We start from the raw sequence: 56,295 nt of genomic DNA on the forward strand, positions 1-56,295 counted from the left end.
GAAGTTGGTGTTCTTGAGGTAGTTCTTTTCCAGCTGTAAGCCGTAGTTCCTTCGTGCCTACTTCTTCTCGTCCTCAATGCTGCCCGGCACGCTGCCAGCCCATCCCTTGCCCGGCTGGGATCGGCCATGTTGACCGGGTTGTTGTTGCTTTAGACGTCGGCAAGGGAGTTGCGGTCGATGGACAGGGAGTTGGTGCCGTGGTGGTCGGCGAAGTGGTAGGTGAGCTTGGTCGGGCCCTGGCGGACGAGGGTCATGCCGCCAGGGACGGTGTAGTAGCGGGTTCCGGTGGAGGCTCCACTACCGGTGTTGTAGCTGAGTTCGTCCCCGCCACCGAGGTTGACGGTGACCTTGCCGGGGTTGCGGCGGATCAGCTGGTTGCCGTCGGCGTCGTAGACGTAGGTCGTGGTGGCCGAGCCCTGGGTGAGTGAGGCGAGCTTGCCCTCTGCGTCCCAGGTCAGGGCCGCGCCATTGGCCGCGTCGGTCGAATTCCAGGTGGAAGCGCTCCCCTTGGCCTGCCAGCCCGCCGTGTAGACGGCGTAGTTGCCGTCGTCCTGGACGAGTGCGAAGTAGCCGCTGCCGTTGCCGACCCAGGTGTTGGACGACCACAGCGGGACGCGCTGGGGATCGTAGACGACGAAGTTGCCGTCGTCCTGCATGGTGGCCCCCGCACCCGGGTGGCCCTGGGTGCCGGTCGACCAGACCGCTGTTCCGCTGCGCAGTGAGGTGAGGACGAGGTTGCCGTCGCTCTGCATGGTCAGCCGGCCACTGTTGGAGCTCACCGACTCGCCGGACTTGAGGACGGCTCCGGCCTTCAGCTGCTTGCTTCCTCCACGTTGATCCAAAGCTCAAGGGTGCCCGAGAAGGAGAAGGGGCCCGCCGCGAGGTGCGGCGGGCCCCTTCCGGGTGGGTCAGCGGGTGGCGGCCAGGGCCTCCAGCAGGCGGTCCAGGGAGGTGCCGAGGCCCCAGCGGGCCGCGAGGTCCTCCAGGGTCATCGGGTCGAGCGGCTCCGAGGGGAGGGCGGGGTCGAACGCCGGGAGCGGGGCGTCGGTGGCGACCCGCACCACGGTCGGGGCGACGTCCAGGTAGGCGGAGCCCTCGACCAGGTTGCGCCGCCGGGCCGGGGTCAGCCGCGAGCCCACGTCCAGCGCGGCGGCGCGGATGCCGGCCAGGTCGCCGTACTCGTGGATCAGCTGGGCGGCGGTCTTCTCGCCGATGCCCTTGACGCCCGGCAGGCCGTCGCTGGCGTCGCCGCGCAGTGCGGCCATGTCCGCGTACCGGTCGCCGCGCACGCCGTACTTCTCCTGCAGCAGGGCGTCGTCGGTGACCTGGAGGTTGCCCATGCCCTTGACCGGATAGAGCACGGTGATCGCGCGGGCGTCGTCCACCAGCTGGAACAGATCGCGGTCGCCGGTGACGATCTGGACCGGGCCGGTGGCGCCGGCGGTGAGGGTGCCGATCACGTCGTCGGCCTCGTAGCCGGGGGAGCCGACCCGGGCGATGCCGAGCGCGTCCAGGACCTGCTCGATCACCGGGACCTGCGGGGAGAGGTTGTCCGGCACCTCCTCCTCGCCGTTCTCGGCCGCCTCGGCGAGCCGGTGCGTCTTGTAGGAGGGGATCAGGTCCACCCGCCACTGCGGGCGCCAGTCGGCGTCCATGCAGGCGACCAGCTGGTCGGGCCGGTGGTCGTGGACCAGCCGGGCGATGAAGTCCAGCAGGCCCCGGACGGCGTTGACCGGCTCACCCTGCGGCGAGCGCAGGGTGTCCGGTACGCCGAAGAAGGCCCGGAAGTAGAGGCTGGCGGAGTCGAGCAGCATCAGGCGGGGTGCGGTCACGCCTCCGATCATGCCGTACCGGGCGGACAGCCGGCCGGTACCGGTGCGCGCCGGTCGGTGCGCACCGGCGGGAGCCGGCGGCGGGGCTGGTTCGGGGGCGGGTCCGGGCGGGCGGGGTGCCGGACCGGCTCAGTGCTTGTGCGGACCGGCGCGGTGGACGGGGCCGTGCGCGTCCGCGCAGTGCTCGGGGACCGGACCGCCGGGGGTGGTGATCTGGAGCAGTGCGCCCGCCTCGTCCTCGCCGACGTGGTCGACCTGGAGGGTGCTGTGCGAGATCCCGTACTCCTTGGAGAGCTTGCGCTGCAGCTCGCGGCGGACGGCGTGGCAGTCGCCGCCGGGGGTGACGAGGATGTGCGCGGACAGGGCCGGCTGGTTGGAGGTGATCTCCCAGATGTGCAGGTCGTGGATCTCCTCGACCAGCGGCTGGGTGACCAGCCGGTCCGCCACCGCGTCCGGGTCGATGCCGGCCGGGGCGGCTTCGAGGAAGATCCGCCCGGAGTCGCGGACCAGGCCGATGCCGGCCTTGAGCATCAGCGCCACCACGATCAGCGAGGCGATCGAGTCGGCGCGGACGAAGCCGGTGGTCACCACGATCAGGCCGGCGACGGCGGTCGCGATGAACGCGTAGAGGTCGGTGAGCACGTGCTGGAAGGCGCCCTCGACGTTGAGCGAGCTGCGGTTGGCCTTGGACATGCACCAGGTAGCGGCGATGTTCACGACGATCCCGACCAGCGCGGTGACCAGCACCAGCGAGCCGGCCACCTCCGGGGGCTCGAACAGCCGGGTGATCGCCTCGTAGCCGAGCCAGGCGGAGAGGATCAGCAGCGTCACGCCGTTGGCCTGGGCGGAGAGGATCTCCGCGCGCTTGAGCCCGTAGGTGTAGCCGCCCCGGGCCGGGCGGGCGGAGAGCCGCATGGCGATCAGGGCGAGCACGATCGAGGCGGCGTCGGTGAGCATGTGCGCGGCGTCCGAGATCAGCGCCAGCGAGTGGGCGGCGAAGCCGACCACCACCTCCCCGGCCATGAACACCACGATCAGTACGAGTGCGCTGACCAGCCAACGGCGGTCCGCGTCCGCGGCCACGCCGTGCGAGTGGCCGCCGTGGCCGCCGTGGGTGTGGCCGCCGTGCGCCTGCTTGTGGTCATGAGCATGATCATCATAGTGCTCGTGCCCGGCCATCGAAGTCCTCTCCTGGACGTGCGGGGGTGGGGGGAAGGGGGCGCGACTGCCCTGCATCCGAAGTGAACCTCAGATCGAACGAAGATCCAAAGGCTGCATTGGAGACCGTTGTCATTGCCGTGCCGTAACCCCCGTCCGGTATCGTCGCGCCGCCGTCTAACGGGGGAGTCGCACATGGGCGTGACCGGCCGGGTGAGCCTGGGTGAGATAGCCCGGGAGTGGGGACGGATCGGGGTGCTCGGCTTCGGCGGACCGCCCGCACACATTCTGCTGCTGCGGCGGCTCTGCGTGGAGCGGCGCGGATGGCTGACGCCGACCGAGTTCGAGGACGGCATCGCGGCGACCAATCTGCTGCCCGGGCCGGCCTCCACCCAGTTGGCCGTACTCACCGCCGGCCGGCTGCGCGGCACCCCCGGCGCGCTGGTCGGCGGGGTCTGCTTCATCGCGCCGGGACTCGTGCTGATCCTGGTGCTCGCGGCGCTCCTCCTGGCCGGCGACCCGCCGCTCGCGGTGCTCGGCGCGGCGGCCGGTGCCGGCGCGGCCGTTCCGGCGGTCGCCGTGCAGGCCGCGACCTCGCTGGTCCCGGGCAGCTTCGCCCGGGCCGGGCGGGAGCGGGCCGCCCGCACCCGCTGGGCCGGGTACGCGGCGGCGGGCGCGGCGGCCGCGATCGTCACCGGGCCCTGGCTGGTGCTGGTCCTGATCGCGGCGGGGCTGGCCGAGGCGGCGCTGCGCGGACGGCCGGACCGGCTGTCCGGCGACCGGCCGTCCGGCCCGGCCGCCGCGCTGCCGCTGGCCGTCGGGCTGCCCGCGCTCGGCGGACTGGGCGCCGTGGCCTGGGTGGCGTTCAAGGTGGGGGCGCTCTCCTACGGGGGCGGCTTCGTGATCATCCCGTTGATGCGGGACGACGCGGTCAACCGCTACCACTGGATGACGGACGGACAGTTCCTCAACGCCGTCGCCCTCGGCCAGGTCACCCCCGGCCCGGTGGTGCAGACCGTCGCGGTGGTCGGCTACGCGGCCGCCGGGCTCGTCGGTGGGCTGCTGGCGGCGGCGGTCGCCTTCGCGCCGTCGTTCCTCTTCGTGATCGTCGGCGGACGCCACTTCGACCGGCTCCGCGCCGACCGGCGGGTGCAGGACTTCCTCACCGGCGCGGGGCCGGCCGTGATCGGCGCCATCGCCGGATCGGCCGTGCCGCTCGCCGCCGCGCTGGGTCACGTCTGGCAGTGGGGGGTCCTGGCCGGGGCGCTGCTCTGGCTGGTCGCGGCCCGGCGCGGCGTGGTGCTCACCCTGCTGGCCGCCGGAGCGGCCGGCGTGCTGGCGGCGGTCGCCGATCTGCCAGTGGCGTGAACCCTCCCGAGGGGGCTCACCCGACCGGGTGACGCCGGTTTGCGCGCCCCCGTGCGCCTGCGCAACGATCGGCGCCCGTGAAGATCACTACGGCGGAGGCCGTCCACTGGCTCGTCGAACTGGAGCCCATCGCCGCCGATCTGATGAACCGTCACCTCGCAACGGCGCGCGAGTGGTTCCCGCACCAGTACGTGCCGTGGAGCCTCGGGCGGGATTTCGACGGGCCGCTCGACGGTGAACCCTGGCGGGCCGAGCACTCCACGCTCGCCCCGGCCGTCCGCTCCGCCCTGGTGGTCAACCTGCTGACCGAGGACAACCTCCCCGGCTACCACTGGACCATCGCCGCGCAGACCTCCCGCGACGGAGCCTGGGGGGCCTGGCTGCACCACTGGACCGCCGAGGAGGACCGGCACGCCGCCGCCATCCGCGCCTACCTGCACGCCTCCCGCGCCGTCGACCCGATCGCGCTGGAGCGCGCCCGGATGGCCCAGGTCGCCACCGGCACCCTCCCCGAACCGGACGGCGTGCTCGGCCTGGTCGCCTACGCGGCGGTGCAGGAGCTCGCCACCCGGGTCAGCCACCGCAACACCGGCCGGCTCAGCGGCGACCCGGTCTGCGACCGGCTGCTCACCAGGGTCGCCCAGGACGAGAACCTGCACATGGTCTTCTACCGCGAACTGCTGCGGGCCGCCCTGGCGTCGGACCCGGACCAGGTCCTGGTCACCCTCGACGCGACCGTCCGCGGCTTCGCGATGCCCGGCCAGGGCATGCCCGGCTTCGCCCAACTGGCCGGCGAGATCGCCATCGCGGGCGTGTACGACCTGCGGGTCCACCACGACGAGGTGCTCGTCCCGCTGCTCCGCTCGCTCAAGGTCCTCGAACTGACGGGACTCGGCCCCGCCGGCGAGCAGGCGCGCGACCGGCTCGCCGGGTACCTGGAGCACCTCGACGCCAGGGCCTCCCGGTTCGTCGAGCGCCGGGACCGGGCGCTCGACGTCCGGGCCCGGCGCGAGCAGGCCGCCACGGCCTGAAGCGCCCCGCGGCGCCGCCGTCCCGCGGCCCTGCCGCTCCGCACCGCCGTCCCGCGGCGTCCGCCCCGAAGCGCCGCCGACCCGCGTCGCCCTTCCCGGTGCCGCCGACCCGCGTCGCCTCGCGCGGGCCGTCCGGTACCGCCCGCCCGTTCCCCGAACAGGAGAGGTATGACCACCACCACCGTCGGCACCAGCGCCGCCGACATCGAGTTCCACTACGACCTCGGCAATGACTTCTACGCCCTCTGGCTCGACGAGACGCTCAGCTACTCCGCCGCCGTCTGGGACGGCATCGCCCCCGGCGAGCCCGACACCACCGCCCTGCCCCGCGCCCAGCGGGCCAAGCTCGACCTGCACCTCGACCTGGCCGGCGCCGCCTCCGACGCCGGGTTCCGCCTGCTCGACGTCGGCTGCGGCTGGGGCGGCCTGCTCACCCACGCCGTCCTCACCGGCCGGGCCGGCGAGGCCACCGGGCTCACCCTCTCCCGCGCCCAGCACGCCCACGTACGGGGGCTCGCGCTCCCCGGCGTCGACGTCCGGTTGGAGAGCTGGGACGGCCACCGCCCCGAGCGGCCCTACGACGGGATCGTCTCGATCGGTGCCTTCGAGCACTTCGCCACCGCCGACATGGACGCCGCCGGACGGCTCGCCGCCTACCGCGGCTACTTCGAACGCTGCCACGGCTGGCTGCGCCCCGGCGCCCGGATGTCGTTGCAGACCATCGCCTACGACGGCGTGGCCGGCGGCGACGGTCCGGTCGGCTCGTTCGTCGCGGCCGAGGTCTTCCCCGGTGCGGCGCTGCCCCGGCTCGGCGAGATCGTCACCGCCGGGGACCCGTACTTCGCGGTGACCGCCGTCCGGGCCTCCGCCGAGGACTACGCCCGCACCCTGGGCGCCTGGTCCGCCCGGCTGCTGCGGGCCCGCGCCGAGGCGGAGGCACTGGTCGGCCCGGACGGTTTCCGCCGCTACCGCCGCTACCTGCGCGCCTGCGAGGTCACCTTCCTGCGCGGCGCCGCCACGCTCTACCGGATCGGCTTCCGGCGGCGCGACGAACCGCTCCGGCTGCCGGTCTGAGGCCCGGGTGGACCCCTCGAACGGCCCGGTGGCCCGGCCGCGGGCGTGGGCGGCGGTGGCCGTCGTCTGCGCCGCCCTCTTCCTCCTCGGGCTCGACTTCACCGTCCTCAACGTGGCGATCCCGAGCCTGCGGGACGATCTCCGGCCGACTCTGGCCGAGACCCAGTGGATCGTCGACGGTTACGCGCTCGCGCTGGGCGGCTGCGTGCTCGCCGCCGGCGCGCTCGGCGACCGGTACGGCCGGCGGCGGGCCTTCGCGACCGGACTCGCCGTCTGCGCGCTCGCCTCGGCGGCCGGTGCGCTCGTCGACGGCCCGGCCGGACTCGTCGCCGCACGCTGCGCGATGGGCGTCGGCGCGGCACTGTTCATGCCCTCGACGCTCTCCACCGTGGTGCACGTCCTGCCCACGGCGGCCGACCGGCGGCGGGCGATCGGGATCTGGGCGGCGGTGGCCGGCGTCGGCGCGCTGTTCGGTCCGGTGGTCGGCGGCCGGCTGGTCGAACAGCACGGCTGGCAGGCCGCGTTCTGGCTCAACGTCCCCGTGGTGGCGGCGATCCTGGTGGTCACCCCGGTGATCCCCGAGTCGCGCGATCCGGAGGCCCGGCCGCTGGACCGGCTCGGCGCACTGCTCTCCTGCGCCGCTCTGCTCACCCTCGTGTGGGGGATCATCGAGGCGCCCGGACGCGGCTGGACCAGCCCCGAGGTGCTTGCCGCCCTCGCCGCCGCCACGCTGCTGCTCGGCCTCTTCGTGCTGCGCCAACTCCGCTGCGCCGCACCGATGGTGCCGGTCCGGCTGCTGCGCGACGGGCCGGTCTGGCCGGCCACGGTCTGCCTGGCGCTGATGTCCTTCGCGATGTTCGGCGCGATGTTCCTGCTGACCCTCTACCTCCAGCAGGTCCGGGGCCTCTCGGCCTGGCAGGCCGGGCTGCGGATGGTCCCGCTCTCGCTGGGGCTGGCCGTCGGGGCCGTCCTCGGCCCGGTGGTCGCCCGGTACGCCGGCGCGCGCGTCCCGGTCGCGGCCGGGCAACTGCTGATCGCCGCCGGATTCGTTCAACTCGGTCGTCTCGGCGTGGAGTCCGGGGACGCGCCGGTGTTCGTCTTCGAGGCGGTCTCCGGTTTCGGCGCCGGGCTGATGGCGCCGGTCGCCACCGAGCTGGTGATGAGCGCGGTGCCGGCCGCCATGGCCGGGGTCGGATCGGCCCTCAACGACGCCACCCGGCAGGTCGGTTCGACCCTCGGCGTGGCGGTGCTCGGCTCCGTGCTGGCCACCGCCGCGGCCGATGCGGCGACCGGCGACCGTATCGCGTTCACCACCGGGCTCACCGCGGCGGCGCAGGTTGGCGGGGCCGTCGCCGCGGCGGGCGTCCTGCTCGCCTGGTTCCGGCTGCCCGCCCGCCTCCCCGTCCCGCAGCCTGCCGCGCGGCCCGTCCCTCAGGCCGTCCCACAGGCCGTCCCTCAGGCCGTCCTGCCGCCCGTCCTCGCCCCCGAACCGGACCGAACGGCCCGGCCGTTCGCACCGTCCGCCACTGAAAGGAACGTCCCATGAACGACAGCTTCACCGTCCTGCGTGCCTGCCTGGTCGAGGAGTTCGAGGTGCCGGCCGCCCTCGTCACGCCCGAGGCCACGCTGGCCTCGCTGTCGCTCGACAGTCTCGCGCTGGTCGAACTCTCCCTGCTGGTCGAGGAGCGGATCGGCGTCACCGTCCGCGACATCCGGCCGGACTCCACGCTCGGCGAACTGCTCGCCCACGCCGGTGCCGCCCCGGCCGAGGTCGATGGCCCGGGCGCCGTTCCGGTCGCCGGCCGGGGTGCCGCTGCGGGTGCCGCGCCGGGCGCCCTTCCGGCTCCCGGTGCCGCCCCGCTCGTCGGTGTCGATCTGACCGCGGGCGCCGTCAGTTGAGCGCCCACACGGTGGCCGACCGGGCGGTGGCGGTGACCGGGCTCGGCCTGGTCACCCCCGCCGGCTTCGGCGTGGCGGCCGGCTGGGACCACCTGCTCGGCGGAGCGCCGACCGCCCGGCGCGACCCGCTCCTCGCCGGGCTGAACGTCGACTTCTCCTGCCGGGCCGACGGCTTCGACCCGGTCGCCCTGCTCGGCGGCCGGCTGGTCCGGCGGCTCGACCGGTTCGCCCAACTCGCCGTCCTGGCCGCCCGGGAGGCCGTCGCCGACGCCGACCTCGACCCGGCCGACTGGAACCCGGACCGGGTCGGGGTGGTGCTGGGGGTGAGCGCCAGCAGCACGGACACCCACGCGGTCGAGTACGGGCGGCTCGCGGACGGCCGGCCCGGCCTGGTCTCTCCGCTGATGGCACCGCGCTCCATCCCCAACATGGCCGCCGGCGAGGTCGGCCTCGACCTCGGGGCCCGGGGGCCCAACCTGGTCACCAGCACGGCCTGCGCCTCCGGCACCACCGCCCTCGGCGTCGCCTGCGACCTGCTCCGGGCCGGCTCCTGCGACGTGGTGCTGGCCGGCGGCACGGAGAGCGGCCGGGCGCCCATGGTGGCGACCTCCTTCGACCGGCTCGGCGCGCTCTCCCGCCGCCGGCACGACCCGGCCGGGGCCTCCCGGCCCTTCGACGCCGACCGGGACGGCTTCGTGCTCGGCGAGGGCGCGGGCCTCCTGGTGCTGGAACGCGCCGCGGACGCCCGGGCCCGTGGCGTCCGCCCGCGCGCCTACCTGGCCGGCCACGGTTCGACCGCCGACGCCCACCACTTCACCGCGCCCCGCCCGGACGGCGCGGGTCTGGCCCGCGCCGTCCGGATCGCACTCGCCGACGCCGGGCTGGCGCCGCACGAGATCGGCCACGTCAACACGCACGGCACCGGCACCACGCTCAACGACCTGGCCGAGGCCGCCGCCCTGCGGCAGGTCTTCCGCCGGCCGCCCCCGGTCACGGCGGTCAAGAGTGTGATCGGCCACTGCCTGGGCGCGGCGGGCGCGATCGAGGCGGCCGTCACCGTCCTCACCCTCCAGTACGGGCTGATCCCGCCCACCGCCAACCTCGACCGGCTGGACGAGGCGATCGACCTCGACGTGGTCACCAAGATGCCGAGGCGCGTCCAGCTCCAGGCCGCCGTCTCGGTGTCCAGCGGCTTCGGCGGCCAGAACGCGGCCGTCGTCCTGACCTCCGCCTGACACGCCCCCGTCCGCCTGCCCCGGGAGTCCCACCATGCCCGCCCCGACCACCCGCTCCGCCCCGGAAACCCCGTCCGCCCCCGCGGCCCGCCGCCCCCTGCTCCGCGCCCGGCTCGCCGCCTCCCGGCTCTACGGCCGGCTGCTGATGCGCCGCCCGCCCGCCGACTGGTCGGCCCCGCACGCCGACGGCCGCTACGGCCCGGCCGAACCCGCGGACGAGCGGCCGGTCACCCTGCTGATGCTCGGCGACTCCCTCGCCCGGAGCTTCGGCGCCGACCGCCCCGAGGAGACGCTCGGGGCCCGGCTCGCCCAGGCGCTCGGCGACCGGCTGGACCGGCCCGTCGACCTGCGCGTCCTCGCCCGGGTCGGTGCCACCACGACCGGCCTGCGCCGGCAGACCGCCCGGGCGGCGCGCCTGCGGCCCGGGCTCGCGGTGGTGATCGTCGGCGGCAACGACGCCCTCCTCCCGCTGCCGATCGGCCGGTCCGCCCGTCTGTTCGCCGTGCTGCTCGGGCGGCTCCGCGAGACCGGCTGGCAGCCGGTCGTGGTGCCGTGCCCCGACCCCGGCCACGCGCCCGGCTTCCGTGCCCCCGCCCGACTGGTCGGCGGGCACCGTTCCCGGCGCCTCGCCCGCCGGCAGGCCCGCGCCGCCGAGCGCGCCGGGACGCCGCTGGCCCCGTCCTCCGGGCCCGAGTTCCAGGACCGTGCCGAGCTGCTCCTCGCCCCCGACGGCGTCCACCCGAGTTCCCGGGGCTACGCCGAGCACGCCGCCCGCATGCTCCCCGCGCTTCTCGACGCCGCCTCCCGACTGCCCGCCGAGCCGGTGGCCGCCGAGCCGGTACCCGCCGAACCGGTGGCCGCCGTGGCCGCGGGTACCTCGGCGGCGCCCACCGCCTGAGCGCCCACCGAACACGGCCCGGACGTCCGAACGCCCGCACCCCCGTACGGGGCGCGGGCGTCCGGACGCACCGACGGTCCCGCCGGCTACCGCACCTCGACCGCCTCCAGGCCCAGGCCCAGGCCCAGGTCCGGATCCAGTTCCGGCGTCCGCGCCGCCGTCGCCGCCCGGACCAGCGCCTGCATCACCCGGAGGTCGTCCCCCTGCTCGGGGTGCCACTGCACGCCGAGCGTGAATCCCGGTCCCTCCACCGCCTCCACCGTCCCGTCCGGTGCGTGCGCGCCGACCCGCAGGCCCGTGCCGAGCCGGTCCACCGCCTGGTGGTGGAAGGTCGGCACGGTCAGTTCGGGCTCCGGCAGCAGCCCGCCGAGCAGCGTCCCGGGCACCGGCCGCACCACGTGCGTGCCGTACTTGCCGGGGGATCCGGTGTGCACGTCCACCTCGACGACGTCCGGCAGGTGCTGCACCAGCGTGCCCCCGCAGACGACGTTCAGGACCTGCATGCCCCGGCAGATCCCCAGCAGCGGCATGCCCGCCGCGAGCGCCGCCCGCAGCAGCGCGCACTCCCAGACGTCCCGTTCGACGGTGTCCACGTCGGTGAGCGGGTGCGGCTGCTGCCCGTAGTAGGCGGGGTCGATGTCCGGTCCGCCCGCCACGACCAGGGCGTCCAGTCGCGCCAGCACCTCCGGCGCGCGTTCCGGGGCGTCCGGCGGCAGCAGCACCGCGATCCCGCCCGAGTCCTTGACGTACGAGGTGTACCGCTCGGGCACCAGGGCCACCCGGCGGTCCCTCCAGTCGCTCCAACTCGCGTCCACCAGATAGGTGCTGACGCCGACAAAAGGCCTGCGATCCATGGCGGGCATTCTCCTCCCGTGCCGCCCGATACATCGCCAACCACGCATATCGGCGCGCCACACCAGCCCGCCCTCTTCCGCGCCGTCCGTGACAGGCCGTACGGTTCCCTGTGACCACGTGATCTCACAGCGTGATCGACGAGGAGGGTGTCCGCCATGAACGACCACGTCGCCGCGCCAGGCAGCGCCGCCGCTGCGCCGACCGCCCAGCCCGGCGCCACCGGCTCTGCCGGACCCGGCGCCGGGTCCGGCAGAGCCGTGTCGGCCGCGTCGCGCCGTGCCCCGCTGGCCCTGGACGAGCTGCGCGCCCTGGTCGACGCCGGCGAGATCCACACCGTCGCGCTCGCCTTCACCGACATGCAGGGCAGACTCCAGGGCAAGCGCTTCGCCGCCCGGTTCTTCCTCGACGAGGTGGCCGAGAACGGCGCGGAGGCCTGCGACTACCTGCTCGCCGTCGACATCGACCTCAACACGGTGGACGGCTACGCCCTCTCCTCCTGGGAGACCGGCTACGGCGACTTCGCGATGCGCCCCGACCTCGACACCCTCCGGCTCACGCCCTGGCAGCCGGGCACCGCCCAGGTCACCGCCGACCTCGCCCGGCACGGTGGACGTCCGGTCGCCGCGGCGCCCCGCCAGCTGCTGCGCCGCCAGATCGAGCGGCTGGCCGAACAGGGCCTGGCCGCCGACATCGGCACGGAGCTGGAGTTCCTGGTCTTCCGCGACACCTACGAGCAGGCCTGGCAGGGCGGTTACCGCAGCCTGACCCCGGCCAACCTCTACAACGTCGACTACTCGCTGCTCGGCACCGCCCGGGTCGAGCCGCTGCTCTCCCGGATCCGCATCGAGATGGCCGGCGCCGGCCTGGTGGTGGAGTCCGCCAAGGGGGAGTGCAACCTCGGCCAGCACGAGATCGCCTTCCGCTACACGGACGCGCTCACCACCTGCGACCAGCACAGCGTCTACAAGACCGGTGCCAAGGAGATCGCCGCCCAACTGGGCTGCGCGCTCACCTTCATGGCCAAGTACGACGAGCGCGAGGGCAACAGCTGCCACATCCACCTCTCGCTGCGCGACGCCGTCGGCGCCCCGGCCTTCGCCGACCCCGACGGTCGGATGACCGACACCATGCGGCACTTCCTGGCCGGCCAGCTGCTCGCGCTGCGCGAGTTCACCCTGCTGTACGCGCCCAACATCAACTCCTACAAGCGGTACCGGCCGGGTTCGTTCGCCCCGACGGCGGTCGCCTGGGGCCGGGACAACCGCACCTGCGCCTACCGGGTGGTGGGCCGCGGCCCGGGCCTGCGGATGGAGAACCGGGTGCCCGGCGGGGACGTCAACCCGTATCTCGCGGTGGCCGGCATGATCGCGGCCGGCCTGCACGGGGTACAGCAGAAGCTGGAACTGCCCGCGCCCTGCCTGGGCAACGCCTACGCCGTCGAGGACTACGCCCGGGTGCCCGGCTCGCTCCGCGAGGCGGCCGACCTGTGGGGCGCGAGCGAGCTCGCCCGCGCCGCGTTCGGGGACGACGTGGTCGAGCACTACCTGCACATGGCCAGGGTCGAACAGGCCGCCTACGACAGCGCCATCACCGACTGGGAGCGCTACCGATCCTTCGAGCGGATGTGACCACCATCGACACCACCAGTGACACCACCACCGCCACCGCCACCGCCGGCCACGGGTCCGGCGCGGGACCCGCCGTCTCCGTCGTCCTCAACCCCGCCACCGGCGAGACCCTCGCCACCGTCCCGGACACCACCCCGGAGCGGCTGGACGCCGCCGTCCAGCGCGCCGTCAAGGCGCAGCAGGGCTGGGCCGCCCTCGCTCCCGGCGAGCGGGCCCGGCTGCTGCGGCGCTTCGCCGACCAGGTCGAGGTGCACGTCCCCGAACTCGCCGGACTGGAGGTCGCCGAGGCCGGCCACACCGTCGGGACCGCCCACTGGGAGGCGGGCAACGTCCGCGACCTGCTGGAGTACGCGGCCGGGGGAGTGGAGCGGCTGACCGGGCGGCAGATCCCGGTGGCCGGCGGCCTGGACGTCACGTTCCACGAGCCGGTCGGCGTGGTGGGGGTGATCGCGCCGTGGAACTTCCCGATGCCGATCGCCGCCTGGGGCTTCGCCCCCGCCCTCGCCGCCGGGAACGCGGTGCTGCTGAAGCCCGCCGAGGCCACCCCGCTGACCGCACTGCGGCTGGCCGAACTCGCCCTCGCCGCCGGACTGCCCGAGGGCCTGTTCCAGGTGGTCCCGGGTGCGGGCCCGACCACCGGCCGGGCCCTGGTCGACCACCCCGCCGTCCGCAAGATCGTCTTCACCGGTTCGACGGTGGTCGGCAAGGAGGTCGCCGCCCGCTGCGCGGCCCGGGCCAAGCGGGTCACCCTCGAACTCGGCGGCAAGAGCCCCAACATCGTCTTCGCCGACGCCGACCTCGCCGGGGCCGCCGATCCGATGTCCTTCCTCGACAACAGCGGTCAGGACTGCTGCGCCCGCAGCCGGATCCTGGTCCAGCGTGCGGTCTACGACGACTTCCTCGCCCTGCTGCTGCCCGCCGTCGAGGCGGTCCGCACCGGTGACCCGGCCGACCCGGAGACCCAGCTGGGCCCGCTGATCTCGGCCGCGCAGGTCCGCCGGGTGGCGTCGTTCGTCACCCCGGACCTTCCCGTGCTGGCCCGCGGCGCCGTGCCGGACGGCCCCGGCTTCTGGTACCCGCCGACGGTGCTGGCGCCCACCGACCCGGACGCGCCGGCGGTCACCGAGGAGGTCTTCGGTCCGGTCGCCGTCGTGCTGCCCTTCGAGGACGAGGCGGACGCCCTGCGGCTCGCCAACGCCACCCGCTACGGCCTCTCCGGTTCGATCTGGACCCGCGACCTCGGCCGGGCCCTGCGCCTGGCCCGGGGCGTCGCGGCGGGCAACCTCTCCGTCAACTCGCACTCCTCGGTGCGGTACTGGACGCCGTTCGGCGGATTCGGCGAGTCCGGTGTCGGCCGGGAACTCGGGCCCGACGCGCTGACCCACTTCACCGAGACCAAGAACGTCTTCATCCGGACCGAGGAGTAGGAGCACACCGTGACCCGGAAGTCCCACGAGACCCACGAGAGCCAGGAGCCCGGTGCCCCGGTCTGCCGGCGGCTGGTCGGCCGTACCGCGGTGATCACCGGAGCCGGCAGCGGCATCGGCCTCGCCGCCGCGCGCAGGCTCGCCTCCGAGGGGGCGAAGGTGGTCTGCGCCGATCTCGACGAGGCCACCGGCAAGGCGGCCGCGCAGGAGGTCGACGGCCTGTTCGTGCACACCGACGTCACCGACCCGTACATGGTCGAGGCGCTCTTCGACCAGGCCTACGAGACGTTCGGCAGCGTCGACGTCGCGTTCAACAACGCGGGCATCTCGCCGCCGGAGGACGACTCGATCCTGACCACCGGGCTGGACGCCTGGCGGCGGGTCCAGGAGGTCAACCTGACCTCGGTCTACCTCTGCTGCAAGGCCGCGCTGCCGTACATGCGCCGGCACGGGCGCGGCTCGATCATCAACACCGCCAGCTTCGTGGCCCGGATGGGCGCGGCCACCTCGCAGATCTCCTACACCGCCTCCAAGGGCGGGGTGCTGGCGATGTCCCGGGAGCTGGGCGTGCAGTTCGCCCGGGAGGGCATCCGGGTCAACGCGCTCTCGCCCGGGCCGGTGGACACCCCGATGCTCCGGGAGCTGTTCGCCAAGGACCCGGAGCGGGCGGCGCGGCGGCTGGTGCACATCCCGCTGGGCCGGTTCGCGCGGCCCGAGGAGATCGCCGCCGCCGTGGCGTTCCTCGCCAGCGACGACTCCTCCTTCATCACGGCGAGCGAGTTCCTGGTGGACGGCGGGATCTCGGGGGCCTACGTGACCCCGCTGTAGCCCTCCGGGACGGGCCGCAGGGACGGGCCGCCGGGACGGGCCCCGGCCGGGCCGCCGGGAGGGTCCGGAATCGGTCCGTCCGGGCGGCCCCGCCGCTTCTCACCGTAATCTCATGGAAAATGCCGGGAATTCGGTGTCCCGCTGATATCGCGTTTATCCGGTTCCCTTTAGATTCTGTGTCGTGAGCGAGCAGATCCCCGCCGGGTGGTACCCGGACCCGAAGGACATCACCGGCGACCCGCGACCCCAGCGCTGGTGGGACGGCACGGGCTGGACGGCCAGCACCCGGCCCGCACCCTCGGACGCGCCGCCGCCGGAGTCCCCGGCGGCCGGCGCTCCGGGGCCGGACACGACCGCCGAGACCCGGGTGCTGGAGGGGGAGGTGCTGGAGGGCGGTCCGTCGGCCCGCTATCCGGAACCGCCCCCCTTTGGTACCGCCTACGGCTCGCCCGTGCCGCCGCCCCCCAAGGTGCGGCGCCGGCCGTCCAAGCTCGTGGTCGCCGCGACGGTGGCGGCCCTGCTCGGGCTGGGCGCCGGCTCGGGCATCACCTATCTGGCGATGGACGACCACGGGGACCGGCAGCGGTCCGCCCGCCCCGGCTTCCCGAACGGCCCGTACGGCGAGGGCGGCCCGTGGCGGGGCCTGCCGGACCTCGGCGGCCCCGGCGACCAGGGCAACGGGAACGGCAACAACGGCAACGGCAACAACGGCAACGGCAACAGCGGCAAGGGCGGCAACGGCAACGGCGGCGGCGACAGCAAGGGCGGCGACGGCGGCAACGGCGGCCAGGACGACGGCACGGCCAAGGGCCGCGACAAGGCCGTCGACGTGGTGAACCGGCTCGTCCTGCCCGTCCCGTCCGGCTGGGAGGGCGGGACCACCCGGGACGGCTTCGCCGCGCTCAGCATCGGCTCGTACACCTGCGAGGGCGGCGGGACCTGCTCGCTCGGCGGTGCCAACAGCGGCCGGATCGCCGGCGGCGGCACCGACGCCCAGGCGGCGGCCAAGGCCGACATCGAGAAGGCGGCCAAGGACTCCTACAACGAGCTGGTCTCGCACGAGGAGCTGAAGTCCGAGGCGGTCAAGGTCGACGGCCGGGACGGCTACCTGGTCCGCTGGAAGGTGGACGCGGCCAAGGGCAACGACGGGTACGTGCAGACCGTGGTCTTCCCGTCCGCCGACGGGAAGACCCTGGTCTCGGTGCACCTCGGCTTCGACATCACCCCCAAGGCGCCCGAGCTGTCGGTGATGGACACCATCGTCAAGGGCATCGACGACTACAGCGGCAAGCTGCCGGCCGTCCCGGGCCTCCCCGGTGGACCCGACGACGGCGCCGGTACCGCGACGACCTGACCCGGGCCGTGGGCCGGGACCGCAGCGGTCCCGGCCGGCCGCGGGAGACAGCGGTGGGCGGCACCGTCCAGGCGCCGCCCACCGCACCGCTCACACACGGCGTGGTGGACGTTCGCCGGGCCCGGACCTCACGGGGGTTGAGATCCGGCCCCGGCTTCCGGCAGTCAGCCGTCGTGTCGAACAGCCTCGACCCGACGACGCCGGAGCACCATGCCGGCCCAGCCGACGCCGACGGCGGCGGCACCGGCGAGCAGCAGCGGGCCGGTGGCCGAGCCGCCGCCCACCGCGGCACTGTTGGTCGGGACGACCGCGCCGGCCGGCTCGTTGGCGTTGCCGCCGTGCCCGTGGTGGGCCACGGTGGACTTGCCCAGGCCGGCGGAGATCTGCTCCTCGCTCGGCGCGGCCGGGGCCTGCGCGGTGAGCGCGGTGGTCCCGCCGGTCACCGCCGCCTTGCCGAAGTCGATGTCGGAGCAGCTGTAGAACGCCTCGGGGCTGTCGGTCCGCTGCCACACCATGTACAGCAGCTGGCGGCCGGTGCGCTGCGGCAGGGTCCCGCTGTAGTTGTAGTAGCCGTTGTCGGAGGTCCGGCTGGTCGGGACCTGGGCGACGGGGAGGGCGTCGAGGTCCGACCACTTCAGCGGCTTGGTCGGGTCCCAGCTCTGCTTGGTGATGTAGATGGTCTGGTTGCCCTGGTGCGCGGCGGTGACCCGGAACTTGAAGTCGACCTTGCCGGGGGTGACCGCGCTGGCCGGCCAGTCGGCGCGCGGCAGGTCCAGCGCCTTGTACTTGTCGCGGTTGGCGGAGCACAGCTTGCCGTCCGGGATGATGGCCTGGTGGCGGCCGTCCGCGTTGGCGATGTTGACCTCGTTCCAGTCGTACAGCGGCTGGGTGCCGCTCAGGGAGACGAGGTCCTTGCAGATCTGCGACTTGGGGGTCTCGGGGCCCTCCGCGTAGCAGGCCGCGATCCGGCTGACCGGGTTGGTGACGGTGCCGTGAGCGCCGGCGGTGCCGATGCCGGTGACCGAGACGGTGAGGACGGCGGCGCCGATGACGCCGACGGACATGGCGGTTCGCTTCATGGACATGGGGTGGGGACTCCTTGACCGTGTTCCCGGGTCGAAGATGTGGGGGAGTGCCGGACACGTCTGTCCGAGGGGCCCGCCGACCCGGCGCGCCGGCCCCTGAGCTGAGCGTATGATTGGACTAGACCAGCTGGCAATAGGCCGTTCTGAGCCACTTTTTGACGGACTGTAGCCCTGCGAACAGCACAAAGGCCCGATCGGATGCCGGAGTTAGGCATCCCATCGGGCCCTCTTAAGGTGCGGCCAAGGTTCGGCGGCCGGGGCGGGTCAGGGGTCGGTTCGTCCGATGGTGACCGAGCCCGCGGTGCCCGCCTGGATGACGCTGCCCTGCACCGTCCCGCCGCTGATCGCGATGTTCAACGAGCCGGTCGCGGGCTTCGGCAGCCTCGGCCCGAACTCCTCCAGGAGGGCTTCGAGTTCCCGGGCCGCAGCGGGGTTCTCGTGGAGCGCCTCACGGAGCCGGGCGCGCCAGCCGCCGGTCAGGTCCTCGACCGCCCGGGTGTCGCCGGCCTCCTGCGCGCGGGTGACGGCCGCCCTGGAGCGTTCCAGTGCGGCCTCCTCCGCCTCGTCGCCCTCGCCGCGTCCCAGCCACGAGCCGAAGCGTGAACGGGCCTGCGTCCAGAACTCGGTGGCCATCAGCCCGACCAGCGTGCTGGCGCCGGCCGTCACCAACTGCACGACTTCCGCTTCCACGGTCTCCCCCTCCGTCGGCGTGGTCCTCGCATCCGCTCCACGGTAGTGGAACCGGGCCCGCGCGCGAGGCGGAACCGTGCAGCTCAGGAACCCTGCGGCGGGGGTTTCGCCGCCGGGAGGACGCCCCGTGCGACCCCCGCGCCGCACGAGCCCCGCACGACCCGGGAGCCGCGCGACGCGGTCCGTGCGGGGAGCGTGCGGTCCGTCCGGTCCGGGGACCGGACGGGGTTCAGAGGAAGGTCTGCCGCTCGCCCCGGTAGGTCGGCACGGTGCGCACCACCGCGTCCCCCTCGACCAGGTGCAACTCGGCGAACCGCTCGCACAGTTCGCCCGCCTTGGCGTGCCGGAACCAGACGCGGTCGCCGATCAGCAGGTCGTCGGCGGCCGAGCCGAGCAACGGGGTCTGCACCTCCCCGGCCCCTTCCATCGGGTCGTACCGCAGCCCCGGCGGCAGGTACGGCACGGGGGAGCGGTCAGGGCCGGCCGCGCCCGACGCCGGATAGCCGCCGCCGAGGACCGTCACCACACCGACCCCGGGCCGGCGCACCACCGGCTGGCCGAAAAGGGCGGCGGGCCGCCCCTGGAACGACCGGTAGTTGTCGAACAACCGGGGCTGGTACAGCCCGGAGCCGGCCGCCACCTCGGTCACCGCGCGCTCCGCCGCCGTCGACTCGACGCTCCCGGTGCCGCCGCCGTTGACGAACTCCAGCTCGGCGACCCGGCGCAGCAGCCGGACCGCCTCCGCCCGCCGCCCGGCGAGCTCGGTCCGCGCCCTGGTCTGCATCACCCGGACCAGCCGGGAGCGCACCGGGCGCCCGGGCACCGCGTCCCCCACCCCGGCCACGTGCCCCTCGTACGCCATCAGCCCGACCACCCGGAAGCCCCGGCGGCGCTGGACCAGCTCGGCGAAGGCCGCGAGGTCCCCGGGGGCGCGCAGCGGGGAGCGCCGGGCGCCGACCCGGACCCGCCCGCCGAGCAGGTGCAGCGCGGTGTCGAGTTCCAGGCAGACCCGGACCTCGGAGGTGCCCGCCCGGGCCGCGTCGACCAGGTCCAGCTGGGCCGGGTCGTCCAGCAGGACGGTGACGGCGGCGGCGAGCTCCGGGTCGGCGGTCAGCTCGGCGAAGCCGGCGCGGTCGGTGGAGGGGTAGGCCAGGAGGATGTCGCGCAGGCCCGAGCGGGCCAGCCAGAGCGACTCGGCGAGGGTGAAGCTCATCACCCCGGCGAAGCCGTCCGTGGCCAGGGCCCGTTCCAGCAGGGCCCGGCAGCGCACCGACTTGCTGGCCACCCGGATCGGCTTGCCCGCCGCGCGGCGCACCAGGTCGGCGGCGTTGGCGTCGAACGCGGCCAGGTCGACGACGGCCACCGGGCCGTCCAGGTGGGCGGTGGCCCGGTCGTACCGGGCGCGGTCGGCCGCCGGGGAGGAGGTCGCGGCGGCGCGGGCAGCAGCTTCGAGGGTGGCCATGGGCGCAGAGTGCCACACCTCACTACCGGCCGGTAGGGGATGGGCCGGGCGTGTCGGGCCGGGTTCCGGGGACCTTCGGTCCGTGGGCGGGGCCCGCACGGTGGCATAGGGTCGGCCGGGTGGACCGCAAGAACATCCCCAACCCCGGATTCGCCGCCGACGACGGCGCCGCAGACCCGGCCCTGGCCGCCGCGCTCGCCCGCTGGTCGCAGGACCGCACGGCCGAGCCGGAGGTGCTCGCGGCGCTCGCGCCCACCCGGCTGATGGTGCCGATCGTGGCGATCCTCGGCGAGGTCGAGCTGGACGAGCACGGGCACCGGCACGAGAAGACCAGCGACATGGCCGTCCCCGTGGTCGAGGCCGCCGACGGCCGTCGCGCCCTGCCGGCCTTCACCTCGCTGGAGACCCTGGCCCGCTGGCGCGCGGACGCCCGCCCGGCGCCGGTGGCGGCCCCGCAGGCCGCGATGGTCGCGTTCTCCGAGCGCGCCGACACCCTGCTGGTCGACCCGGCCGGACCGGTCGCCTTCCGGCTGTCCGGCGCCCGGCTGCGCGCGCTGGCCGAGAACCGGCCCTACCTGCCGCCGGTGGCCGATCCCGAGGTGCGGGAGGCGGTGCGGGCGCTGCTGGCCGCGGAGCCCGCCGTGGTGCGCGGCCTGCTGGCGCCCTACCAGGACGCGGACGGTCTGCTCGCGGTGGTGCTGGACGAGGGGCTGGAGCGCGAGGCGGTCCAGGAGGCGGCCCGGCGGATCGGGCGGGCGGTCAGCGAGGACCCGGTGCTGCGGGTCCGGCTCGACCGGGGCCTGAGCCTGGCGGTGCTGCCCGCGGACGCCGGGCTGCCGGGGGAGCCGCTCTACCGGCGTTAGCCGCCGGGGTGCGGACCGGGAGGGCGGGCGCCGACGGGCCGCCCGGTGAGGTCCGCGGGAGCTGGCCGGAGCCCCGACGGGCGCGGCCGCGGCGGCCGCCCGGCCGGAATCAGCACGGGGGAAAAGCACGAGGTCCCCCCGGAACGTGGTTCCGGGGAGACCCCTGAGGTGCCGCCGCTCGGCGCGGCGGACCGGATGCTCAGGCGTAGACCGGCCCGGTGAACTTCTCGCCGGGGCCGGAGCCGGGCGCGTCCGGGACGACCGAGGCCTCGCGGAAGGCGAGCTGGAGCGAGCGCAGGCCGTCCCGCAGCGGCGCCGCGTGGAAGTTGCTGATCTCCGGGGCGCCGGCGGTGACCAGCCCGGCCAGCGCGGTGATCAGCTTGCGGGCCTCGTCGAGGTCCTTGTCCTTCTCGCCGCCCTCGGCGAGACCGCACTTGACCGCGGCAGCACTCATCAGGTGCACCGCGACGGTGGTGATCACCTCGACGGCGGGGACCTCGGCGATGTCCCGGGTGAGGTCGTCGAAGCCGATCGCCTCGTCGTCCGCGGCGGGGTTCTGGGTGGGCTCGCTGCTCAAGGGGGGCTCGTTCCGTCGTGCCGGTCTCCGTACAGAGGGAGCGTACAAGGGGTGGCGCGGAGGGGCGGAATGGCCTTCGGCCCCGGGGCGCTGTATGCTTCGAGACTGACCGGCCAGGCGTTCTCACGGATGTCCGGCCAGCAAGTGGAGGCTCCACTTCAGGAGGCCCGAGAGGGCAACCGCGAAAGTCTCCCACCCGATCGACCTCCGGGTCGACGGGTCCCGGTCCGCGACGGGCGCCCAGTGTGCCGACGTCGCCGCAGCGCCCCTCACCGGGCGTCGCCCCCGGTTGTGTGGAGCCCCGCTTGTACCGAGCGGGGCTTTTTTCGTGTCGCGGTGTGGTTGCCCTCCAGGGCTTCGGCCCACAGCGCAGCACGAATGAAGCCCCGCCCAGTGGTCGAGTCCACTACGTGCGACCGCCGCCCGACGGCCGCATCGCAGAAGTTGTGCAACCGAGGAGGCCCCATCAGCACCGAGCCCCGCATCAACGACCGGATTCGCGTCCCCGAGGTGCGACTCGTCGGTCCCAGCGGCGAGCAGGTCGGCATCGTGCCGCTTGCCAAGGCGCTGGAGCTCGCGCAGGAGTACGACCTCGACCTGGTCGAGGTCGCGGCGACCGCCCGGCCGCCGGTGTGCAAGCTCATGGACTACGGCAAGTTCAAGTACGAGTCGGCCATGAAGGCCCGTGAGGCGCGCAAGAACCAGGCGCACACGGTCATCAAGGAGATGAAGCTCCGGCCGAAGATCGACCCGCACGACTATGACACCAAGAAGGGTCACGTCGTTCGGTTCCTCAAGCAGGGCGACAAGGTCAAGATCACGATCATGTTCCGTGGTCGTGAGCAGTCCCGTCCCGAGCTGGGCTTCCGGCTGCTTCAGCGACTCGCCGACGACGTCCAGGACCTGGGCTTCATCGAGTCCTCGCCGAAGCAGGACGGCCGTAACATGATCATGGTTCTCGGCCCGCACAAGAAGAAGACCGAAGCGATGGCCGAGGCCCGCGCGATCGCGGACGCCCGCAAGGCCGAGCGTCAGGGCCGCAACACCGGCCCCGACGCCGACGACGACGCAGCGCTTGAGGCAGAGAACGCCGCCGCCGAGGCGGAGGCCGACGAGATCGACGAGGCCGACGAGGCCGACGAGTCCGACGTCGAGGCCGCCACCGAGGTCGAGCAGCCGGCCGAGGCCTCCCAGGGCGCCTGACCCTTCACGGGCCAGAGCAGTCCGGGAGACCGGCCACCACGGAGACGGGGCGCCCGCCCGGTCACCGCAGATCCATCCTTCACGCCCGCGCGGCGCACACCGCGCGGGCGTGGACGGACCGACGAGGAGATACGGCGAAATGCCGAAGCAGAAGACGCACAGTGGCGCCAGCAAGCGCTTCAAGATCAGTGGCTCTGGCAAGGTGCTGCGCGAGCGCGCCGGCCGCCGCCACCTCCTGGAGCACAAGCCCTCGACGCTGACCCGCAAGCTGGCCGGCACCGTCGAGCTGGCCCCCGCCGACGCCAAGAAGATCAAGAAGCTTCTCGGCAAGTGATCGCCCTCCCGCCCGGTGCGAGCCGTGTGCGGGGCAGCTGATCCTTCCCGACCCATTCGAATGACGGACCACGTGAAGTAGTCCGTGGTCCAATCCAAGGAGTAATCAAGTGGCACGCGTCAAGCGGGCAGTCAACGCCCACAAGAAGCGCCGGGTCATCCTGGAGCGCGCCAGCGGCTACCGCGGCCAGCGCTCGCGCCTGTACCGCAAGGCCAAGGAGCAGGTCACCCACTCGCTGGTCTACAACTTCAACGACCGCAAGAAGCGCAAGGGCGACTTCCGTCAGCTGTGGATCCAGCGCATCAACGCTGCGGCCCGTGCCAACGGCATCACCTACAACCGCTTCGTGCAGGGCCTGAAGGCCGCCAGCGTCGAGATCGACCGCAAGATGCTGGCCGACCTCGCCGTCAACGACCCGGGCGCGTTCGCCACGCTGGTCGAGGTGGCCCAGAAGGCGCTGCCGGCCGACGTGAACGCCCCGAAGGCCGCCGCCGACGCCGCCTGATCTTCCTGGATCAGTCGAGTTGAGCTGACCGGACCCGCAGGCTCGATCCTGCGGGTCCGGTTTTGCGTTCCGACCGCCACCGGTCCGCACCGAGCACCGGCGGGCTGCGCGCGCCGGCGGTCCGCGCGGACCGACGGTCCCTGTCGCCCGCCCGCCACCGGCCCGCACAGAGTCCGCACCAGAGACGAGATCATGCCGAGCACCGAGACCCCCCTGCTGACCTCCCTGCGCTCTCCCCGCGTGGTCGCCGCCCGGCGGCTCGCCAAGCGGAACCAGCGCGGCAAGGAACGCCGCTTCCTCGCCGAGGGCCCGCAGGCCGTCCGCGAGGCGATCGCGTTCGGGCGGCTGCCGGACTCGGGCGAGCACGCCGTCGTCGAGGTGTACGTCACCCCGGAGGCCGCCGAGCGGCACGCCGGCATCGTCGACGCCGCCCTCGCCGAGGACCTGCCGGTGCTCACCGCCACCGACGAGGTCGTCGCCGGGATCTGCGACACCGTGACCCCGCAGGGCATCGTCGCGCTCTGCCGGTTCATCGACACGCCGTTCGCCGACGTCCTCGCCGCCCGCCCGAAGCTCGTCGCGGTGCTCGCGCACGTCCGCGACCCCGGGAACGCCGGCACCGTGCTGCGCACCGCCGACGCGGCCGGCGCGGACGCCGTGGTGCTCACCGACGCCTCGGTGGACCTGTACAACCCGAAGGCCGTCCGGGCCTCGGTCGGCAGCCTGTTCCACCTGCCGGTCGCGGTCGGCGTGCCGGTCGAGGAGGCGATCGGTCGCCTGCGCGAGGCCGGCGTCCGGGTGCTCGCCGCCGACGGCGCGGGGGAGCGCGACCTCGACCGGGAGCTCGACGAGGGCACCCTGGGCGCGCCCGGCGCATGGGTGTTCGGCAACGAGGCGTGGGGGCTCCCGGAGGAGACCCGCGCACTCGCCGACGAGGTGGTGCGCGTGCCGATCCACGGACACGCCGAGAGCCTCAACCTGGCCACCGCCGCCGCCGTGTGCCTCTACGCCTCCGCCCGGGCCCAGCGCTCGCCCGGCGGGTGCCGCGCGGTGGGGTAGCCGCCCCCTCAAGTCGTCGCGGACCCTATGACCGGGCGCTGCGAGACGCTAGGGTCTGCCTCGGTGGGGGGAAAGACACGGTGGGTAATCGGGGAGGACACCCATGGTCGGCAGCGGGCCAGAGCTCGACCCGGACGACCTGCCGGACGGCCTGGTGGTCGCCGACGCCCTGGGCCGGGTGGTCTGTTTCAACCGCGCCGCCGCCCGGCTCACCGGTATCCGCCCGCAGGCCGCCCTCGGCAGCGTGCTGGAGGACGCCCTCCCGCTGGAGGACCTCGACGGCCGCCGCTGGTGGCAGCTGACCGACCCGTACGGCGGCCTGGCGATCCGCACCAGCCAGCCGGAGCGCAACCTGCTGCTGCCCGGCGGCCGCGAGGTGCTGGTCTCCGCCCGGTACGTCCGCGCGCTGCCGCAGGGGCCGGTGCAGCGGCTGGTGATCGCCCTGCGCGGCACCGAGGCGCGCCGCCGCACCGAACGCAGCCACGCCGAGCTGATCGCCACCGTCGCGCACGAGCTGCGCTCGCCGCTGACCAGCGTCAAGGGGTTCACCGCCACGCTGCTGGCCAAGTGGGAACGGTTCACCGACGGGCAGAAGCGGCTGATGCTGGAGACCGTGGACGCCGACGCCGACCGGGTCACCCGGCTGATCGCCGAACTGCTGGACATCTCCCGGATCGACGCCGGCCGGCTGGAGCTGCGCAAGCAGGTGGTCGACCTGACCGCCGCCGTCCGCCGCCACGTCGAGCGGAAGGTGGCCACCGGCATCCCCGAGGACCGCTTCGACATCCGCGTCGCCGAGTCCCTGACCGTCCTGTGGGCGGACCCGGACAAGGTCGACCAGGTCCTGGCGAACCTGCTCGAAAATGCCGTGCGCCACGGCGAGGGGACTGTCACCATCGAGGTGGCACCGGCCAAGGAGGTCGTCGAGGCACCCGTGTGGGAGCGCTCCGGCACCCCGCCCCGCATCGTGGAAGGCACAGCGGTCACCGTGAGCGACGAAGGCAGCGGCATCCCCGAGGACTCGATGCCGCGCGTCTTCACCCGCTTCTGGCGCGGCTCCAAGCGCGGCGGCACGGGCCTGGGCCTCTACATCGTCAAGGGCATCGTCGAGGCCCACGGCGGCTCGATCCGGGTCGACCGCGCGCCCGGCGGCGGAGCCCGGTTCCGATTTATCCTGCCCTCCGGGGTGCCCGACTTCATGCTCTGACCGAGCTTGGACGACCAGCGGAGCACGCTGGGAGCGGCCCCCGGACGGGCTTCACGGCAGCTGCGCTACGCGCTGCGACTACACTCGACCCTTGGCGTTGTGGGACGCCCTGCGCGGTGGCGCCGCGGACACCCCTCCTCCCCGTACGGAGATCCTCCCGGATCGTCCTGCACGGAGGACGGGCCTGCCCGTGGCCCGGCCACGTCGGGCGTGACGCGATGGGACCCTCCTGCCCGCTGGCGGGACAGGAGGGAGCGAGCCCCCCTTACCTGAGCACGGACGAGCAGGAGCACGGGAAAGATAGAGATGTCGGCACCCAACAAGTCGTACGACCCGGTCGAGGTCGAGGCCCTCAAGCCCGAGGTGGTGGAGGCGGCCCGGAGCGAGGCGCTCGCCGCGTTCGCCGCCGCCACCAGCCTGGACGAGCTGAAGCAGGCCAAGGTCGCCCACACCGGCGACCGTTCCGCGCTCTCCCTCGCCAACCGCGAGATCGGCGCCCTGCCCCCGCACGCCAAGGCCGCCGCCGGCAAGCTGATCGGCCAGGCCCGGGGCGCCGTCAACCAGGCGCTCGCCAAGCGGCAGACCGAGCTGGAGGCGGAGCGCGACGCCCGCGTGCTGGTCGAGGAGGCGGTGGACGTCACGCTGCCGTACGACCGCGCCCCGCGCGGCGCCCGGCACCCGCTGACCACGCTGGCCGAGCGTATCGAGGACACCTTCGTCGCGATGGGCTACCAGGTCGCCGAGGGCCCCGAGGTCGAGGCCGAGTGGCTCAACTTCGACGCGCTCAACCTGGGCCCGGACCACCCGGCGCGCTCCATGCAGGACACCTTCTTCGTGCAGGCCCCGGACGGCTCCGCCGACTCCGGCGTGGTGCTGCGCACCCAGACCTCCCCGGTCCAGGCGCGCACCATGCTCGACCGCGAGCCCCCCGTGTACGTCGTCTGCCCCGGCCGGGTCTACCGGACCGACGAGCTGGACGCGACCCACACGCCGGTCTTCCGCCAGGTCGAGGGTCTGGCCGTCGACGAGGGCATCACCTTCGCCGACCTCAAGGGCACCATCGAGCAGCTGGTCTCGACCCTGATCGGCGACGGCCTGGAGCTGCGCTGGCGGCCCTCGTACTTCCCGTTCACCGAGCCGAGCGCGGAGATCGACCTCCAGTGCTTCGTCTGCCGCGGCGAGTCGGTGGGCAACCCCGACAGGCCCTGCCGGACCTGCGGCTCCGAGGGCTGGATCGAGCTCGGCGGCTGCGGCGTCGTCAACCCCCGGGTGCTGGTCGCCTGCGGGATCGACCCCAACCGCTACAGCGGGTTCGCCTTCGGCCTGGGCCTGGAGCGGATCCTGATGAACCGTCACAACGTCGCCGACATGCGCGACATGGTCGAGGGTGACGTGCGTTTCACCCTCCCGTTCGGGATGGAGATCTGATGCGCGTCCCGCTTTCCTGGCTGCGCGAGTACGTCGACCTGCCGGCCGGCGAGACCGGCCGTGACGTGGCCGAGCGCCTGGTCCGGGCCGGCCTGGAGGTCGAGACCGTCGAGCAGATCGGCGCCGACCTCAAGGGCCCGCTGGTGGTCGGCGAGGTGCTCTCCATCGAGGAGCTGTCCGGCTTCAAGAAGCCGATCCGGCACTGCTTCGTGAACGTCGGCGACGCCAACGGCACCGGCGCCCCGCAGGAGATCGTCTGCGGCGCGACCAACTTCGCCGTCGGCGACAAGGTCGTCGTGGTGCTCCCGGGCGCCGTGCTGCCCGGCCCGTTCCCGATCGCCGCCCGCCAGACCTACGGCCACACCTCGGCCGGCATGATCTGCTCCGCCCGCGAGCTGGGCATGGGCGACGACCACAACGGCATCATCGTGCTCCCGCCCGAGTTCGAGCCCGGCACCGACGCCGTCGAGCTGCTCCAGCTCGTCGACGAGGTGCTCGACATCGCCGTCACCCCGGACCGCGGCTACTGCCTCTCGCTGCGCGGCGTGGCCCGCGAGGCCGCCGCCGCGTACGGGCTGCCGCTGGCCGACCCGGCGCTGCTCGACGTGCCGCCGGCGAACTCCTTCGGCTACCTCGTGAAGGTCGCCGACCCGGTCGGCTGCGACCGGTTCGTGGCGCGCACCGTGATCGGCCTCGACCCCGCCGCCAAGTCCCCGCTCTGGCTCCAGCGCCGGCTGCAGAAGGCGGGCATCCGCCCGATCTCGCTGGCCGTCGACATCACCAACTACGTGATGCTGGAGGTCGGCCAGCCGCTGCACGCCTACGACAAGCAGCGCGTCGACGGCCCGATCACGGTCCGCCGGGCGGAGCAGGGCGAGACCCTCACCACGCTGGACGGCGTCAAGCGCACGCTGTCCGCCGAGGACCTGCTGATCTGCGACAACAGCGGCCCGATCGGCCTCGCCGGCGTCATGGGCGGCGCCTCCACCGAGATCCTCGACCCGGCCGCGGGGCCGGGCACCACCGAGGTGATCATCGAGGCGGCGCACTTCGACCCGGTCGTCATCGCCCGCGGCGCCAAGCGGCACAAGCTGCCCTCCGAGGCGTCCAAGCGCTTCGAGCGCGGCGTCGACCCGGAGGCCGCCCGCGCCGCCGCGCAGCGCGCGGTCGACCTGCTGGTGCTGATCGCCGGCGGCACCGCGGAGGCCGGTGTCACCGACATCGCCGCCCCGCACCCGGTGCGCACCATCACCATCGCCGCCGATCTGCCCGACCGGGTGGCCGGCACCGCGTACGGCCGCGAGACCGTCACCCGGCGCCTCCAGGAGATCGGCTGCTCGGTCGCCGGCGCCGACGTGCTGGAGGTCACCCCGCCGACCTGGCGTCCCGACCTCACCGACCCGTACGACCTCGCCGAGGAGGTCATCCGCCTGGAGGGGTACGACAACGTGCCCGCGCGGATGCCCACCGTGCCGCCGGGCAAGGGCCTGACCGAGGCCCAGCGGATCCACCGCCGGGTCGGCGTGGCGCTGGCCGCCGCCGGCTACGTCGAGGTCAACAACTACCCGTTCGTCGGCGAGGCCGCCTTCGAGGCACTCGGCCTGGAGAAGGACGACCGCCGCCGCCGTACGGTCAAGCTGGTCAACCCGCTCAACGACGAGGAGCCGGCGCTGCGCACCACGCTGCTGCCGGGCCTCCTCGGGGCGCTGCGCCGCAACGTCGGCCGCGGCAACACCGACCTGGCGGTCTTCGAGACCGGCACCGTCTTCCTGCCCAAGGACGAGCTGTCCGTCGCGCCGCGCCCGGCCGTCGACCGCCGTCCGAGTGACGAGGAACTGGCCGCGCTGGACGCCGCGCTGCCGCACCAGCCGCGCCGGGTCGCCGTCGCGCTGGCCGGCGAGCGGCTGCCGTCCGGCTGGTGGGGCAAGGGCGCCGGGGCGTCCTGGGCGGACGCCGTCGAGGCGGCCCGCACGGTGGCCCGCGCCGCCGGCGTCGAGCTGGCCGTGCGCCAGGGCCGGCTGCTGCCCTGGCACCCGGGCCGCTGCGCCGAGCTGGTCGTCGCCGACACCGACCGGGTGGTCGGCCACGCCGGTGAGCTGCACCCGCGCGCCGTCAAGGCGCTGGGTCTGCCGGAGCGGACCGCGGCGATGGAGCTCGACCTCGACCTGCTGACCGCCGACGGCGCCGAGCGGGTCTCCGGCCCGGCGGTCTCCGGCTTCCCGGTGGCCACCCAGGACGTCGCGCTGATCGTCGACACCGCCGTGCCGGCCGCCGAGGTGGAGGCCGCGCTGCGTTCGGGCGCCGGGGACCTGCTGGAGGCCCTCCGGCTGTTCGACGTCTTCACCGGCGAGCAGGTCGGCGAGGGCAAGAAGTCCCTGGCGTACGCGCTGCGGTTCCGTGCCGCGGACCGGACGCTGACCGCCGAGGAGGCGACCGCCGCCCGCGAGGCGGCCGTCGCCGAGGCCGTCGCCCGCACCGGAGCGGTGCTGCGCGGCGCCTGATCCGCGCCTGATCCGCGCAACCGGTGAAGGGCCCCGGCCCGGACGTTCCTCCGTCCGGGCCGGGGCCCTTCGGCGTGGCCGGGGGCCGGCTCAGGCCATGCCGAGTTCGTGGGAGCTCTGCACCCAGTCGCAGAGGTCCCTGAGGTCGGCCTCGACCTGGGTCCAGGACTTCAGCGAGGAGCCGAGGGTGCGGATCTCGAACGGGACCATCACCGCCTCCTCCTCCACGTGCGGCGCTATCTGGCGCATCCCGCCGAAGACGCTCTGCTGGGGGACGGCGGCGTCGCCCCGGAACGCCGCCGTCGCGTAGTCGAGGAGGACGACGGGGCCGCCGTCGATCTCGCGCACCGCGGTCTCGTAGAAGCCCATGTCCTTCCGCACCCGGCCCTCCTCCTGGTAGTCGTCGGCGAGGAGCGTGACGAGCGCGTCGTGGTGGGTGCGCAGCGCGGTCCGCACCTCGGGGTCCAGGTGCGCGTGCACATCGGCGAGCGGCGACCGGCTCAGCACCACGGTCCGGTTCTTGATGCCGGAGTCGGGGCCGCCCCGGGCGACCGTGTCGGCGTGGTCGGCGAACGCGGTGATCTGCATGAACACCAGCTGGAGGTAGCCGAGGACCTCCCGGTCGCGCCTCGCCCGGGCGCTGAGCGCCGGGGCGTTGCGGCCCGCGTCGCTCGGCCGGTTCCGCGGCAGGAACTCCTGGACCGCACGTTCGGCGAAGGCGTTCGCCTGTTGCAGGCGGTGGCGGGCGTCGGGGAGGTAGACGCCGTCGCGCAGCGGCGCCGCACGGCGCAGCCGGTCGAAGAAGGTGGCCATGCCGCTCACCGGTACGCCCACGGAGTAGTGGACGAACAGGCCGTCGCCCTTGCCCTCCGTTCCGGCGCTCTCCCGGTAGCCGTTGCCGCCGGCGAGCCTGGCCCCGGTGCCGGCGGGCAGCACGTCGAGGAGGTCGGCCGGGGCCGAGAGCAGCGCGGTGGTGTTCCGGTAGAACGCGTCGCGGACCGTCCGGATCCGCGTGAGGGTGTCGAGCAGCGCCGCGGGGCCCCGGGTGTGCCCGTCCCCGACCACGGACCAGGGCCTGGTGACGAACTCCAGGTTGGAGTACTTCCGCCCGTCGGGGAGGCTCCTGCTGTCCGCGACCACCTTGAAGACGGGTTTGCCGTCGGTGCGGGTCCTGCTCGCCGCCAGTTTGGTGTCCCCCTTGATCTTCGCCCCCTTCCCGTCGACGACGGGAAGGTCGATCTCGATCTCGTACCCGATCATGCGCGGCTCCTCGTGCCCGTGGCCGTCCGACTGCGGCCCACGGGTAGGCATTCTGAGGCACCGGCAGGTACGGGGACAGGCGCGCGGAGGTGAGGGGGCGCGCGTGGGGCTCGCGCGCGCCGGGCGGGTTGAAGTGATTCGGTCAAAGGCCTTGCGGACGTGCGCCGGTGGGCGCTATCTCTTAGTTAGGAAAGTTTCCTAACTCTCATGGAGCTCGGGTATCCCCCTGCCCGGGCGGAGAAACGGAGCGTCAGATGCGTCTCAAGCACCGCACCGTCGGGATCACCCTCGCCGCCCTCCTGGTCGCCGCCCCGGCCACGGTGGCGGCCGCCGGCGTCGGCCACGCCGCGCAGACCGCGCCCGCAGCGGTCCGGATCGCGGCGGTCGGCCTGGACGACCCCCACAAGAAGGACATCGCCATGCAGCTGGTGTCCAGCGCCGAGAACTCGTCCCTCGACTGGAAGGCCCAGTACAAGTACATCGAGGACATCAAGGACGGCCGCGGCTACACCGCCGGGATCATCGGCTTCTGTTCCGGCACCGGGGACATGCTCGAACTCGTCGAGCACTACACCGACCTCAAGCCCGGCAACATCCTCGCCAAGTACCTGCCCGCGCTCCGCAAGGTCAACGGCACGGAGTCGCACGCCGGCCTCGGCTCCGCCTTCGAGCGCGACTGGGCGACCGCAGCCAAGGACGCCGTCTTCCAGCAGGCCCAGAACGAAGAGCGCGACCGCGTCTACTTCAACCCCTCCGTCAGCCAGGCCAAGTCCGACGGCCTGCGCGCGCTCGGGCAGTTCATCTACTACGACGCCATCGTCATGCACGGCCCGGGCACCAGCTCCGACAGCTTCGGCGGCATCCGCAAGGCCGCCATGAAGAAGGCCAAGACCCCCGCCCAGGGCGGCGACGAGACCGCCTACCTCAAGGCCTTCCTGGACGCCCGCAAGGTCGTCATGAAGCAGGAGGACGCGCACTCCGACACCAGCCGCGTCGACACCGCGCAACTGGTCTTCCTCAACGCCAAGAACTTCGACCTCAACCCCCCGCTGAAGTGGAAGGTCTACGGCGACAGCTACAGCATCAACAGCTGACGTCAGGCCGCCGGGCCGGCCGAGCCGCGGGGACCGGGTCCGCCCGGGCCCCGCGGCCGGTCGGGAATTCGGATGACGGTCGAACGGGTGCGCTGATAGCGTCCGGGACGTGGCCAAGCTGAACCAGATCATCGCCGTCGAAAAGGGCGTCAAGTCCAAGTCCTTCCAGGAGCTGACGCAGTCCCACCAGGACCTGCAGAAGCCCGCGCTGCTGGCCGGAATCTCCCGGACGTACCAGCCCAAGGACGAGGAGGGCGAGCAACTGCCCCCCGAGTCCACCCGCGTCCAGGTGAAGGCCGAGGACGTCCTGCGGGCGACCGCCGCGACCCTGACCCGGCTGTTCGACGTCACCGCGACCAAGGACTGGGCCAACACCACCGCCCGCGCCGACGTCGTGGTCGACGGGCGGACGCTGGTCGCCGACGCCCCGGTCACCTACCTGCTCTTCCTGGAGAAGCAGCTCACCGACCTGCGGACCTTCGTCCGCAAGCTGCCGGTGCTGGACGCTTCCGAGGCCTGGAACCACGACGCCTCCACGGACTCCTGGAAGACCGAGTCGGTGCGCACCATTCGGACCAAGAAGGTCCCGCGCAACCACGTCAAGGCCGAGGCGACGGAGAAGCACCCGGCGCAGGTCGAGGTGTACTACGAGGACATCGCCATCGGCTACTGGACGACCGTGAAGTTCTCCGGCGCCCTCCCGGCCCGGCGGGTGAACGAACTCCTGGAGCGCGTCGAGAAGCTCCAGCAGGCGGTTCAGTTCGCCCGCGAGGAGGCCAACGGCGCCGAGGTCGCGGACCACCGGGTCGGTGATGCGGTGTTCGGCTACCTGTTCGGGTAGCCCCATGATCGCCCCCGTATGAGAGCGGGGGTGGCGCGAAGAGCGCAAGCTGACACTGATGGTGAAGCTGACATCAGGGGAACGGTGGAGGTTCGAGTCCTCCCCCCGGCACCACGCGCCGGGGTGGCCCAACTCGGCAGAGGCAACCCCTGTCAAACTCAGACTCTCGCTCAAGTCTCAGCATTCGCCGCCGAGCGCCGGATCGACCGGGTGTGTGCTGTAAGCGTCGGATGCGGGTTCGACTCCCGCCTGCGCCTCTTCCTGGCGCGGTAGCTTCAATGGCAAAGCGCGACGCTGTGAAAATGACCCACACCCTTAAACGTGCCGGTGCAGAGCAATTGGGTGGCACCTCAGGGGCCCGGGAGCTGGATACCGCTCCCGGGCCCCGTCACGTGCCCGTCACTGCCGCGTGCTCGCAGGTCAGGCGGTGGCGGTGTAGTCGTAGAAGCCGCGGCCGGACTTGCGGCCGAGCAGACCGGCGTCGACCATCCGGGAGAGCAGCGGGGGAGCGGCGTACAGCGGCTCCTTGTACTCGTCGTACATCGACTCGGCGATCAGGACGATGGTGTCCAGGCCGATCAGGTCGCACAGCCGCAGCGGGCCCATCGGGTGGGCGCAGCCGGCCTCCATGCCCTTGTCGATGTCGGAGGCGGTGGCCACGCCCGACTCGAACATCCGGACGGCGGAGAGCAGGTACGGCACCAGCAGGGCGTTGACGACGAAGCCGGCCCGGTCGCGGGCGCGGATCGGCTCCTTGCCGAGCACCTCGGTGGCGAAGGTCTCGACCCGTTCGGTGGTGGCCGCGGAGGTGGTCAGGGTGGGGATCACCTCGACCAGCTTCTGCACCGGCGCCGGGTTGAAGAAGTGCAGGCCGATCACCTGCTCCGGGCGGGAGGTGGCGGCGGCCAGCTTCACGATCGGGATCGACGAGGTGTTGGAGGCGAGGATCGCGTCACGGCGCTCCACCACCTGGTCGAGGGTCTGGAAGATCTTGACCTTGACGTCCTCGCGCTCGGCCACCGCCTCGACCACCAGGTCGCGGTCGGCGAAGTCCGCCAGGTCCACGGTGAAGGCGAGACGGCCCAGCGCCTCGTCCCGCTCCTCGGGGGTGAGCTTGCCCCGCTTGACGGCGGTGTCCAGCGAGTTGGTCAGACGGGTGCGGCCGAACTCCAGGGCCTCCCCGGTGGCCTCCGCGACCAGCACGCTCAGCCCCGCCCGGGCGAACACCTCAGCGATGCCCGACCCCATCAGGCCGCAGCCGATCACTCCGACACGCGCGATGTCACTCACTCAGTTGCCCTTCGGTGGTGCTGGGGGTCGCCCAGCGACAGGTGGTACCGCAAGCTGTTGTCCAGCGGGGCGGGTGCACGGTAGGTGTGCACCGGTGCACCGCCCCGACGACGTTACTACTCCCTACCGGCCAGTAGGTCATCCCCTCCCTCCGGGTCGAACCGGCCGTCCCGTGCCCCCGGGGCCTTCCGCGGGCCTCCTTCCGGCCCCTCCCGCCCGCCTCCCGACGTGACCCTCCGGCAAACTTCCGACCACGTTCCGGCGATCTCGTCACGACCTCCGGGCGACCTCCCGGCGACCTCCCGGCGACGCCCCCGCGATCCTCCGGCGTCCTCCCGGCGCTTCCTCCAGGCGTCCGCGCCCGCCCCGGTCCGGCGGCTGCGCCGGACGGGTGGGCGCGTTCGCGTCGCACGTGCGCCCCGGCTCCGCGCCGCCCCGCGCCGGACAGAATGCGGGACGGTCCGCACACAGGCGAAGGGAGTACGGGGATGCCGACGGGGTCGCTCACGGGACAGGTCGCCCTGATCACCGGCGCCGGCCGGGGAATCGGCCGGGAGCTCGCGATCGGCCTCGCAGCCGAGGGCATGGCCGTCGGGCTGGTGGGCCGGACCCACGAGACCCTCACCGAGACCCTCAAGGAGTGCGTCCGGCACGGTGCACGCGGAGTCGCCGTCACCGCCGACGTCACCAGACCAGGTTCGGTCCGGGAGGCCGTCCGCCTGGTCGAACGCGACCTCGGCCCGGTCGACCTGCTGATCAACAACGCCGGCCAGATCGACCGCGCCGAGGTGCCGCTCTGGGAGACCGACGCCAACCAGTGGTGGCAGGTCGTCGAGGTCAACCTGCGCGGACCCTACAACCTGCTGCGCTGCGTCCTGCCCGGCATGGTCCGCCGCGGCAGCGGGCGCGTGATCAACCTCAACTCCGGCTTCGCGCTGCGCCCCGACGGCCACTACACCGCGTACGCCACCTCCAAGGGCGCGTTGCTCCAGCTCTCCGACAACCTCGCCGACTCGCTCGCCGAGCACCACGTGGTCGTCCTCGACATCAGCCCCGGCGCGGTCGCCACCGACATGACGGCCGGGATGCCGATGTTCCGGTCCACCAAGGAGTGGGGCTCCATCCCGTACATGGTCGCCGTCACCGTGGACGCCGCCCGAGGCCGCTTCGACGGGCTGCACGGGCGGTTCATCCACGCCGGGCGGGACGACCTGGAGGTTCTGGTCAACCGGGCCGGGGAGATCCGGGAGGCGGACGCGCGCACGCTCCGGCTCCGCCCGTACGGGCCGGACGACCCGATGGGCTGACCGCCCGGTCCGCGGGACGGCGGGCGGGCGCGTCCGCGGAACCCCGGCCGGCCCGGACCCGGCCCGGCCCGGCCCCGGACCCGGCCCCGGCTCAGAGTGCGGTGAGTGCCGCCAGTTCCTCCGCGGTGAGCGAGCCCGGCGCCCGCCCGGTCCGGGCGAACGCCCCGGCCAGCCGCTGGAGCGCCTCGTTGAGCGGCGCCGCCACCCCGTGCAGCCGGGCCAGCAGCACGATCTCACCGTTCAGGTGGTCGGCCTCGATCGAGCCGGTGCCGCGCGCCAGGCTCTGCCAGGACGACGAGCCGGTGCGACCCTCGCCCGCCACCGGTGCGAGCCGCAGCGTCTCCCGGGCCTCGACGAACTGCTCGGCCAGGTCGTGGTGCGGGACGCCGGCGGCGGCCAGCACGGCGGCGCCCTCGGCCGTCACCCGGTCGCGGAGGGCGCCCAGCGGACCGTCCTCGATCCGGCCGGCCACCGCGTCCAGCGCGTTGGCCAGGTTGCCGAGCAGCTTGGTGTACTTCCAACGCATCACGTCCTCCTCCAGCGGCACGCTGAAGGAGGACCCGGCGAGGTCCGCGGCGATCGCCGCCGCCCGCCCGCCCGTCCCGGCCGGGTAGCCGCCGAGCCGCAGGATCCCGCTGACCGGCGTCCCCGCCGCGCTCACCCGGCCCGGCTCCAGGTGGGTGGACGGCATCCACACGTACACGCCGAGCACCTCACGGAAGAGCCGCAGCGCCAGCCGCTCGTTCTCCACCCCGTTCTGCGCGCAGACCAGCGGCAGCCGCTCGCCGGCGGTGCCGCCGCCGGCCACCGGGCGGGGAGCCCAGGCGGCCAGCAGCGCGGCGGTGTCCTGGGTCTTCACGGCGAGGACGAGCACGTCGTCCGGACGCAGCTCCAGCTCGGCGGGCCCGCCGACGGCCGGGATCCGCAGCGTCCGGGTGCCCTCCGGGGTGCCGAACCGGAGGCCGGTCTCCCGCAGCGCGGCCAGATGGGCGCCGCGCGCCACCAGGACCACCTCGTGCCCGCCCTCGTGCAGCCGGGCACCGATCGTGCCGCCCACCGCACCCGCCCCGATGATGATGTAGCGCATGCGGGAAGCATGGCACGCACGTGCGGGAGGCGGCCGGGCTCTTCCGCGGCACCGCCCGGCGGGCCCGCGCCCCACGGGCCGGGCGCCCCGCGCCGGGTGCCCTGCGCCGGGTGCCCTGCGGGGCGGTGTCGCGGCTACGCGAAGAGGCGGCTGGCGGTGACCGGGGTCAGGCCGGCCCCGGCGAGGCCGTCCAGGATCGCGGGGAGCGCGTCCACCGTGCACTGGTGACCCAGGTGCAGGGCCACCACCGAGCCGGCGCGCACCGAACCGAGCACCCGGCGCTGCAGCTCGGCCGCGCTCGGGTCGCTGTAGTCCCGGGGGTCCACGTCGAACGCCAGCACGTGTTCGTACCCGACGGCCTTCGCCTGCTCGCGCACCATCGCCGTGGCGTACTGGGCGGCCGACGGGCGGAACCAGCGGCCGATCGAGCCGGTCAGCCGCTGCAGCCGCTCCGCGCACTGGGCGATCTCGGCGCGCGCCCGGTCGGGGGTCATGGTGGAGATGTTCTGGTGGTTCTGGGTGTGGTTGCCCAGTTCGTGGCCGCCGTCCAGGATCCGCCGGGCCATCTGCGGCTGCTGGTCCAGCCAGCTTCCGACGGCCAGCACGGTGAGCCCGACGCCGCGCCGTTCGGCGGTCTCCAGCAGGGCGGTGGCTGGCGAGCCGCGGGTCGCCGCTGCCGTGGAAGGTCAGCGCGACATTGCGGCGGGTACGCGGCCCGTACGCCACCTCGACCGGGGTGCCGGGCGCCAGGGGCGGGAGCACCGGCGGTGCGGGCGGTGCGGACGGGGTGGTGGCGGCTCCCGGACCTGCCCCCGGACCTGCCCCCGGATCGGCTGCCGGGCCCGCCGCCGGTGCTTCTGCCGCCGGGACCGTCGGCGCGGGGGTGCCCGCCGCGCCGGAGGAGCCACCGGCCGCCGGCGAGGCGGGACCCTCCGCCTCCGCCCACGCCGGGTCGACGGTGCCCGCCGGGTCGATCGTGCCCGGGCGGACGGCCAGCGCCCCCGGATCGGCCCGGCGGGCGACGCTGTCGCCGCAGGCGCCGACGAGCCCGCCGACGGCGGTCAGAGCGGCCAGCTTGGCGGTGGTGCGCAGGACGCTGCGCCGATCGACAGTCATCGGCAGCCAGCATAGAGAGGGCGGCACCCCGCGGCGACCGGTGGGAAGAGCCCGAGGGCTCGGCCGCCGACGCGCACGGGGGCCATCGTTCGAATGCTGCGGAAACCTGAACTCCCGCTGTTTCGGGGGTCCGTCGTCGGTTACGATCGCCGCGCACCGGGGCGGAGGGGGCACGGCACACCGGGCCCGCCGACCGCAGCCGGTACGGGGGACGCCGCCGGCACCGGCCGGAGGTGAACGCGGTGAACGACAGGGGGCGGCAGATGACCGAGGACACGACGACGGCGAGCACGGGGATCGGAACCGACTGGGAGTGGGCGCGCGCCGACGACTGGCAGCCCCCGACCGAGCTCGACACCGGCGTCCCGCACACCGCCCGGATGTACGACTACTACCTCGGCGGCAAGGACAACTTCGAGGCCGACCGGAAGGCCGCCGAGGCCGCCATCGCCGCCTACCCGGCGCTGCCGCTGCTGGCTCGCACCAACCGTGAATTCCTCGGCCGCGCGGTCGAGTTCGCCGCCGGCCGGGGCATCCGGCAGTTCCTCGACATCGGTACCGGCATCCCGACCGTCGGCTCCACCAACGAGATCGCCCAGCGGGTCGCCCCGGACGCCCGGGTCGTCTACGTCGACAACGACCCGATCGTGGCCACCCACGCCCGCGCCCTGCTGGCCGGCCACCCGGCGGGCCACACCTCCGTCATCGAGGGCGACCTGCGCGAGCCCGAGGCGATCCTCGACCACCCCGGCCTGCGCGCCGCCATCGACCTCGGCGAGCCGGTCGCCCTGATGCTCGTCGCCGTCCTGCACTTCATCCGGGACGAGGACGGCGCCGAACGGATCGTCCGCACCCTGCGCGACGTGCTCGCCCCCGGCAGCGCGCTGATCCTCTCCCACGGCAGCCCCGACTTCGCCTCCCGGGAGAGCGCCGCCGAGGGCACCCGGATCTACCGCAGCGCGAGCGCGCCCCTGGTGCTGCGCCCGCGCGCCGCCGTCGAGCCGTTCTTCGGCGACTTCGAGTTCGTCGGCCCCGGCCTGGTCCAACTTCCGCTCTGGCGGCCGGAGTCCGGCCACATCCGGACCACCGACCTGCCGGAGGGCTGGCAGGACGTCTCCGCCTACGCCGGCGTCGCCTTCAAGCGCTGAGCCGTCGGCCGCCCCTGACGCACCGTCGGATCAGGGGGCGGCGTGCGGGTGGGCCGGGGGGCGGTGCTGTTCGGCGCCGCCACCCGAGACCCCGGCGAGGCCGCCCACCGCGAGGAACGCCCCCGGCCCGCTGCACGGGCGGGCCCGATCGCCGCAGGTCCGGTGCCCGGGCGGACGGAAAACCGCGCGACGGCGCCGGGCGTCCGGTGTTAGCTTGCGACGTATGCGACCCCTGAACGAGACCGACATCCGCGCGTCCTTCGTCAACTGCTCCAAGGGCGAGGCCCGTCGGCTCAACCTGCCCCGAGGCATGGCCGAACTCCCCTGGGAGAACCTGGACTTCCTCGGCTGGCGGGACCAGGGCGCCCCCGACCGCGGCTACCTGGTGGCGGAGCACGGCGGCGAGCTGGTCGGTGTCACGCTGCGGGTGCCGTCGTTCCGGCGCAGCCTGACCAAGACCAACGTCTGTTCGCTCTGCGTCACGGCGCACGCGGGTTCCGGCGTCGCGCTGCTCACCGCCCGGCGCGCCGGTGCGGCGGGGCGGGAGGGGAACACGGTCGGCACGTACATCTGCGCGGACCTGGCCTGCTCGCTCTACCTGCGCGGCCTGAAGAAGTCCGCGCTGGTGACCCGGCCCGACGAGTCGCTCCCGCTGGAGGACCAGATCGCCCGCACGCTGGCGAACCTGGACACCTTCCTCACCCAGGTCCGGACGGACACCCTGGCTTCCTGACCGCCGTCCGGCCGGGTCGGCCGCGGCGGGGTCGGCGGGCCGGGGACCCGGCCCGCCGTGCTACTGGCCGCGCAGCTGGTTCATGTCCCGGCGGTCCCGCTTGGTGGGCCGCCCGGCGCCCCGGTCGCGCAGGCCGGGCACGGCCAGCAGCTCGCGCGGCGGCCTCGGGGGACTGTTGTCCACCAGGCACTCCGCCGCGACCTCGGCGCCGACCCGCTTGCGGATCAGCTTCCGCACCACGACGACCCGCTCGTAGCCCTCCTGGCGCACCCGCACCTCGTCGCCGGGCTTCAGCGACTGGGCCGGCTTGGCCCGCTCGCCGTTGACCCGGACGTGCCCGGCCTTGCAGGCGTCGGCCGCCGCCGACCGCGTCTTCGCGAGCCGCACCGACCAGATCCAGCTGTCCACCCGGACGCTTCCCTCGACATCGACCATCCTCCGAGCCTACCGAGACCGCCCGGGCGGCCCCTACCTCAGCCGGACGGACCCCGCCACCGGACGGGACCGGACGGTACCGAAGGCGCTACCGGCGGTCGGGTGCCTCCTGGACGGCCCAGCCGTTGCCGTCCGGGTCGCTGAAGAAGACGAACGAGTTCCACTCCCCGCCGCGCCCGTCCACCCGGGTCCCGTCCTCGAAGTGCTGCACCGGGCTGACCTCCACGCCCCGCGCGACCAGCTCGGCGTGCGCCCGGTCGATGTCCGGCACCACCAGTTGGAGACCCTTCAGCGAGCCGGGCGGCGCCTCCGTCATCCCGGCGCCCACCACGATCGAGCAGCCGGATCCGGGGGGTGTCAGCTGGACGACCCGCACGCCGTCCCGGATCCGGGTGTCGTGGTCGACGGTGAAACCGGCCTGTTCCTCGTAGAAGACCTTGGCCCGGTCCACGTCCGACACCGGGACCACCACCACTTCGAGCTTCCAGTCCATGGCCTCGCCCCTTCCTTCGGGCCCCTCCAGTATCGGCCGAGGCCCCGATGCGCGCCCGGCGCCCGGCCCCGGGCGGTGAAACGCGCCGATCAGCCCCCCGTCGGCCCGGTTTACCCGCCCAGCCCGTACGACCCCGCTACGCGCCCCCGCACCCGTGATCCCGGGCCCGCCGTCGCCGCCCACCGGGCCCGCCCGCCGGTCGGCTAGCCTGGGCCACGATGAACCGCCTCTCGACGCCCGCCGCCGCGACCCCCTTCGCCACTCCCTGGGGCAGCCTCGACCTCACCCGCTACCCGGAGGACCCGCGCGAGCTGCTGCGCGCCTGGGACGCCGCCGACGAGTACCTGCTGCGGCACCTGGCCGGTGAGGCCGACTCCGCCCAGGGCGGGGCCACCGACCTCACGGGCCGGGCTGTCACCGTCCTCGGCGACCGCTGGGGCGCCCTGGCCACCGCGCTCGCGCGGTTCGCTCCCGCCCAGATCAGCGACTCGCACCTCGCCCAGCGGGCCACCCGCGCCAACCTCGCGCGGGCCGGCGCCGACCCGGCCGCCGTCCGGCTGCTCACCACCCGGGACGCCCCGCCCGCGCGGATCGACGTCCTGCTGGTGCGCGTCCCCAAGAGCCTCGCGCTGCTGGAGGACCAGCTGCACCGGCTCGCCCCGGCCGTCCACCCGGACACCGTGGTGATCGGCACCGGCATGGTCACCGAGATCCACACCTCCACCCTCCAGCTCTTCGAGCGCATCCTCGGGCCGACCCGGACCTCGCTCGCCGTCCGCAAGGCCCGGCTGATCTTCTGCACGCCTGACCGGACGCTCGACCCCGGCCCCAACCCCTGGCCGCACCGCTACGCGCTGCCCGCCGACATCGGTCCTGCCGCCGGCCGCACCGTGGTCAACCACGCCGGCACCTTCTGCGCGGACCGCCTCGACATCGGTACCCGGTTCCTGCTCGCCCACCTGCCGACCGCGGCGCCGGGTTACCGGGTCGTCGACCTCGGCTGCGGGAACGGGGTCGTCGGCACCGCCGCCGCCCTGGCCTCGCCCGGCGCCGAGCTGGTCTTCGTCGACGAGTCCCACCAGGCGGTGGCCTCGGCGGAGGAGACCTTCCGCGCCAACCTCGGCCCGGACGCCCCCGCCGAGTTCCTGACCGCCGACGCGATGACGGCCGAGGCGGTGCCCCCCGGGTCGGTGGACCTCGTCCTCAACAATCCGCCGTTCCACTCGCACCAGGCCACCACCGACGCGACCGCGTGGCGGATGTTCACCAGTGCCCGTCGCGCCCTGCGGCCGGGCGGTGAGCTCTGGGTGGTCGGCAACCGGCACCTCGGCTACCACGAGAAGCTCCGCCGTCTCTTCGGCAACTGTCAACTCGTCGCCGGCAACCCGAAGTTCGTCGTCCTGCGGGCCGTCCGCCGGTGAACCGCCGGGGGCCGGGCCAGCGGGGTGCGGTCGGGCCGGTCCCGCGCGGGCCGTTCTCCCCCTGAGTAAGGGTAGCCTAAGCTAATCGCCGACGACGGGCGGACGATCGCCCGCGCGGTCGGAGCGCCCTGTCCTCGGACGTGGGGGTGGGGCGTGCCCGTTGCGGCGCCCCTCGCCCCACTCCTTGCATGAATGTTCCGTACTGCGTATATTCATGCCACGACGAAGGAGGGAATGCCATGGCATTGCGAGTCGCCGTCGCCGGCGCGAGCGGATACGCGGGCGGTGAGGTGCTGCGTCTGCTGCTCGGCCACCCGGAGGTGGAGATCGGGGCGCTGACCGGCGGTTCGAACGCCGGCACCAGACTGGGCCTGCTGCAGCCGCACCTGCTGCCGCTCGCCGACCGGATCCTGGAGCCCACCACCACCGAGGTGCTGGCCGACCACGACGTGGTGTTCCTGGCGCTGCCGCACGGACAGTCCGCCGCCGTCGCCGAGGAACTCGGCGGGAACGTGCTGGTCGTCGACTGCGGGGCCGACTTCCGGCTCAAGGCCGCCGCCGACTGGGAGCAGTTCTACGGCTCCGCGCACGCCGGCACCTGGCCGTACGGGCTGCCCGAGCTCCCCGGCCACCGTGCCGCGCTCAAGGGCAGCAACCGCATCGCCGTCCCCGGCTGCTACCCGACCGCCGTCTCGCTCGCCCTCTTCCCCGCGTACGCGGCCGGACTCGCCGAGCCCGAGGCCGTCATCGTCGCCGCCTCGGGCACCTCCGGCGCCGGCAAGGCGGCCAAGACCCACCTGCTCGGCAGCGAGGTCATGGGCAACGTCAGCGCGTACGGCGTCGGCGGCGTCCACCGGCACACCCCGGAGATGTCCCAGAACCTCACCCCGCTCGCGGGCGAGCCGGTCGCGGTCTCCTTCACCCCCACGCTCGTCCCGATGCCGCGCGGCATCCTCGCCACCTGCTCCGCCAAGGCGAAGCCCGGCGTGACGGCCGAGAGCCTGCGCGCCGCCTACACCGGGGCGTTCGCCGACGAGCCCTTCGTCCGCCTGCTGCCCGAGGGGCAGTGGCCGCAGACCAGCAGCGTCTACGGCTCGAACGCCGCCCTCGTCCAGATCGCCCTGGACGAGGCCACCGGGCGGATCATCGCGATCAGCGCGATCGACAACCTGGTCAAGGGCACCGCCGGTGGCGCGGTGCAGAGCATGAACATCGCCCTGGGCCTGCCCGAGGAGCTGGGCCTTCCCGTGAACGGAGTCGCACCGTGACCGACCACCAGAACCTCGGAGTGACGGCCGCCAGGGGCTTCCGCGCCGCCGGTGTCACCGCCGGCATCAAGGCCTCCGGCACCCCGGACCTCGCCCTGGTCGTCAACGACGGGCCCTCGCTCGCCGCCGCCGGCGTCTTCACCGCCAACCGGGTCAAGGCCGCCCCCGTGCTCTGGTCCGAGCAGGTCCTCAAGGGCGGCTCGGTCTCCGCCGTCGTCCTCAACTCCGGTGGCGCCAACGCCTGCACCGGCCCGCTCGGCTTCCAGGACACCCACGCCACCGCCGAGAAGGTGGCCGAGGAGCTCAAGCTCAACGCCGGTGAGGTCGCCGTCGCGTCCACCGGCCTGATCGGCGTCCGCCTCCCGATGGACCTGCTGCTCCCCGGCGTCGCCACCGCCGCCGCCGAGCTGAGCGCCACCGGCGGCGAGGCCGCCGCGATCGCCATCAAGACCACCGACACCGTCCACAAGACGGCCCAGGTCACCAGCCCCGCCGGCTGGACGGTCGGCGGCATGGCCAAGGGCGCCGGCATGCTGGCCCCCTCCCTGGCCACCATGCTCGTCGTCCTCACCACCGACGCCGACCTGGACGCCGCCGCCCTGGACGCCGCACTGCGCGGCGCCACCCGCACCACCTTCGACCGGATCGACTCCGACGGCTGCATGTCCACCAACGACACCGTGCTGCTGCTCGCCTCCGGCGCCTCCGGCACCACCCCGGACACCGCCGAGTTCGACGAGGCGGTCCGCACCGTCTGCGCCGACCTCGCCCGCCAGCTCATCGGCGACGCCGAGGGCGCGAGCAAGGACATCCGGATCGACGTCACCGGCGCCGCCACCGAGGACGAGGCCGTCGAGGTGGCCCGGACCATCGGCCGCAACAACCTCCTCAAGTGCGCCATCCACGGCCAGGACCCCAACTGGGGCCGCGTCCTGGCCGCGATCGGCACCACCGCCGCCACCTTCGACCCCGACCGGCTCGACGTCGCCATCAACGGCGTCTGGGTCTGCCGCGACGGCAGCGTGGGAGAGGACCGCGATCTCGTCGACATGACCGGCCGCGAGGTGGTCGTCACCGCCGACCTCAACGCCGGCGAGGCCACCGCCACCCTGTGGACCAACGACCTCACCGCCGACTACGTGCACGAGAACAGCGCCTACTCCTCCTGAGACCTGCTACCTGAGCCGGGGACAGAAAACGTGCAGATCGCACCCAAGGGCGAACAGGCCCGCAACAACACCGCGTTGCCCAAGGCCCTGACGCTCATCGAGGCGCTGCCGTGGCTGGAGCGGTTCCACGGCAAGACCGTCGTCATCAAGTTCGGCGGCAACGCCATGGTGGACGACGAGCTCAAGGCGGCCTTCGCCCAGGACGTCGTCTTCCTCCGCTACGCCGGCCTCCACCCGGTCGTGGTGCACGGCGGCGGCCCGCAGATCAGCGCCCAGCTCGACCGGCTCGGCCTGGAGTCCTCCTTCACCAACGGACTCCGGGTCACCACCCCCGAGACCATGGACGTGGTCCGGATGGTGCTCGCCGGCCAGGTCCAGCGCGAACTGGTCGGGCTGCTCAACGGCCACGGCCCGTTCGCGGTCGGCATGACCGGCGAGGACGCCCACACCATGACGGCCGTCAAGCGGTACGCGGTCGTCGACGGCGAGCAGGTCGACATCGGCCTGGTCGGCGACATCGTCAACATCGAGGCGGGCGCGGTGAAGGCGCTCATCGCCGACGGCCGCATCCCCGTGATCTCCTCGATCGCCCGGGGCGTCGACGGCCACGTCTACAACATCAACGCCGACACCGCCGCCTCCGCCCTCGCGGTCGCGCTCGGCGCGGAGATGCTCGTCGTCCTCACCGACGTCGAGGGTCTCTACAAGGACTGGCCGAACTCCGACGACGTGATCAGCCAGCTCAGCGCGGGCGAGCTGGAGGAGCTGCTGCCCGGCCTGGCCAGCGGGATGCTCCCGAAGATGGAGGGCTGCCTGCGCGCCGTCCGCTCCGGCGTCGGCACCGCCCGCGTGCTGGACGGCCGGGTGGCGCACAGCCTGCTGCTGGAGATCTTCACCGACGAGGGCATCGGCACGATGGTCGTGCCGGACGACGAAACGACCGTGACCGGGGGACTGGCATGACTTCCAACGAGCAGCTCACCGAGCGGTGGCAGCACGCTTTCACCGACAACTACGGCACGCCCCGGATCCCGCTGGTCCGCGGCGAGGGCAGCAAGCTGTGGGACGCGGACGGCAAGGAGTACACCGACCTGCTCGGCGGCATCGCCGTCAACGTGCTCGGCACCGCCCACCCGGCGATCGTCGCGGCCGTCGGCCGGCAGATCGCCACCCTCGGCCACATCTCCAACCTCTTCATGGCCGAGCCGACCATCAGCCTCGCCGAGCGGCTGCTCGCGCTCGACGGCCGCGAGGGCCGGGTCTTCTTCTGCAACTCCGGAGCCGAGGCCAACGAGGCCGCCTTCAAGATCGGCCGCCGGACGGGCCGCACCCGTGTCGTCGCCCTGGAGGGCGGCTTCCACGGACGCACCATGGGCGCCCTCGCGCTCACCGGCCAGCCCGCCAAGCAGGAGCCGTTCCGCCCGCTGCCCGGCGACGTCACCCACGTCCCGTTCGGCGACGTCGAAGCGCTGCGGGCGGCCGTCACCACCGAGACCGCCGCCGTCTTCCTGGAGCCGATCCAGGGCGAGAACGGCGCCGTCCCGCTGCCCGACGGCTACCTCGCCGCGGCCCGGGAGATCACCCGCGCCACCGGCACCCTGCTCGTCCTGGACGAGATCCAGACCGGCATCGGCCGGACCGGCCACTGGTACGCCCACCAGGCGTTCGATGGGGTCGAGCCGGACGTCGTCACGCTCGCCAAGGGGCTCGGCGGCGGCCTGCCGGTCGGCGCGGTGCTCGCCTTCGGCGAGGCCGCCGACCTGCTGACCCCCGGTCAGCACGGCACCACCTTCGGCGGCAACCCGGTGGTGGCGGCCGCGGCCCTCGCCGTCCTGGACACCATCGAGTCCGAGGGCCTGCTGGAGCACGTCCGCAAGATCGGCGACCGGCTGCGGCACGGCGTCGAGGCGATCGGCGACCCGCTGGTCTCGCACGTGCGCGGCGCCGGCCTGCTGCTCGGCATCGTCCTCACCGAACCGGTCGCGGGCGCGATCCAGGCCGGGCTCCAGGAGGCCGGCTTCCTCGTCAACGCCGCCGTCCCGGACGCGATCCGGCTCGCCCCGCCGCTGGTGCTCACGGAGGAGGAGGCGGACGCCTTCCTCGCCGCCCTGCCGGACGTCCTCCGGGCGGTCCGCGAGGGCGCCCCGGGCGATGCGAACCGAGCGTAGTCCGGGAGAATAATCACATGACCGTTCCCCACTCCGGCCAACCCGCCGCCGGCCCGACGCCGCAGGTCCCCCAGACCCGCACCGCGCGCCACCGGCGGATCGTGGACCTGCTCACCCGCCAGCCCGTGCGCTCGCAGAGCCAGCTCGCCAAGCTGCTCGCCGACGACGGACTGGTGGTCACCCAGGCCACCCTCTCCCGGGACCTGGACGAGCTGGGTGCGGTGAAGATCCGCAACCGGGACGGCGCGCTCATCTACGCCGTCCCGGCCGAGGGCGGCGACCGCACCCCCCGCGCACCGATGGGGGAGTCCGCCACCGAGGGCCGGATGGCCCGGCTGGCCGGCGAGCTCATGGTCTCCGCCACCGCCTCCGGCAACCTCGTCGTGCTGCGCACCCCGCCGGGTGCCGCCCAGTTCCTCGCCTCGGCGATCGACCAGGCGGAGGTCTTCGAGATCATCGGCACCATCGCCGGCGACGACACCGTCCTGCTGATCAGCCGGGACCCGGCGGGCGGCCAGGCCCTCGCCGACCACCTGATGCAGCTCGCCCAGGCGAAGGCCCAGTAGCGGCATCCCCTTCTGTGGGCCCGGTTTCCCCGGGCCCACAGTCGTATCCGCGGCCCCGTCCACGGCCCGACCGGCCCGACCGGACCGACCGGCCCGCCCTCGGCCCGCCCGAAGTTCGCCCGCAGCACGCCCGAAGTCCCGTCCGTCACCCCGCCGGCAGCCCCGTTCGTGGAAGCTCCCGGTCGGCGTTTTGAGTTTCATACGGAGTAGTGCATACTTATGCCTATCGCCGTAAGCCTGTTCGCACTGTTGTGAAGGAGAAAGCCGTGACCGAGCGCGTCGTACTCGCCTACTCGGGCGGTCTGGACACGTCCGTCTGCATCGGCTGGATCGCCGAGGAGACGGGTGCCGAGGTCATCGCCGTCGCCGTCGACGTCGGCCAGGGCGGCGAGGACCTGGACGTCATCCGCCAGCGGGCGCTGGACTGCGGTGCCGTCGAGGCCGAGGTCGCGGACGCCCGCGACGAGTTCGCCGACGAGTACTGCCTCCCGGCCATCAAGGCCAACGCCCTCTACCAGGGCGAGTACCCGCTCGTCTCCGCCCTGTCCCGGCCGGTCATCGTCAAGCACCTGGTCGCCGCCGCGCAGAAGCACGGTGCCACCACCGTCGCCCACGGCTGCACCGGCAAGGGCAACGACCAGGTCCGCTTCGAGGTCGGCATCCAGTCGCTGGCCCCCCAGCTGAAGTGCATCGCCCCGGTCCGCGACTACGCGATGACCCGGGACAAGGCGATCGCCTTCGCCGAGGCCAAGGGCCTGCCGATCGCCACCACCAAGAAGTCCCCGTACTCGATCGACCAGAACGTCTTCGGGCGGGCCGTCGAGACCGGCTTCCTGGAGGACATCTGGAACGCCCCGATCGAGGACGTCTACGAGTACACCCAGAACCCGGCCACCCCGCGCGAGGCCGACGAGGTGGTCATCACCTTCGACGCCGGCGTCCCGGTCGCCGTGGACGGCCGCAAGGTGACCGTCCTCCAGGCCATCGAGGAGCTCAACAAGCGGGCCGGCGCCCAGGGCATCGGCCGGCTCGACATGGTCGAGGACCGGCTCGTCGGCATCAAGTCGCGGGAGATCTACGAGGCCCCCGGCGCGATCGCGCTGATCACCGCCCACCAGGCGCTGGAGAACGTCACGGTCGAGCGCGAGCTGGCCCGCTACAAGCGGCAGGTCGAGCAGCGCTGGGCCGAGCTGGTCTACGACGGCCTCTGGTTCTCCCCGCTCAAGCGCGCCCTGGACGGCTTCGTCAACGAGGCCAACCAGCACGTCTCCGGCGAGATCCGGCTGGTGCTGCACGGCGGCCGGGCCGTCGTCAACGGCCGGAAGTCCGACCAGTCGCTGTACGACTTCAACCTCGCCACCTACGACACCGGCGACACCTTCGACCAGTCGATGTCCAAGGGCTTCATCGAGATCTTCGGGCTGTCCTCGAAGATCGCCGCCCGCCGCGACCTCGGCTGAGTCCCCGGCCCGACAACCGGCCCGACCTCCGGCCCGACCTCCGTCCGAACCCCCGGACGGGCCCGGGCCGAACCGCCCCGACCGGGGCCCGAACCACCTCTCCCGGTCCCGGCCGCGCCCACCCCCGCGGCCGGGACCACCCCTCCCGAACCCTCTCGCGCAAAGGAGCCCGTGCGATGTCCGCCGACCAGACCACCTCCGGTGGCGACGTCCGCCTCTGGGGCGCCCGCTTCGCCGACGGCCCGTCCGAGGCACTGGCGAGGCTCTCCGCCTCGGTGCACTTCGACTGGCGCCTCGCGCCGTACGACATCGCCGGCTCCAAGGCCCACGCCCGCGTCCTGCACAAGGCCGGCCTGCTCTCCGACGAGGAACTCGCCGGCATGCTGGACGGGCTCGCCCGGCTGCTCACCGACGTCGAGGCCGGCACCTTCACCGGCACCGTCGCCGACGAGGACGTCCACACCGCCCTGGAGCGCGGTCTGCTGGAGCGGCTCGGCCCCGACCTGGGCGGCAAGCTGCGGGCCGGGCGCTCGCGCAACGACCAGATCGCCACCCTCTTCCGGATGTACCTGCGGGACCACGCGAAGATCATCGGCGGGTTGGTCCTCGACCTCCAGCACGCCCTGGTCGGCCTGGCCGAGGCCCACCCGGACACCGCCATGCCGGGCCGCACCCACCTCCAGCACGCCCAGCCCGTCCTCTTCGCCCACCACGTCCTCGCGCACGTGCAGGCCCTCGGCCGGGACGCCGAGCGGCTGCGCCAGTGGGACACCCGCACCGCCGTCTCCCCGTACGGCTCCGGCGCGCTGGCCGGCTCCTCGCTCGGCCTCGACCCGGAGGCCGTCGCCGCCGACCTCGGCTTCGAGCGGGGCTCGGTCGGCAACTCCATCGACGGCACGGCCTCGCGGGACTTCGTCGCCGAGTTCGCCTTCGTCACCGCGATGATCGGGATCAACCTCTCCCGGATCGCGGAGGAGGTGATCATCTGGAACACCAAGGAGTTCGGCTTCATCACGCTGCACGACGCCTTCTCCACCGGTTCGTCGATCATGCCGCAGAAGAAGAACCCGGACATCGCCGAGCTCGCCCGGGGCAAGTCCGGCCGGCTGATCGGCAACCTCACCGGTCTGCTCGCCACCCTCAAGGCGCTGCCGCTGGCCTACAACCGGGACCTCCAGGAGGACAAGGAGCCGGTCTTCGACTCCTGCGACACGCTGGAGGTGCTGCTGCCCGCCTTCACCGGCATGATGGCCACCCTCACCGTGCACCGGGAGCGGCTGGAGGAGCTGGCCCCGGCCGGGTTCTCGCTCGCCACCGACATCGCCGAGTGGCTGGTCAAGCAGGGCGTGCCGTTCCGGGTCGCGCACGAGGTGGCGGGTGCCTGCGTCAAGGTGTGCGAGGCCGACGGCATCGAACTCGCCGACCTGACGGACGAGCAGTTCGCCGCGATCTCCCCGCACCTGACGCCCGAGGTCCGCTCGGTGCTCAGCGTGCACGGCGCGATCGCCTCGCGCAACGGCCGGGGCGGCACCGCCCCCGACGCCGTGGCGGTCCAGCTCGCCGAGCTCAAGGCGGACCTCGCGGTCCAGCAGGAGTGGGTCAAGGGCTGACGCCCGGTCACCGAACCGGGGGAGGGGCGCGACGGTCCGACCGTCGCGCCCCTTTCGCGTGGACGCGACCGGGCGGGCGTAACCGGCCGGGCCCGTACCCGGTCATCCACGGTATGTGCACCAACCTCCCGTTCGTCCCCTCCGCCGAGGACGAGGTCCTCGCCGAGCTGCGGCGCCGCCTCGTCCGGGAGGCAGTGGCCGCCCTGCCCGGCCGCTGCCCGCAGCTGATGGCCGCCCTCGTCGAGGACCCGCCGCCGACCTACCGCGAACTCTCCGAACGCCTCGGGATGCCGCGCGGGTCCATCGGGCCCACCCGCTCCCGCTGCCTCGCCTGCCTCCGGGCCCGCCTCCACGCCGAGCGCTACGCCTGAACCGACGCGGGGCGCGGTCCCGCCCCGCGCCCTCCGGCCCCGGTCATCCGCCGCGTCGTCGCGCCCCCGTCCGGCCCCCCGTCCGGCCCCCCGTCCGACCCCCGTCCGGCTCCGGAACCGGGCCCTCGACCGGCCCCGTCGGGCGTGACCCTCGCCACGTCCGGCGGCCGAAAGGTTGAGGGCAGCTGACGCGCGGGTAAGGCGCTGGCGAACGTAGCTCTTGACGGTGGCGCGGTCGCTCGGATACTGACCGTGAGCACGCCATCGGCGGCACGGCCCTCACCAGGGCCGCGCGGCTGGTACGTTCGTGCGCCACCCCCGGTCCGGGAAGACCCCCGGCCGGGACATCTCCGGCAGGGCATCCGGTGCGACACCCTCACGTTCGCGCGCCGGGCACAACGATGGGGAGGCCCCCGCACATGGGCATGACCGTGATCATCTCGACCGCCGAGGCGGAGGACGCGGAGCAGATCCTCAAGCTCCAGTACCTCGGCTACCAGACCGAGGCCGAACTCTACGGCGACTGGGCCATCGAGCCCCTGACACAGTCGTTGGAGAGTCTGCGCGCCGAACTGACCGAACAGCACTTCCTCGTCGCCCGCCTCGGCGGCGAGATCGTCGGCACCGTACGCGGCCGGGTCGGCCCCGACGGCGTCGGCCGGATAGGGCGCCTGGTCGTCCACCCCCGGATGCAGCGGCACGGCCTCGGCGGCCGACTGCTGGAGGCACTGGAACACCGCCTCGCGGAGGACGGCGCGGTGAGCTCCTACCGGCTGTTCACCGGCCACCGCAGCCTGGGCAACCTGCGTCTCTACGCCCGCCAGGGGTACCGGCAGACCACCGTGGAGCAGATCAGCGGCCGGCTGAGCCTGGTCCACCTGGAGAAGCCCGCCGAGGTCGAGCTTGCCGCCACGGCCTGACCCTCCGCCGTACCCTCCCGATCCGGCGCCGCCATCATTCGGACCTCCGAAGGCGGCGCCGGTCGGCATTGATGCAGGTCAGGGCCATGAGCGTCCGTATTGCGGACAGCTGGTCCGAATAGTTGGGACCACATCGACCCATCTGATTTACTGGCTCACATGACTGCGACGACGAAATGGACCCCCACCGGCACCCTGCCGGCAGGTGAGCGTGCCATGTGCCGTCGAATGTGTCACCGCTGAGGGCCACCGTTCCCTCCCCCTCGCCGCCGGCCGGGGGACCACATCTCGCGCCCCGAAGCGAGACCCGGCCGCTCCCGTCCGAGTGAGCGAGCCGAGCCTGCCGTCACCACCCCCTTCACCCCGCCTGCCCGTCCACGGGCGGGTGGCCGTCACCGTTGACACGTAAGGGCCACGCCGTCGCGCGGCCCGGCCGTCGACCGGCGACGATCAAGGGGTGGCAGGTCCGGACCCCCCTGGCGCAACGCCGTCCTCGTCGCCGACCGCAACCCGGTCCGGCGGTTGCACGCCGCCCGCCCCCGACCCACGGAAGCAGCTGTGATCACCACCACGGACCTCACCAAGGTCTACCGCTCAAGCGGCCGCGAGGTGACCGCCCTCGCCGGCGTCGACCTCCACGTCCGCCCCGGCGAGGTCTACGGCGTCGTCGGCACCAGCGGTGCCGGCAAGTCGACCCTCATCCGCTGCGTCAACATGCTGGAGCGCCCCAGCTCCGGGACCGTCACCGTGGACGGCGTCGAGCTCACCGCGCTGTCCGGCGGCGAGAACCGGGCCGGCAGGGAACTGCGCGAGGCCCGCCGCCGCATCGGCATGGTCTTCCAGCACTTCAACCTGCTCTCCTCGCGGACCGTCCAGCAGAACGTCGAGCTCCCCCTGGAGATCATGGGCCTGGACGGGGCCGAGCGCCGCCGCAAGGCCGCCGAGCTGCTCGACCTGGTCGGCCTCGGGGACAAGGCCCGCAGCTACCCCGGCCAGCTCTCCGGCGGTCAGAAGCAGCGGGTCGGCATCGCCCGCGCCCTCGCCGGCGACCCGAAGGTGCTGCTCTCCGACGAGGCCACCTCCGCACTCGACCCGGAGACCACCCGGTCGATCCTCAAGCTGCTGCGCGACCTCAACCAGCAGCTCGGCCTCACCGTCCTGCTGATCACCCACGAGATGGACGTCATCAAGTCCGTCTGCGACTCCGCCGCCCTGATGCGCGGCGGCAGGGTGGTCGAGTCCGGCGAGCTCACCGACCTGCTCGCCAAGCCCGGCTCGGAGCTCGCCCGCGAGCTCTTCCCGCTCAGCGAGTTCGGCACCGGCCACCCCGGCAGCACCGTCCTGGAGATCACCTTCCAGGGCGACAGCTCCGCCCGGCCGTTCGTCTCCCAGCTCGCCCGCACCTACCAGATCGACATCAACATCCTCGGCGCCGCCGTCGAGACCATCGCCGGCCGGATGGTCGGCCGGATGCGGGTCGAGCTGCCCGGCTCCCGCGCGGACAACGTGGTGCCGATCGGCTTCCTGCGCGACCAGGGCCTACAGGTGGACGTGCTGGAGACGGCGAACGGAGCGGCGGCATGACCTGGGACCAGATGCAGGAACTGATGTGGCCCGCCACCTGGGAGACCCTCCAGATGGTCGGCGTCGCCACCGCCGGCACCGTACTGCTCGGCCTTCCGCTGGGCGTGCTGCTGGTCCTCACCGACAAGGGCGGCCTGCTGCAGAACCAGCCGGTCAACAAGGTGCTCGGCGCCGCGGTGAACATCGCCCGCTCGGTGCCGTTCATCATCCTGATGATCGCGCTGATCTCCTTCACCCGCTGGTTGGTCGGCACCTCCATCGGGTGGGAGGCCGCCACCGTGCCGCTCACCATCGGCGCGATCCCCTTCTTCGCGCGGCTGGTCGAGACCTCCGTCCGCGAGGTCGACCGCGGCCTGGTCGAGGCCGTCCAGGCCATGGGCGGCTCCACCTGGACCATCGTCCGCAAGACGCTGATCCCCGAGGCGCTGCCCGCCCTCGTGGCCTCCGTCACCACCACGATCATCACGCTGATCAGCTACTCCGCCATGGCCGGCGTGGTCGGCGGCGGCGGCCTCGGCACCCTCGCCATCAACTACGGCTACTTCCGCTTCGAGACCGCCTTCATGTGGATCATCGTCGCGGAACTGGTGATCATCGTGACCGTCGTCCAGCTGATCGGCGACCGGGCCGTCCGTGCCCTCGCCAACCGCGGACGCACCGGCGGCCGGACCCGCCTGCTCGGCCCGCGCGGCCGCACCCCCGCGGCCCCGGCCACCCCCGACGAGGACGTCGTCGCCCACTGACCTTCCGATGTCCGAACCCGGACCCGGCTCCCCGTATCACGCAGAAAGGCACTTTTCGTGCGCAACGCCCTGAAGTTCACCAGCGTCCTCGCCACCGCCGGCATCGCCCTCTCGCTCGCCGCCTGCGGCAGCAACGGCGACTCGGCGTCCTCCGACCCGAACGCCGCGCTCACCGTCGTCGCCAGCCCCACCCCGCACGGTCAGATCCTCAAGTACGTCAAGGACAACCTGGCGGAGAAGGCCGGCCTCAAGCTCACCATCAAGGAGGTCACCGACTACGTGACCCCCAACACCGCGGTGCAGGACGGCTCGGCCGACGCCAACTACTTCCAGCACGTGCCGTACCTGGAGGACTTCAACAAGAAGCACAACACCCAGATCGTCTCGGTCGAGACGGTCCACCTGGAGCCCCTGGGTGTGTACTCCAAGAAGGTCAAGACCATCGGCGACCTCAAGGACGGCGCCACCGTCGGCCTGCCGAACGACGCCACCAACGAGGGCCGCGCGCTCAAGCTGCTCGCCGACAACAACCTGATCACCCTCAAGGCCGGTGTCGGCACCGCCGCCACCCCCGCCGACGTCACCGCCAACCCGAAGAACCTCAAGTGGAAGGAGCTGGAGGCCGCCCAGCTGCCCCGCTCCATCGACGACCTCGACGCCGCCGTGATCAACGGCAACTACGCGCTGGACGCCGGCCTCAAGCCGGCCACCGACTCGCTGCTCCTGGAGAAGGCCGAGGGCAACCCCTACGCCAACATCCTGGCCGTCAAGCAGGGCAAGGAGAACGACCCGCGGGTCAAGAAGCTCGCCGAGCTGCTCCACTCGGCCGAGGTCAAGAAGTACATCGACGACACCTTCAAGGGTTCCGTCATCCCGGCGTTCTGACACCGGCGCGCCGAACCGCGCTCCGACCCGTCCCGCCGGACCCGCACCGGGCCCCCGCCGCACCTCGGCGGGGGCCCGGTCGGGCAGTATGCACCAGTGACGGTCCGACAGACCCGGAACTGACGTACCGTCGTGCGGTCCGTGCACCGCGTGAGACCCGGGCACCGGCGAGGCGTACGGTGTGTCCACGACCCGGCGAGGAGAGACGGCATGGCAGCGAGCTTCCCCGAGACCGCCATCAGCACCGAACGGCTGCTGCTGCGCCCGCTTGCGGAGGACGACGCCGCCGGCCTCGCCACGATGATGGCCGACGAACTCGTCCTGGCCTGGACCGACCTCCCGCACCCCTTCACCGAGTCCTACGCCGCCGAACTGGCCCGCAGTCTCGCCCCCGCCCACCGGGCCGCCGGCCGGGGCATCGTCTTCGCCGTCACCGAGCACCTCACCCAGCGGCTGGTCGGCCTGGTCGAACTGCGCGCCACCGACTGGCGGCTGCGCTCCACCGAGATCGCCTTCGTCACCGCCGCCTGGGCGCGCGGCGAGGGCTACGCGCCGGAGGCCGTCCTCGGCGTCGCCCAGTGGCTCTTCGAGGACCGCGGCTTCCTCCGCCTGGAGATGCGCACCGCCGCCGGCAACACCGCCGCCCAGCAGGTCGCGCAGAAGATCGGCGGCATCAGCGAAGGCGTCCTGCGCAGCGCGTGGATAGTGCGGGGTGAGGCCGGCGAGGTGGTGGAGGAGAGCCGCAGCGACCTCATCCTGTGGAGCCTGCTGCCGGAGGACATGGAGACCCCCGACACCGTCCAGGCCGGGGCCTGGCCCGGCGACCGCCACTACGTCCTGCGCGACTGACCCCCCGGGGCCGCCCGGTGCCCGGCCGCCCCGCCGCCCGTACGTGACGGACATGTGTGCGGGATGTCGCCGACGGGGGGATCTCACCCGGTAGCCTCTCCACCGGCGCCGTACGCGGGCGCAGCATGTCGGCGCACGGATGGCGAGGGGGAACAGCCGCAGATGGCTGACCGGATCACGGTCATCGGGTGGGACGGCACCCCGCTGACCGAGGCCGCCGCAGCGGCCCTCGCCGCAGCGACCCTGGTGGCCGGCGCCCCGTACCAGCTCAGGACCCTCCCGGTGCCGCCCGCCGCCGAGCGCATCATCCTCGGCAGCATCCGGCCGGCCGCCCGCCGGATCGCGGAGCACCGCGGCGCGGCCGTCGTCATCGCCGAGGGGGACCCGGGCTTCTTCGGTGTGGTGCGCACCCTGCGCCGCCCCGAGTACGGCCTCGAACTGGAGGTCCTGCCCGCCGTCTCCTCCGTCGCGGCCGCCTTCGCCCGGGCCGGCATGCCCTGGGAGGACGCCCAGGTGGTCAGCGCCCACGGCGGCCGGCTGCGCCGTGCCGCCAACGTCTGCCGGGCCAACCCGAAGGTCGCCGTGCTCACGGCTCCCGGCGCCGGGCCCGCCGAACTCGCCCTCATGCTCCGTGGCGTGCACCGCACCTTCGTGGTCTGCGAGGCGCTCGGCACGCCCGACGAGGACGTCACCGTGCTCACCTCCGACCGTGTCGCCGACCACGTCTGGCGCGACCCGAGCGTGGTGCTGGTGATCGGCGGCAGCAGCGGCGGCGGCCCCGGTGGGGGACCGCAGGCCGGCACGGCCTCCGAGGCGGCCGGCTGGATCGCCGGCCGTCCGGTCGGGTACCCCGGCGTGGAACGGGGCTGGGCGCTCCCGTCCGACGCCTACACGGGCGCCGGGCGCGCGGGGGGCGAGCCCGGCGCGTCCGAAACGCTCCCCTCGCACGTGCGCGCCCTGGTGCTGGCCCGCCTGG

At 73.5% G+C, this 56,295-nt stretch carries 53 protein-coding genes and 1 pseudogene (1 of these 54 cut by a window edge); 40 read left to right on the plus strand and 14 right to left on the minus strand.

All coding sequences use genetic code 11. The features are described from left to right. Positions 1-149 precede the first annotated feature (149 nt). The 3 genes from ACFWIC_RS17155 to ACFWIC_RS17165 form a co-directional block, all read right to left on the minus strand. On the minus strand, positions 150-842 hold the full coding sequence (locus ACFWIC_RS17155) for a hypothetical protein (protein ID WP_380519213.1): 693 nt from the start codon (positions 840-842) through the stop codon (positions 150-152). A gap of 66 nt (positions 843-908) precedes the next feature. Continuing rightward, positions 909-1,844 (minus strand): 5'-3' exonuclease, encoded by a 936-nt coding sequence (locus tag ACFWIC_RS17160; protein ID WP_329949781.1) that lies wholly within the window; start codon positions 1,842-1,844, stop codon positions 909-911. A gap of 117 nt (positions 1,845-1,961) precedes the next feature. After that, positions 1,962-3,011 carry a cation diffusion facilitator family transporter gene (locus ACFWIC_RS17165; RefSeq protein WP_329949782.1) on the minus strand — a complete coding sequence of 350 codons (1,050 nt, stop codon included), beginning with the start codon at positions 3,009-3,011 and terminating at the stop codon, positions 1,962-1,964. 174 nt (positions 3,012-3,185) lie between these two features. Here ACFWIC_RS17165 and chrA point away from each other — a divergent pair, with 174 nt between their 5' ends. The 7 genes from chrA to ACFWIC_RS17200 all read left to right on the plus strand — a co-directional run bounded on the left by chrA (position 3,186) and on the right by ACFWIC_RS17200 (position 10,495). Further along, a complete protein-coding gene (gene chrA / locus ACFWIC_RS17170) occupies positions 3,186-4,358 on the plus strand; it encodes a chromate efflux transporter (RefSeq protein ID WP_380519215.1) in 1,173 nt (390 codons plus the stop codon). A 77-nt stretch (positions 4,359-4,435) separates the two neighbouring features. Then, positions 4,436-5,389, plus strand: coding sequence for an acyl-ACP desaturase (locus ACFWIC_RS17175; RefSeq protein WP_380519217.1), 954 nt, complete (start codon positions 4,436-4,438; stop codon positions 5,387-5,389). A 168-nt stretch (positions 5,390-5,557) separates the two neighbouring features. Further along, a complete protein-coding gene (locus ACFWIC_RS17180) occupies positions 5,558-6,463 on the plus strand; it encodes a class I SAM-dependent methyltransferase (protein ID WP_380519219.1) in 906 nt (301 codons plus the stop codon). A 7-nt stretch (positions 6,464-6,470) separates the two neighbouring features. Next, positions 6,471-8,009 carry an MFS transporter gene (locus tag ACFWIC_RS17185; RefSeq protein ID WP_380519221.1) on the plus strand — a complete coding sequence of 513 codons (1,539 nt, stop codon included), beginning with the start codon at positions 6,471-6,473 and terminating at the stop codon, positions 8,007-8,009. Further along, on the plus strand, positions 8,006-8,362 hold the full coding sequence (locus ACFWIC_RS17190) for a phosphopantetheine-binding protein (protein WP_329949787.1): 357 nt from the start codon (positions 8,006-8,008) through the stop codon (positions 8,360-8,362). Before ACFWIC_RS17185 ends, ACFWIC_RS17190 begins: the two co-directional genes overlap by 4 nt. After that, positions 8,359-9,597 (plus strand): beta-ketoacyl-[acyl-carrier-protein] synthase family protein, encoded by a 1,239-nt coding sequence (locus tag ACFWIC_RS17195; protein ID WP_329949788.1) that lies wholly within the window; start codon positions 8,359-8,361, stop codon positions 9,595-9,597. The genes ACFWIC_RS17190 and ACFWIC_RS17195 overlap by 4 nt, the downstream gene beginning before the upstream one ends. Before the next feature lie 34 nt (positions 9,598-9,631). Further along, on the plus strand, positions 9,632-10,495 hold the full coding sequence (locus ACFWIC_RS17200; protein WP_380519223.1) for a GDSL-type esterase/lipase family protein: 864 nt from the start codon (positions 9,632-9,634) through the stop codon (positions 10,493-10,495). 86 nt (positions 10,496-10,581) lie between these two features. Here the strand turns inward: ACFWIC_RS17200 and ACFWIC_RS17205 are convergent, their stop codons facing one another. Then, on the minus strand, positions 10,582-11,349 hold the full coding sequence (locus ACFWIC_RS17205; protein ID WP_380519225.1) for a gamma-glutamyl-gamma-aminobutyrate hydrolase family protein: 768 nt from the start codon (positions 11,347-11,349) through the stop codon (positions 10,582-10,584). Between the two features lie 156 nt (positions 11,350-11,505). On the opposite strand from ACFWIC_RS17205, the gene ACFWIC_RS17210 reads away from it, so the two are divergent. The 4 genes from ACFWIC_RS17210 (at position 11,506) to ACFWIC_RS17225 (ending at position 16,587) form a co-directional block, all read left to right on the plus strand. After that, positions 11,506-12,978, plus strand: a complete 1,473-nt coding sequence (locus ACFWIC_RS17210) for a glutamine synthetase family protein (protein ID WP_380364301.1) — start codon at positions 11,506-11,508, stop codon at positions 12,976-12,978. Then, positions 12,975-14,405 (plus strand): aldehyde dehydrogenase family protein, encoded by a 1,431-nt coding sequence (locus tag ACFWIC_RS17215; protein WP_380364299.1) that lies wholly within the window; start codon positions 12,975-12,977, stop codon positions 14,403-14,405. The genes ACFWIC_RS17210 and ACFWIC_RS17215 overlap by 4 nt, the downstream gene beginning before the upstream one ends. A 9-nt stretch (positions 14,406-14,414) precedes the next feature. After that, positions 14,415-15,233, plus strand: coding sequence for a 3-oxoacyl-ACP reductase (locus ACFWIC_RS17220; RefSeq protein ID WP_355408878.1), 819 nt, complete (start codon positions 14,415-14,417; stop codon positions 15,231-15,233). Positions 15,234-15,414: 181 nt separating this feature from the next. Beyond that, on the plus strand, positions 15,415-16,587 hold the full coding sequence (locus tag ACFWIC_RS17225; protein WP_380519228.1) for a DUF2510 domain-containing protein: 1,173 nt from the start codon (positions 15,415-15,417) through the stop codon (positions 16,585-16,587). 164 nt (positions 16,588-16,751) lie between these two features. On the opposite strand, the gene ACFWIC_RS17230 is transcribed toward ACFWIC_RS17225, so the two are convergent. The 3 genes from ACFWIC_RS17230 to ACFWIC_RS17240 form a co-directional block, all read right to left on the minus strand. Beyond that, positions 16,752-17,672 carry a lytic polysaccharide monooxygenase gene (locus ACFWIC_RS17230; RefSeq protein WP_329949793.1) on the minus strand — a complete coding sequence of 307 codons (921 nt, stop codon included), beginning with the start codon at positions 17,670-17,672 and terminating at the stop codon, positions 16,752-16,754. Between the two features lie 264 nt (positions 17,673-17,936). Next, a complete protein-coding gene (locus ACFWIC_RS17235; RefSeq protein WP_329949794.1) occupies positions 17,937-18,362 on the minus strand; it encodes a hypothetical protein in 426 nt (141 codons plus the stop codon). Positions 18,363-18,591: 229 nt separating this feature from the next. After that, a complete protein-coding gene (locus ACFWIC_RS17240) occupies positions 18,592-19,824 on the minus strand; it encodes an amino acid deaminase/aldolase (protein WP_380519230.1) in 1,233 nt (410 codons plus the stop codon). Between the two features lie 119 nt (positions 19,825-19,943). Here ACFWIC_RS17240 and ACFWIC_RS17245 point away from each other — a divergent pair, with 119 nt between their 5' ends. Further along, on the plus strand, positions 19,944-20,687 hold the full coding sequence (locus ACFWIC_RS17245) for an SseB family protein (RefSeq protein WP_380519232.1): 744 nt from the start codon (positions 19,944-19,946) through the stop codon (positions 20,685-20,687). Positions 20,688-20,886: 199 nt separating this feature from the next. On the opposite strand, the gene ACFWIC_RS17250 is transcribed toward ACFWIC_RS17245, so the two are convergent. Continuing rightward, a complete protein-coding gene (locus ACFWIC_RS17250; protein WP_329882326.1) occupies positions 20,887-21,264 on the minus strand; it encodes a DUF1844 domain-containing protein in 378 nt (125 codons plus the stop codon). A 444-nt stretch (positions 21,265-21,708) separates the two neighbouring features. Here ACFWIC_RS17250 and infC point away from each other — a divergent pair, with 444 nt between their 5' ends. From infC to pheT, 7 genes are all read left to right on the plus strand, one after another. After that, positions 21,709-22,467 carry a translation initiation factor IF-3 gene (infC, locus tag ACFWIC_RS17255; RefSeq protein ID WP_380519233.1) on the plus strand — a complete coding sequence of 253 codons (759 nt, stop codon included), beginning with the start codon at positions 21,709-21,711 and terminating at the stop codon, positions 22,465-22,467. A gap of 139 nt (positions 22,468-22,606) precedes the next feature. Next, on the plus strand, positions 22,607-22,801 hold the full coding sequence (gene rpmI / locus ACFWIC_RS17260; protein ID WP_030055648.1) for a 50S ribosomal protein L35: 195 nt from the start codon (positions 22,607-22,609) through the stop codon (positions 22,799-22,801). Positions 22,802-22,910: 109 nt separating this feature from the next. Then, entirely contained in the window at positions 22,911-23,306 is a 396-nt protein-coding gene (gene rplT, locus ACFWIC_RS17265) for a 50S ribosomal protein L20 (RefSeq protein ID WP_327675850.1), read from the plus strand. 192 nt (positions 23,307-23,498) lie between these two features. Next, on the plus strand, positions 23,499-24,365 hold the full coding sequence (locus ACFWIC_RS17270) for an RNA methyltransferase (RefSeq protein WP_329882320.1): 867 nt from the start codon (positions 23,499-23,501) through the stop codon (positions 24,363-24,365). Positions 24,366-24,468: 103 nt separating this feature from the next. Next, positions 24,469-25,572, plus strand: a complete 1,104-nt coding sequence (locus tag ACFWIC_RS17275) for an ATP-binding protein (RefSeq protein ID WP_329949798.1) — start codon at positions 24,469-24,471, stop codon at positions 25,570-25,572. A 306-nt stretch (positions 25,573-25,878) separates the two neighbouring features. Next, positions 25,879-27,000, plus strand: coding sequence for a phenylalanine--tRNA ligase subunit alpha (gene pheS, locus ACFWIC_RS17280; protein WP_329882318.1), 1,122 nt, complete (start codon positions 25,879-25,881; stop codon positions 26,998-27,000). Continuing rightward, on the plus strand, positions 27,000-29,501 hold the full coding sequence (gene pheT / locus ACFWIC_RS17285) for a phenylalanine--tRNA ligase subunit beta (protein WP_380519236.1): 2,502 nt from the start codon (positions 27,000-27,002) through the stop codon (positions 29,499-29,501). Before pheS ends, pheT begins: the two co-directional genes overlap by 1 nt. Positions 29,502-29,591: 90 nt before the next feature. Here the strand turns inward: pheT and ACFWIC_RS17290 are convergent, their stop codons facing one another. Continuing rightward, positions 29,592-30,761 (minus strand): hypothetical protein, encoded by a 1,170-nt coding sequence (locus ACFWIC_RS17290; RefSeq protein ID WP_380358846.1) that lies wholly within the window; start codon positions 30,759-30,761, stop codon positions 29,592-29,594. A gap of 254 nt (positions 30,762-31,015) precedes the next feature. Between ACFWIC_RS17290 and ACFWIC_RS17295 the strand changes: the two genes are divergently transcribed. The 3 genes and pseudogenes from ACFWIC_RS17295 (at position 31,016) to ACFWIC_RS17305 (ending at position 32,810) form a co-directional block, all read left to right on the plus strand. Continuing rightward, complete coding sequence (locus ACFWIC_RS17295; RefSeq protein ID WP_329949801.1) at positions 31,016-31,855, plus strand: chitosanase; 840 nt, start codon at positions 31,016-31,018, stop codon at positions 31,853-31,855. A 109-nt stretch (positions 31,856-31,964) separates the two neighbouring features. Beyond that, positions 31,965-32,696, plus strand: coding sequence for a hypothetical protein (locus tag ACFWIC_RS17300; RefSeq protein ID WP_329882314.1), 732 nt, complete (start codon positions 31,965-31,967; stop codon positions 32,694-32,696). Positions 32,697-32,720: 24 nt separating this feature from the next. Continuing rightward, positions 32,721-32,810: pseudogene (locus ACFWIC_RS17305) on the plus strand. Positions 32,811-33,116: 306 nt separating this feature from the next. Here ACFWIC_RS17305 and ACFWIC_RS17310 read toward each other — a convergent pair. Next, complete coding sequence (locus tag ACFWIC_RS17310) at positions 33,117-33,986, minus strand: 3-hydroxybutyryl-CoA dehydrogenase (protein ID WP_329882313.1); 870 nt, start codon at positions 33,984-33,986, stop codon at positions 33,117-33,119. A 488-nt stretch (positions 33,987-34,474) separates the two neighbouring features. Between ACFWIC_RS17310 and ACFWIC_RS17315 the strand changes: the two genes are divergently transcribed. Then, complete coding sequence (locus ACFWIC_RS17315; RefSeq protein WP_329882312.1) at positions 34,475-35,293, plus strand: SDR family oxidoreductase; 819 nt, start codon at positions 34,475-34,477, stop codon at positions 35,291-35,293. Between the two features lie 91 nt (positions 35,294-35,384). Here ACFWIC_RS17315 and ACFWIC_RS17320 read toward each other — a convergent pair whose 3' ends face one another. Both ACFWIC_RS17320 and ACFWIC_RS17325 read right to left on the minus strand, forming a co-directional pair. Then, complete coding sequence (locus ACFWIC_RS17320; RefSeq protein ID WP_329882311.1) at positions 35,385-36,380, minus strand: 2-dehydropantoate 2-reductase N-terminal domain-containing protein; 996 nt, start codon at positions 36,378-36,380, stop codon at positions 35,385-35,387. Positions 36,381-36,514: 134 nt separating this feature from the next. Continuing rightward, positions 36,515-36,985 (minus strand): polysaccharide deacetylase family protein, encoded by a 471-nt coding sequence (locus tag ACFWIC_RS17325; RefSeq protein WP_380519239.1) that lies wholly within the window; start codon positions 36,983-36,985, stop codon positions 36,515-36,517. Positions 36,986-37,759: 774 nt separating this feature from the next. On the opposite strand from ACFWIC_RS17325, the gene ACFWIC_RS17330 reads away from it, so the two are divergent. Beyond that, positions 37,760-38,644 carry an SAM-dependent methyltransferase gene (locus ACFWIC_RS17330; RefSeq protein WP_329949804.1) on the plus strand — a complete coding sequence of 295 codons (885 nt, stop codon included), beginning with the start codon at positions 37,760-37,762 and terminating at the stop codon, positions 38,642-38,644. A 223-nt stretch (positions 38,645-38,867) separates the two neighbouring features. Continuing rightward, complete coding sequence (locus ACFWIC_RS17335) at positions 38,868-39,377, plus strand: FBP domain-containing protein (protein ID WP_329882308.1); 510 nt, start codon at positions 38,868-38,870, stop codon at positions 39,375-39,377. A gap of 60 nt (positions 39,378-39,437) precedes the next feature. Here ACFWIC_RS17335 and ACFWIC_RS17340 read toward each other — a convergent pair whose 3' ends face one another. Beyond that, complete coding sequence (locus ACFWIC_RS17340) at positions 39,438-39,812, minus strand: RNA-binding S4 domain-containing protein (RefSeq protein WP_329949805.1); 375 nt, start codon at positions 39,810-39,812, stop codon at positions 39,438-39,440. 88 nt (positions 39,813-39,900) lie between these two features. Then, complete coding sequence (locus ACFWIC_RS17345; RefSeq protein WP_329949806.1) at positions 39,901-40,305, minus strand: VOC family protein; 405 nt, start codon at positions 40,303-40,305, stop codon at positions 39,901-39,903. A gap of 218 nt (positions 40,306-40,523) precedes the next feature. On the opposite strand from ACFWIC_RS17345, the gene ACFWIC_RS17350 reads away from it, so the two are divergent. The 15 genes from ACFWIC_RS17350 to cbiE all read left to right on the plus strand — a co-directional run. Next, positions 40,524-41,726, plus strand: coding sequence for a methyltransferase (locus ACFWIC_RS17350; RefSeq protein ID WP_380519241.1), 1,203 nt, complete (start codon positions 40,524-40,526; stop codon positions 41,724-41,726). Between the two features lie 239 nt (positions 41,727-41,965). Beyond that, entirely contained in the window at positions 41,966-42,994 is a 1,029-nt protein-coding gene (gene argC, locus ACFWIC_RS17355) for an N-acetyl-gamma-glutamyl-phosphate reductase (protein WP_380358832.1), read from the plus strand. Then, positions 42,991-44,163 carry a bifunctional glutamate N-acetyltransferase/amino-acid acetyltransferase ArgJ gene (argJ, locus tag ACFWIC_RS17360; RefSeq protein ID WP_329949809.1) on the plus strand — a complete coding sequence of 391 codons (1,173 nt, stop codon included), beginning with the start codon at positions 42,991-42,993 and terminating at the stop codon, positions 44,161-44,163. Before argC ends, argJ begins: the two co-directional genes overlap by 4 nt. A gap of 30 nt (positions 44,164-44,193) precedes the next feature. Beyond that, entirely contained in the window at positions 44,194-45,126 is a 933-nt protein-coding gene (argB, locus tag ACFWIC_RS17365) for an acetylglutamate kinase (protein ID WP_329949810.1), read from the plus strand. Next, on the plus strand, positions 45,123-46,331 hold the full coding sequence (locus ACFWIC_RS17370) for an acetylornithine transaminase (RefSeq protein ID WP_380519242.1): 1,209 nt from the start codon (positions 45,123-45,125) through the stop codon (positions 46,329-46,331). The genes argB and ACFWIC_RS17370 overlap by 4 nt, the downstream gene beginning before the upstream one ends. A 17-nt stretch (positions 46,332-46,348) precedes the next feature. Next, complete coding sequence (locus ACFWIC_RS17375; protein WP_030395991.1) at positions 46,349-46,897, plus strand: arginine repressor; 549 nt, start codon at positions 46,349-46,351, stop codon at positions 46,895-46,897. Positions 46,898-47,163: 266 nt separating this feature from the next. Next, positions 47,164-48,357 carry an argininosuccinate synthase gene (locus tag ACFWIC_RS17380; protein ID WP_329949812.1) on the plus strand — a complete coding sequence of 398 codons (1,194 nt, stop codon included), beginning with the start codon at positions 47,164-47,166 and terminating at the stop codon, positions 48,355-48,357. 176 nt (positions 48,358-48,533) lie between these two features. Then, positions 48,534-49,967: an argininosuccinate lyase gene (gene argH / locus ACFWIC_RS17385; RefSeq protein ID WP_329882298.1), complete on the plus strand. Its 1,434-nt coding sequence runs from the start codon at positions 48,534-48,536 to the stop codon at positions 49,965-49,967. A gap of 113 nt (positions 49,968-50,080) precedes the next feature. Then, positions 50,081-50,338, plus strand: coding sequence for a hypothetical protein (locus tag ACFWIC_RS17390; protein ID WP_329882297.1), 258 nt, complete (start codon positions 50,081-50,083; stop codon positions 50,336-50,338). A 419-nt stretch (positions 50,339-50,757) separates the two neighbouring features. Continuing rightward, complete coding sequence (locus tag ACFWIC_RS17395; RefSeq protein ID WP_355405423.1) at positions 50,758-51,258, plus strand: GNAT family N-acetyltransferase; 501 nt, start codon at positions 50,758-50,760, stop codon at positions 51,256-51,258. Positions 51,259-51,816: 558 nt separating this feature from the next. Further along, positions 51,817-52,842: a methionine ABC transporter ATP-binding protein gene (locus ACFWIC_RS17400; protein ID WP_380519244.1), complete on the plus strand. Its 1,026-nt coding sequence runs from the start codon at positions 51,817-51,819 to the stop codon at positions 52,840-52,842. Next, positions 52,839-53,585: a methionine ABC transporter permease gene (locus ACFWIC_RS17405; protein ID WP_329949815.1), complete on the plus strand. Its 747-nt coding sequence runs from the start codon at positions 52,839-52,841 to the stop codon at positions 53,583-53,585. The genes ACFWIC_RS17400 and ACFWIC_RS17405 overlap by 4 nt, the downstream gene beginning before the upstream one ends. Before the next feature lie 57 nt (positions 53,586-53,642). Beyond that, positions 53,643-54,470, plus strand: a complete 828-nt coding sequence (locus ACFWIC_RS17410; RefSeq protein WP_329882292.1) for a MetQ/NlpA family ABC transporter substrate-binding protein — start codon at positions 53,643-53,645, stop codon at positions 54,468-54,470. Positions 54,471-54,680: 210 nt separating this feature from the next. Further along, positions 54,681-55,319: a GNAT family N-acetyltransferase gene (locus ACFWIC_RS17415; protein WP_329882291.1), complete on the plus strand. Its 639-nt coding sequence runs from the start codon at positions 54,681-54,683 to the stop codon at positions 55,317-55,319. 162 nt (positions 55,320-55,481) lie between these two features. Further along, positions 55,482-56,295 carry the 5' portion of a precorrin-6y C5,15-methyltransferase (decarboxylating) subunit CbiE gene (gene cbiE, locus ACFWIC_RS17420; protein ID WP_329882290.1) on the plus strand. The gene runs 515 nt beyond the window's last position, so the window shows 814 of its 1,329 coding nt (coding positions 1-814); it begins with the start codon at positions 55,482-55,484; its stop codon lies beyond the right edge, outside the window.

It is taken from the genome of Kitasatospora sp. NPDC127035 (genome assembly GCF_042726075.1).
Taxonomy (GTDB): Bacteria; Actinomycetota; Actinomycetes; order Streptomycetales; family Streptomycetaceae; genus Kitasatospora.

What these genes read in the sequence shown, in the direction of transcription:
- ACFWIC_RS17370 (WP_380519242.1), top strand. Translation starts at nt 45,123, where the DNA reads ATGACTTCCAACGAGCAGCTCACCGAGCGGTGGCAGCACGCTTTCACC.
- ACFWIC_RS17160 (WP_329949781.1), bottom strand. Translation starts at nt 1,844, where the DNA reads ATGATCGGAGGCGTGACCGCACCCCGCCTGATGCTGCTCGACTCCGCC.
- ACFWIC_RS17180 (WP_380519219.1), top strand. Translation starts at nt 5,558, where the DNA reads ATGACCACCACCACCGTCGGCACCAGCGCCGCCGACATCGAGTTCCAC.
- chrA (WP_380519215.1), top strand. Translation starts at nt 3,186, where the DNA reads ATGGGCGTGACCGGCCGGGTGAGCCTGGGTGAGATAGCCCGGGAGTGG.
- ACFWIC_RS17390 (WP_329882297.1), top strand. Translation starts at nt 50,081, where the DNA reads ATGTGCACCAACCTCCCGTTCGTCCCCTCCGCCGAGGACGAGGTCCTC.
- ACFWIC_RS17415 (WP_329882291.1), top strand. Translation starts at nt 54,681, where the DNA reads ATGGCAGCGAGCTTCCCCGAGACCGCCATCAGCACCGAACGGCTGCTG.
- ACFWIC_RS17240 (WP_380519230.1), bottom strand. Translation starts at nt 19,824, where the DNA reads ATGGCCACCCTCGAAGCTGCTGCCCGCGCCGCCGCGACCTCCTCCCCG.
- ACFWIC_RS17290 (WP_380358846.1), bottom strand. Translation starts at nt 30,761, where the DNA reads ATGATCGGGTACGAGATCGAGATCGACCTTCCCGTCGTCGACGGGAAG.
- rpmI (WP_030055648.1), top strand. Translation starts at nt 22,607, where the DNA reads ATGCCGAAGCAGAAGACGCACAGTGGCGCCAGCAAGCGCTTCAAGATC.
- ACFWIC_RS17395 (WP_355405423.1), top strand. Translation starts at nt 50,758, where the DNA reads ATGGGCATGACCGTGATCATCTCGACCGCCGAGGCGGAGGACGCGGAG.
- argC (WP_380358832.1), top strand. Translation starts at nt 41,966, where the DNA reads ATGGCATTGCGAGTCGCCGTCGCCGGCGCGAGCGGATACGCGGGCGGT.
- ACFWIC_RS17315 (WP_329882312.1), top strand. Translation starts at nt 34,475, where the DNA reads ATGCCGACGGGGTCGCTCACGGGACAGGTCGCCCTGATCACCGGCGCC.
- ACFWIC_RS17375 (WP_030395991.1), top strand. Translation starts at nt 46,349, where the DNA reads ATGACCGTTCCCCACTCCGGCCAACCCGCCGCCGGCCCGACGCCGCAG.
- pheS (WP_329882318.1), top strand. Translation starts at nt 25,879, where the DNA reads ATGTCGGCACCCAACAAGTCGTACGACCCGGTCGAGGTCGAGGCCCTC.
- pheT (WP_380519236.1), top strand. Translation starts at nt 27,000, where the DNA reads ATGCGCGTCCCGCTTTCCTGGCTGCGCGAGTACGTCGACCTGCCGGCC.
- ACFWIC_RS17210 (WP_380364301.1), top strand. Translation starts at nt 11,506, where the DNA reads ATGAACGACCACGTCGCCGCGCCAGGCAGCGCCGCCGCTGCGCCGACC.
- ACFWIC_RS17340 (WP_329949805.1), bottom strand. Translation starts at nt 39,812, where the DNA reads ATGGTCGATGTCGAGGGAAGCGTCCGGGTGGACAGCTGGATCTGGTCG.
- argH (WP_329882298.1), top strand. Translation starts at nt 48,534, where the DNA reads ATGTCCGCCGACCAGACCACCTCCGGTGGCGACGTCCGCCTCTGGGGC.
- ACFWIC_RS17190 (WP_329949787.1), top strand. Translation starts at nt 8,006, where the DNA reads ATGAACGACAGCTTCACCGTCCTGCGTGCCTGCCTGGTCGAGGAGTTC.
- ACFWIC_RS17230 (WP_329949793.1), bottom strand. Translation starts at nt 17,672, where the DNA reads ATGTCCATGAAGCGAACCGCCATGTCCGTCGGCGTCATCGGCGCCGCC.
- ACFWIC_RS17275 (WP_329949798.1), top strand. Translation starts at nt 24,469, where the DNA reads ATGGTCGGCAGCGGGCCAGAGCTCGACCCGGACGACCTGCCGGACGGC.
- ACFWIC_RS17270 (WP_329882320.1), top strand. Translation starts at nt 23,499, where the DNA reads ATGCCGAGCACCGAGACCCCCCTGCTGACCTCCCTGCGCTCTCCCCGC.
- ACFWIC_RS17335 (WP_329882308.1), top strand. Translation starts at nt 38,868, where the DNA reads ATGCGACCCCTGAACGAGACCGACATCCGCGCGTCCTTCGTCAACTGC.
- ACFWIC_RS17345 (WP_329949806.1), bottom strand. Translation starts at nt 40,305, where the DNA reads ATGGACTGGAAGCTCGAAGTGGTGGTGGTCCCGGTGTCGGACGTGGAC.
- ACFWIC_RS17320 (WP_329882311.1), bottom strand. Translation starts at nt 36,380, where the DNA reads ATGCGCTACATCATCATCGGGGCGGGTGCGGTGGGCGGCACGATCGGT.
- ACFWIC_RS17200 (WP_380519223.1), top strand. Translation starts at nt 9,632, where the DNA reads ATGCCCGCCCCGACCACCCGCTCCGCCCCGGAAACCCCGTCCGCCCCC.
- ACFWIC_RS17405 (WP_329949815.1), top strand. Translation starts at nt 52,839, where the DNA reads ATGACCTGGGACCAGATGCAGGAACTGATGTGGCCCGCCACCTGGGAG.
- ACFWIC_RS17350 (WP_380519241.1), top strand. Translation starts at nt 40,524, where the DNA reads ATGAACCGCCTCTCGACGCCCGCCGCCGCGACCCCCTTCGCCACTCCC.
- ACFWIC_RS17165 (WP_329949782.1), bottom strand. Translation starts at nt 3,011, where the DNA reads ATGGCCGGGCACGAGCACTATGATGATCATGCTCATGACCACAAGCAG.
- ACFWIC_RS17205 (WP_380519225.1), bottom strand. Translation starts at nt 11,349, where the DNA reads ATGGATCGCAGGCCTTTTGTCGGCGTCAGCACCTATCTGGTGGACGCG.
- ACFWIC_RS17330 (WP_329949804.1), top strand. Translation starts at nt 37,760, where the DNA reads ATGACCGAGGACACGACGACGGCGAGCACGGGGATCGGAACCGACTGG.
- ACFWIC_RS17295 (WP_329949801.1), top strand. Translation starts at nt 31,016, where the DNA reads ATGCGTCTCAAGCACCGCACCGTCGGGATCACCCTCGCCGCCCTCCTG.